We start from the raw sequence: 55258 nt of genomic DNA on the forward strand, positions 1-55258 counted from the left end.
AAGATGGCGACGACACCACGACGGGCTACTTCCGTCTGCAGCGTTCGTTCTAATCCACTTGGTGGATATGCTCCCGGTCTTCGGACCGGGAGCACTTAAATCAGTTTCTGATCCGAGTGACCTCCGATCAGCTACGGGGACGGGTCCGGTCTTCCCTGCCGGACCGTCCTTGCAGCGTTTTTGACGCACAGTCTTCAAGGCAGTCTTTCTGGATCGTCTTTTCAGGTGAGCCGAACAGGTACGTTTCGTATCGTATGTCGGCATTTTGTTAGCCTCGGCTATTGAGGCACCCCCGTTTTCAATTTTTCAAGCAAGCTGGATCGGCCGAGATATTGCCGTGCGGACGGCTGTCGATTGATTGACTTCGTCTGCATCGGCTAGCTTGCCGCAACGGGTCGTGAAAAGAAAATCTAATGCCGACAATGTGATTACAGCTTTTTGGGAGAGAGGATACAACCTTTGCTGGGGGCTGGCATTCATTCACACTCTCGGATAGCTTGTTCTTATGGACGATCTCAACGACTACTATTATTTCGCCGCTGTCGTCTCCAGCGGCGGTTTCGCTTCTGCAAGTCGCGATCTCAAAATACCACGTTCGAAACTCAGCAGGCGGGTCAGCCGTCTCGAGGATGGGCTTGGCGCAAGGCTTATAGAACGCTCGACGCGTCACTTCCGGGTGACAGAGATCGGTCAAGCTTTTTACGAAAGATGCCAGACCATCCTGCAGGAGGCCGACCGCGCCAAGTCGATCGTCACCGAGGCCCAATCCGATCCACAGGGCGTGGTGCGGATGGGGTGCCCGCTCGCTCTCGTCGACATCTCGGTCGGGGGCATCCTGCCTGAATTCTTGGAACGTTACCCGAAGATCAAGCTGCAGATCATCGGCTCCGACCGGCGCGCCGACCTCATCAACGAACGGATCGATCTCGAGGTGAGGGCGACCAACGAGCCGGAGACGCAGACGAGCCTGACGATGCGCAAGCTCGACCGGGCGCGACGTATCCTGGTCGCAAGTCCCTCGCTCGTCGAGCGTACCGGCAGTTTGAATTGCGTTGACGAGCTCGCCGACCTTCCGACGCTGGCAATGACGTCATGGGTGTCGTTCCACACCTGGGAACTGGTCGGTCCGAATGACGCCAAACAGGTGATTCGTCATCAGCCGCGGCTCACCTGCCGCAGCATGACCGCCATCCTCGACGCGGCCCGGGCCGGTCTCGGCTTCGGGCTTCTGCTCGAAAGCGCCTGCGAGGCCGATCTCCAGGCTGGCAAGCTGGTGCGGGTGCTGCCGGAATGGCAGTCGGAGGAGAGCCAGTTCTACATCGTTTTCACGACGGCCAAGGGCATGCCGCCGGCGGTGCGGGTGCTGATCGATTTCCTGGTCGAGAAATCCAGGCAGCATTGACGAAGAGGCTTCAGCCTGAAGCGCGTCGCAATCTTTCAGAATCGCTCCTTGCACTTTGGGGCTTTATTTTCCGTATGTCGTCATCGCAAAACACTGCACAGTTTGCGCGACATAGTTTGGGAGCCGATCGGCCTTATCTCAACCGTGCCAGCAGCTTTTCGCCGGCCAGCTCCCTGACGGCATCCTTGCCGATCCAGCGGGCAGTTTTATCAGGGCTTTCCGCCAGGGCCTTTGCGAGTGCCAGCGCCGGCGCATGGCAGGCCAGATTGCGCTTGCCGACATTGCGCAGCGCCCAATTCACCGCCTTGCGCACGAAGTTTCGGGGGTCGCCGGAATGAGCCTTGATCAGCGGCAGCCAGGCAAGAATGGTGGCGTCGGGCTCCTTTTTCCGGTGGACGGCACCGCCGGCAATCATGGCGAAGGCTGTGCGCCGGACGAATTCGCGCTCGTCGGCAGCGAATTCCCAGATGAGCTCGTCCAACCGGGCCTCGACGAAGAGATCGGCGGCGCAATCGACGATCTCCCAGGAGTTGAAATCATCGGCCCAATTTTGGGCTTCTTCCGTCGTCAACCGCTTCGGCTCGGCCGTGTAGAGGGCAAGTAGGCGGGCTTCGCGGATATCGCTTCGCCAGAGCTGCATTGCCCTGACGTGATCCTTCTTCGCCACTCTGGCGACCGCCTTGATATCGGGATTGGAGATACCGAGGGCGCGGCCGGTAACAATACCGAAGCGCGCCATGCCGGCGACATTCTCCTCCGAGCGCAGCGTTTCGAGATGCGCGATCAATTCGGCCGCATCGGAGGAGGGGCCGATCATTTTTCCAGGCGGGCGAGCAGCGAGGATGTGTCCCAACGATTGCCGCCCATCGCCTGCACGTCGCCGTAGAACTGGTCGACGACGGCGGTGACCGGCAGCTTGGCGCCGTTGCGGCGGGCTTCGGTGAGCACGATGCCGAGATCCTTGCGCATCCAGTCGACCGCGAAGCCGAAATCATACTTGCCTGCGTTCATGGTCTTGTGGCGGTTTTCCATCTGCCAGGAGCCGGCTGCCCCCTTGGAAATCACCTCGACCACCTTTTCGATATCGAGGCCGGCACGCTTGCCGAAATGCAGCGCCTCGGCAAGTCCCTGGACGAGGCCGGCGATGCAGATCTGGTTGACCATCTTGGTCAACTGGCCCGAGCCTGCCGGTCCCATCAAACCAACCATGCGGGCATAGGCGTCGATGACAGGCCTGGCGCATTCGAAGACGGCCTCGTCGCCACCGCACATGACAGTCAGGACGCCGTTTTCAGCGCCGGCCTGGCCGCCGGAGACGGGAGCGTCGATGAAATCGACAGCTTTTTCCTTCGCCGCGGCATAAAGTTCGCGGGCGACTTCAGCGCTGGCGGTGGTGTTGTCGATCAGCACCGAACCGGGCTTCATGCCGTGTAAGGCGCCGTTCTCGCTCAATGTCACCGATCGGAGATCTTCGTCATTGCCGACGCAGACGAAGACGAAGTCGGCGCCAGCGGCGGCCTCAGCCGGAGTAGGGGCCGATTTGCCGGAGAATTTCTCGGCCCAAGCGGCGGCTTTTGCCGGCGTGCGGTTATAGACGGTGACATCGTGGCCGCCTTTCGTCTTCAAATGCCCCGCCATTGGGAAACCCATGACGCCGAGACCGATGAACGCGACTTTTGCCATATGTCCTATCCTTTTCCTCAAGTGCAGGCCCGAGGATTAACCGAAACGGCGGGAGCAGAAAAGCCCGTGAAGGCAGACTTCCTTCCGATTGACGCATATGAGGCTGGCTACCGTTCGGCCGAGCCCTAAATTGGAAGGAAGGCATTATGTTCCTGGGGTGACATGAGCGAAATTCCGACGATCAAGCCGCGGCGCAAAGGCCGTAGCGGAATGCAGGCGATGCTTATTCCATCGCAGCAGATGGTCGCAGAGCAGATTCGATCGGCACCGGAAGGTGTACTCACCGAAGTCGGCGTTCTCCGCCGCCGTCTTGCCGCTCAATACGGGGCGGACGCCTGTTGTCCGGTGACCGTGCAGCGGCATTTGCGTGCGATCGCCGAGTTGTCCTTCGGCGCGCTGGAGAAGGGCGAGCGGGTTTCGACGGTTACGCCCTATTGGCGCATGGTCGATCCCGCAAGCCTGCTTGCGAAGCGTCTTGCCGGCGGCCCCACCTTCATCCGCGAGCGGTTGGCCGCGGAAGGTCGGGAGTGAGCCGGGATAGTACTCAGCATAAAGGACGCGCGAAAAAATTCCGCTTAAGGGCGATTTCCGGGCCGCAAAATTTCAGTAAAGGCGGAATCTTGCAAATAAAATTGTCGATATAAATTATAGATTTAATCATCATGGCATTCATCACTGACAGGGTCGACCAGCCGAAAACAGGCCCGGCACCATCAAAAAAGGGGAAAGTCATGATTTCACGTCGACAAACGCTCGGGCTTTTCGCAGCCGCTGCGGCCACGGCAATCCTGCCGGCTGTCCGGCCGGCACGCGCTGCCGCCAGCGAATTCCGTATAGGCTGGCAGAAGAACGGCGTGCTGGCGCTCGCCAAGCGTCGCAGCGCACTTGAAAAGCGGCTTGCCGACCACGGCATTACCGTCAGCTGGTCGGAATTCACCTCCGGCCCGCCGCTTCTCGAAGCGCTGGGCGCCGGCGCTCTCGATTTCGGTGCGACCGGCGATGTGCCGCCGCTCTTTGCCCAGGCGGCTGGCGGGCAGCTCTATTATGTCGGTCTCTACAAGGGCAGCCCGGCAGCCTCGGCTATCCTCGTGCGCAAGGATTCGTCCATCAAGACACTTGAAGACCTCAAGGGTAAAAAGGTCGCTTTCAAGCGCGGCTCCAGCGCGCATAATGTAACCGTTAAGGTTTTGCGCAAGGCGGGCCTGAAGCCCGAAGATGTCGAGCAGGTCGATCTTTCGCCGCCGGATGCCGCCGCCGCGTTCAAGAATGGCAGCATCGACGCCTGGTCGATCTGGGATCCTTATCTGGCGATTGCCGAAGCCGATCCGGAGACACGTATCCTGACGACCGCTGAAGGCGTCGTTGATTCCTACAGCTTCTTCCTCGCCAATCGCGATTTCACCGATGCCAACGCGCAAGTGATCGTCGACGTGATCGATGAGCTTGCCAAGGTCGGGAAGTCGGCACAGAGCAATCTCGACGAAACGGTCAAGGAGCTTTCCGAAATTACCGGCGTGCCGGCTGACGTGACGCGCGTAACATTGACGCGCAAGGGCGCCGATCTCGGCAGCGTCTCGACCATCACCGATGCTGCCGCCGCCTATCAGCAGGCACTCGCAGACGAATTCTACGGGCTCGGCATCCTGCCGAAGAAACTCGCGACCGGCGATATTATCTGGCGTCCCAAGGCGAGCTGATTTTCCGCCCGGTGCCAAGATTTCCGGTTCCGCGGCATGGAGAGGGCTTCCATGCCGCTGAACCGGAAAAATATTCTCCAAAACGGATTACAATAGCAAATTGATATTGTCGATCTAATTACTGGTCTATGTCAATATCCTCTCGATTGGAGCGGACACCGAAAAGCATCGGCCAGCCGCCATCCGATCGACAGGGACATTTTAGATGCTCACGCACAGACAGACAGCCGGCCTTCTTGCACCCTCCGCCACCACCACGATCCTCCCAAGCATCCGTGCGGCGGCGTTATGCGGGCAGACGGTCTGTGCGTCGTCACTTGCAGAGAGCCATCTCGACCGCGAATTCCGCAGCTAAAGGACCGTCTTCTATGACCACCACCTCCCATACAGGTATATCCGGACCTATCAATTTCCTCTGGTTCATCCCGACATCGGGCGACGGCACCTATCTCGGCTCCTCCGAGCTCAACCGTGCGCCGGAGATCGGTTATCTCACGCAGATCGCCCAGGCCGTCGACCGGCTCGGCTATTCCGGCGTGCTGCTGCCGACCGGGGTTGCCTGCGAGGAATCCTTCGTGACGGCGGCAGCCCTTGCCGCCAAGACCGAGAAGCTGCAGTTCCTGGTGGCAATCCGCCCCGGCACGGCATCGCCTGCCTATTACGCGCGTCTTGCGACGACGCTCGACCGCATCTCCAACGGCCGGCTGCTGCTCAACATCGTCGTCGGCGGCAGCCCGGCGGAGCTTGCCGGCGACGGCATCCATCTCGAGCATGACGAGCGCTACGCCCATGCCGAGGAGTTCTTCACCGTCTTTGAGGAACTGCTGGAAAAGGGAACGGCAAGATTCGACGGCAAATACATCAAGGCGACCAATGCGCGCCTCGGCTTTCCCTCGGTGCAGAACCCGCGCCCGCCGCTCTATTTCGGCGGTTCGTCGGATGCCGGCATCGATTTCTCCGTTGGCCGGGTCGACAAGTATCTGACCTGGGGCGAGCCGCCGGCACAGGTTGCCGAGAAGATCACCAAGGTGCGCAAGGCCGCCGGCGAACGCGGCCGCGAGGTGAGCTTCGGCATCCGCCTGCACTTCATCGTACGCGAAACCGATGATGAGGCATGGGAGGCGGCCGAGCGGCTGATCCGCCATCTTGACGATGATACGATCCGCGAGGCGCAGGAGCGCTTCGTCCAGGAGTCCGACTCAGTCGGCCAGAAGCGCATGGCCGCCCTTCATGGCGGGCGCCGCGACAAGCTCGAAGTCTCGCCGAACCTCTGGGCCGGTGTCGGCCTGGTGCGCGCCGGTGCGGGCACGGCGCTTGTGGGATCGCCGAAGACGGTGGCTGCGCGCCTTCGCGAGTATCAGGAGATCGGCATCGATACGGTGATCGGCTCCGGCTATCCGCATCTCGAAGAGGCCTATCGCGTCGCCGAGCTGCTTTTCCCTGAGCTCGGCATTACCCGCGACCAGCAGCGCCTGGGTTTCAACAACGAGTTCGGCCGCAAGCAGGTCTTCGCAGGCGGCAGCCATGGCGGCAATCTGAAAGTCGTCTCCGGCTCCTGATCTCGAACGAAGACGCAGAGCGTGACACCGTCGCAAGCCGCTTGGGGCTTGCGGCATCCTGCTCCCGATAAGCGCGAGGACAATGCATGTCGACTTTCGATACTCCGTTCGTACGGTCGGTCGCTTCCGAAAAGGCCGGGAAGGCGCGGTTCCGCCTGCCGCTGCCCGGCCTGGAGAAGCTAACGCCCTATCTGGTGCCGGTGGCGATCGTGGCGTTCTGGCAGCTTGCCTCCTCGGCCGGCTGGATCTCGTCGCGCATCATGCCCTCGCCGGCCGATGTCGGCCTCGCCTTCTGGTCGACGACGGTTTCCGGCCAGTTGCCGAATGACGTGCTGGTGAGCGCCGGCCGCGCCTTTGCCGGCCTTCTCGTTGGCGGCTCGATCGGCTTCCTGCTCGGTATCGCCAATGGCGTATCGCGTATTTCCGAGCAGCTGACCGATACCACGCTGCAGATGCTGCGCACCATTCCGCACCTGGCAATGATCCCGCTCGTCATCCTGTGGTTCGGGATCGGCGAGGAATCGAAGCTGTTTCTCACCTCGCTCGGCGTGCTCTTCCCCGTTTATCTCAACACCTATCACGGCGTGCGCAATGTCGATCGCGATCTGATCGAGATGGGCAAGGTCTATGGCATGGGCAACTGGACGCTCTTCCGCAAGGTGATCTTTCCAGGCGCGCTGCCGTCGATCTTCGTCGGCCTGAGATATGCCCTCGGCATCATGTGGCTGACGCTGATCGTATCGGAATCGATCGCAGCATCCTCAGGCATCGGCCACATGGCCAACAATGCCCGCGAATTCATGATGACTGACGTCGTCGTGCTCGCCCTCGTCATCTATGCCGTGCTCGGCAAGCTTGCCGATGTCATCGCCCGGGTTCTGGAGAGGCGGCTGCTCGCCTGGAACCCGGTCTATCAGAAATAGGAGAGACGCCATGACATCGATCGCGCATGAGCGTTTTCACGCCGTCGCCGAAGAGCCAGCTTATGCGCGCGAAAACGCGCCCACGGCCGGTCGTAGTGCACCCGCGGCGATTAGCCTGAGGGGGCTTGAAAAGAGTTTTGGGGCCAACCGCGTGCTGCGCGGCATCAACCTGCATATCCCAGCTGGCCAGTTCGTCGCCGTGATCGGCAAGAGCGGCTGCGGCAAGAGCACGCTGCTGCGCATTCTGATGGGCCTCGACGAGCCGAGTGCCGGCGCGTTGCATTTCGAGGATGCCGATGGCGCGCCGGCGAGCCCGAACGCGCGCATCGTCTTCCAGGAGCCGAGGCTGCTGCCCTGGCTCAGTGTCGCAGATAATGTCGTGGTCGGGCTCGGAGACGGCATCGACGGCCGGGCTGCGGCGAAGGCGGCTGAGGCCGTGCTTGCCGAAGTCCAGCTCGGCGAAAGGACCAGGGAATGGCCGGCGCGGCTTTCCGGCGGGCAGCGGCAGCGCGTGGCGCTGGCGCGGGCGCTGGTGAGCCGGCCGGGCGTGCTGGTGCTCGACGAACCGCTCGGTGCGCTCGATGCGCTGACGCGGATCAGCATGCAGGAACTCATCAACCGTGTCTGGCGCGAACTCGGCTTCACCGCCGTGCTCGTCACACATGATGTCAGCGAGGCGGTGCATCTCGCCGACCGGGTCATCGTGCTCGACGAGGGGCGGATCGCACTCGATCTTCCCATTCCCTATCCGCATCCGCGCCGGCACGGCCATCCCGGCCTTGCCGAGCTGGAGGGCCGACTGCTTGCCGCGATCCTCGGTACAGACAGCGGCCATTGATCCCGGCGCTATTCGCGAGGTTGCATGACCTCGGCATAGGCGAGGCGTGTCGGTGCGAGCATGCATCACCAATGGCGAAGATGTATAGCCGCCTGGGTATGAGAGAATCAGCCGTCTCTGCCGAAGTGCGCTGCGGCACGCGCCAAAATCAGCAACAATAGTTTTCCTAGCTCGCCTTACGTCCAGCTTGACACACTCATACCTTCATGGCTATACGTCAACCCATAGCCAACGGGGTATGGATTGTAGATGTCGGACACCCAAGACGTGCTCTTCAGAACGCTCGCCGATCCGACCCGGAGGGCTCTTTTCGAACGGCTATGCCGCGAAGGAGAAAAGACGGTCGGGGCTCTGACGGCTCGGGCCGGGGTCTCGCAACCGGTCGTCTCAAAACATCTCGGAATCCTGAAACAGGCCGGATTGGTGCGTGATCGTCACGAAGGTCGCCAGACGCATTACAGCGCGCAGCTCGGTGCGCTGGCGCCGCTGGTCGACTGGACAAGTGAGATGGCCGACTTTTGGCAGAATCGGTTCGACCAGCTGGAAGATCTACTGAAAAGGATGGACCAATGACCGAAATATCCACCGAAACTCGTTCCGTCGTCGTCGAACGAGAGATCCCTTTTCCGCCGGAAAAGATCTGGCGGGCGCTCACCCAGCCACATCTGATCGCGGACTGGCTGATGAAGAACGACTTCGTGCCGGTCGTGGATCACCGTTTCAAGCTGAGCGCGGATTGGGGCTCCGTCGATTGCCAGGTCCTGGAGGTCGAGCCGAACAAAACCCTGTCTTACACCTGGGCTGCCTATGATCTCGCGAGCGTCGTCACCTGGACTCTCACGCCCACGAGCGCGGGCACGCAGCTGCGCATGGAGCAGTCGGGCTTCCGACCGGATCAGCGGCAGGCCTACGGGGGCGCCAGGAGCGGGTGGGAGCGGTTCTTTGCAAATCTCGAGCAGGTCCTGGCGCGGATAGAGTGAGGCCGCGGCCAAACGGATCACGCCATCCGCTTCGGCTTGTTTTCGCAGGAGGTTCCCTTGAATTGGAATAACTGGTTTCGGCAGATCCACCGTTGGCTGTCCATTGCCTTTACGCTGGCCGTCATAATTAATATCATCACGATGGTGCAGGAGAAATCATCCGTCTGGGTGGGGCTCATGGCGCTGCTGCCGCTGACCTTGCTCCTGCTCACTGGTCTCTACTTGTTCGCGCTGCCATATGCCACCAAGTGGCGCGGCGCGGGACGCAGCGGAGGGTAGGAGTGACGGCAATGTCCGGGAAGACATCCAAGACCGCAGCGAAGATCACGAAGAAGACAGCAGCCACGCCTGATACCGCGGAGCCGACCCTTCTCTCGGGCGGCAACCCTCAGATCGCCAAGGGTTACGGCGACGCTCCCGTGCAAGCCTACATCGCCGCCATGCCGGGCTGGAAAAGCGACATCGGGCATCGCCTCGATGCGCTCATCACGCGCATGGTGCCGGGGGTGTATAAGGCCGTGAAATGGAACTCGCCGCTCTATGGCATGGAAGGGCAGGGCTGGTTTCTCGGTGTCCATTGCTTCGCGAAATACATCAAACTTGCTTTCTTCCGTGGCACGTCGCTCAGTCCCATCCCACCCGGCGAGTCCAAGCAAAAGGAAGTGCGTTACTTCCACATCCATGAGGAAGACCAACTCGACGAGGCTCAGCTCGCCGCCTGGGTGGAGCAAGCCAGCCGAGTGCCCGGTGAACGAATGTAAGCGGATGCGTAGATTTAATGCGTTAGAGCGTCCTTTGTGCGTCTGAAAGGACGCACGGCGCTCTAGGTCATCAGCACTTAAGGGATGGAGGAGCGATATTGATGAAGAAAGCCACGGCAACCATGAAGAAGAGCGGCTCCAGCGAAGAGAAAGACGGAGACTCTCCTTCTCGTTTGATCGATGCGAGAATCGAGGAGTTGAGCGATTGGCGAGGCGAGACGCTCGCCCGGGTCCGAACTCTCATTAGGCAGGCCGAGCCCGACGTGGTCGAGGAATGGAAGTGGAGAGGCGTTCCGGTGTGGGAGCACGCCGGCATCATCTGCACCGGCGAGACCTACAAAAGCGTGGTGAAGCTGACCTTCGCCAAGGGCGCATCGCTGGAGGACCCTTCAGGCCTCTTCAACTCCAGCCTTGACGGCAATACCAGGCGCGCCATCGATTTCCATGAGGGCGATGAGATCAACGAGCAAGCATTGAAGGCGCTCGTTCGCGCCGCCGCCGCACTCAACACGTCAACGCGGGCTGCCGCTCGCCCCGCCGGCTCCCGAAAAAAACCAAGCAGCGCTTGAGGCTTGGCAATATCGCCTGAAACGCGTCGCATCGAACTTGATTTGGCGACATGTGTCAGTGGATCGGGCTTTCCTCGCGCTCGAGGAAGAGTTGCAGATTGTCGAGGCCGATTTCGGTGCCCTGGAGGCGGGCGCCGTTGTCAGCGTAGCCGTCGAGGAAGACCACCTGTTCGGTGAAGACCATTTTCGTGCCGCCGGGTTCGGCTTCAAAGGCGATGGTTGTGAGCGATGCGGAGATGCGGCTTTCCCCAAGCTTCATCTCATAGGCATAGATGATGCGGGCATCGGGCACGATATCGATGTAATGGGCGTCATAGGCGTGCAGGAGGCCGTCAGTATCGGCGACGTAGTTCCTTTCCTTGCCACCGGGGCGGAAATCGAGCCCGTAGTCCAGCGGCACCCATTCGTCGTGGCAGGCGAACCATTGGCGTTTGGCCTCTGGCGCCGACCAGGCGCGGAAGACGCGGGCGACGGGCGCCTTCAGGTGACGCTCGATGACGAGAGTGGCGTGTTCGGCGGATCGTGTCGTCATTCGGAAAATGTCTCCGGTTCATCAGCCAGAAATTGGTCGAGGCGGTCGAAGGTGGTGGTCCACTGGATCTTTCGCTGCTCCACCCAGCGCTCGACGGCGGCAAGCGCGTCCTTCTGCAGGCGGTAGGTGCGCACGCGACCGGCCTTTGCGGAAAGGACAAGACCGCTTTCCTCCAACACCTGCAGATGTTTCAGCACCGTCGGCAGGGCAACGGCAAGCGGCGCCGCCAGTTCGGTGACTGAGGCGGGGCCGCGACCGAGCCGGTCGATCATACCGCGGCGGCTGCGGTCGGAGAGCGCGTGGAACATGCGGTCGAGATCAGTCTGGCTCTCGATCATCCCGCCGCATCCCGAAAGCGCGCCGGCAGCCTTTCCTTATAGGGATAGAATTTGAAGTAGGGGCGGGCCTCTTCCAGCACCCGTCCAAAGGATGGCCGCGCGAGCAGCCGATCGTAATAGGCGCGAAGGTTCGGCTGCTCCTGGCTGAAGGGAATCAGCGTCTCGGCATAGAAGAGCGCTGGGGCTGCAGCGCAATCGGCCATGGTGAAGCCGTCGCCTGATATCCACGGCTTATCGGCGAGCTGCTTTTCGATCATTGAGTAAGCGGTGGCAAGCGTCGCCTTGGCGGCCTCAACCTCGCGTTCGTCGGCCGTGCCCTCTGGGCGCATGTGGTTGCTGACCAGCGTCTGCATAGGTGTCTGGACATAGAGATCGAAAAAGCGATCCCAGAGACGGACCTGCAGCGCCCGGTCGATCTCCAGCGGCAGCAGGCGGATAGGCCCCGGATAATATTGCTCGAGATATTCGATGATGATTGATGTTTCGGGAATGGTGCTGTCGCGCGCCTCGTCGCGCAGCAGCGGCATCTTGCCGATCGGCCAGAAGCGGAAAAGATCGGCGCGCGACTCCTCGCTGGAAAGATCAACGATGCGGTCCTCGAACGGGGTACCGTTCTCGTAAAGCGCGATCAGCACCTTGTGGCAGAAGGAGGCAAGCGGATGTCCATAGAGCACGAGCGACATATGGCGACCTTTCCTGTCGAATACTTTACCGTTCGACTAAGTATCAGGTTGCAGAGCATCGCGCAAGGGATAGTTCGCCGATCGTGCAAGTATCGGCCTCAGCCGATATGCCTGGCGATGACGAGATGGCCGGGAGTTGGCTCGCCGTCTTCCATGCGCACGTTGATATCCGATATCTCGACGAGTTCGAAACCGGTGGCCGTCAGGCGTTCTCTCACATAGGCGTCGGCATGGGCGAAGCGCTGGTGCGGGCCGACCATATAGGCGCGGCCGGCGAGTATTTCCTCGGGCAGGGTTTCCGAGGAGAAGATGAACAAGCCGCCCGGCGTCAGGTTCTCGGCGGCGCCGAAGAAAAGCGGTTCGAGCGCGCCGAGATAGGGCAGCACGTCGGTGGCGGCGATGATGTCGAAGGCCTCCTCGTCGTTGTCATCGAGGAAATCCTCGACCTCGGCGACGAAGAGCGTCTCGTAGAGATCCTTCTCATGGGCGATCTCGACCATCTTCTCCGATATGTCGATGCCGGTCATATCGGCGCAGAGGTCGCGTAGCGCGCCGCCGGTGAGGCCTGTGCCGCAGCCGAGATCCAGCAGCCGCTTGAATGGTCCGAGCTTCAGTTCCTGCAGGCGCTGGCGCACCAGCATCGGAACGTGATAGCCGAGCTGCTCGACGAGCACGTCCTCGAAAACCTCGGCATGCTGGTCGAACAAGGTCTCGACATAGGCGTCGGGCGCCTTGACCGGCGTTTCGCCGCGGCCCATCGCGGCGATGCGCACGGCCGCACCGCCGTGATCGTCGGGATCGATTGCCAGGACTTCCTGATAGGCTGCAACGGCCGCGTCGACATCGCCGGCCTTTTCCAGCGCCAGCGCGCGGTTATAGGCCTCGCCAAGGGCTTCTTCGTCGATCTTCTTTGCCATCGCAGTCCATCGTCCTTTTGTTTCAGGCATGCGTCTAAGGCGGCTTTGGATGTTTTGCAATGGCGCGCTTGCGGGCGCAGAATGGCCGAAAAGAAGACGAAGGGAGGAACGAGCCATGAAAATGGAGCAAGACAGGACGTTATCGGCAAGGGAAGGAGAGGGCGCGCGGCCATTGTTGCTGCCTAGGACACCAATCGAGGTCACCAATGCGCTCTGCCACTATTACCGTGGTGAACTCGGGCGGATGACGAGTTGGCGCGACCGCATCGACCGGACGTCCAATTGGGCGATCACGGTGGTCGCAGCACTCCTTTCGGTGTCGCTGTCGACGCCGACCTCGCATCACGGCGTGCTGCTGTTCGGGATGATGCTGGTGACGCTGCTTTTGATGATTGAGGCGCGGCGCTATCGCTTCTTCGATATCTACCGCGCCCGCGTTCGCCAGATCGAGCGCTGCTATTTCGCTGAGATTCTGGCGCCCGAGGCTGAGGCCGGCGGCGAATGGGCCGTAGTGGTTGCCAGCAGCCTGCGCAAACCACGCTTCCTGCTCAGCTATCAAGAGGCGATGCACCGCCGGCTCAAACGCAATTACGGCTGGATGTATTTCATCCTGTTGCTCGCCTGGTGTCTGAAGATCTCGACGCCGAAACTGCAGACGGAAGGCATGCCGGCGTTGCAGGCGCAGTCATGGACCTATGTCATCGACAATGCCGCACTCGGGCCGGTTCCCGGCCTTGCGGTGATCGCAATCGTCATCGCATTCTATCTCGGCATGCTCGGCTTCGCCCTTCGCCGGGATCGCGACGAAGGCGAATTCGGCCATGGCGAGGCGCATGTCTGATGCGGCCTACAGCGCCGCGCGTCTTTTGAGACGCGCAAAGGACGCTGTAGCACTTTGAGTTGCTGCATAATTTTATCCTTAAATCGATTCCGATTTAAGGAATTATGCAGTGGAGCATGATACGGCCTGAACCATTCGCCCTATTCGGCACCACACTCCAGCCGATCAGTGCAGGATGAACTCGCCCTTCAGTGCCCGCCACTCGGTTGCCGAGATCAGCCTGCGGTGGATGTAGCGCACCGAATGCAGCGGCCCGTCGAGCTTCTCTTCCCAAAATTTCAGGAAGCCGCGCATTTCGGGAAAATCGGGGGCGAGGTCGTAATCCTGCCAGACATAGGTCTGCAGGATCGCCGGGTGGTCCGGCAGGTGGTAGAGGATCTGGGCGGTCGTCAGACCATAGCCATTCAACTGTTTTTCCATGTCCTTGTGCATCGTATTCCGCTTCTTCTTGTTCCCACTCGCGCGCTTATTAGCGCTACATGATATGGAAACATGCGAGTGGTTAACGGAAGCTTTACAGATACTCCGTAAAAGGACAATTCATTTTTAATATCAACGGTTTGGCAGCATAACGCAGAGAGTGCTGCCAAACTGGATTTTGTTAAATGCATGCCGTTATCCCAAAATCTCGACACAGTTTTGGGTGTCATGCATCAGCGCTTGAGATGCCGGGTCAGGCGGCGCTCGATCCAGGCCCAGAGATGGCGTAAGGCCTCGACGATGGTGAGATAGAAGATCGCTGCCCAGAGATAGGTCTGGTAGTCGAAAGTGCGGGAGAAAGCGTAGCGGGTTTCGCCCATCAGGTCGAGCACTGTGATGATGGCGACGACCGCCGAGCCCTTGATCAGCAGGATGATCTCGTTGCCATAAGGGCGAAGTGCGACGATGAGAGCCTGCGGCAGGATGATCTTGCGGAAGGCGATGTACTTGTGGATACCCAACGCATTCGCCGCCTCTTGCTGGCCATGCGGCACGCTTTCAATGGCGCCGCGCAGGATTTCCGCCTGATAGGCCGCGGTATTGATGGTCATGGCGAAGAGGCCGCAATACCAGGCATCGCGGAAGAACCACCAGATACCGACGGCCTCAAGCTGCGGCCGGAATATGCCGAGGCCGTAATAGACCAGGAACAGCTGGGCAAGCAGCGGCGTGCCGCGGAAGAAATAGATGTAGCCGTAGGCCAGCGCATTCAGCAGCCGGTTCTTTGACATGCGCGCCACGGCAAGCGGCAGCGACAGGATGGCGCCGCAGATGACGGAGATGAAAACGAGGCTCAGCGTGACCCCGAGGCCGTGGAGGTAACGCGGCCCGTAGCGGATGAATTTTTCCGGATCCCAGCCATTGATGACGGAAATGACGAGAAGTGCTGCGAGCACAGCCCAGATGGCCACGAGAATATAGCCGGCCATGCGCGCCGGCGTCATCGGCTTCATCACCGCGCGGGGGGCTGGCTGCGGCGGGATCAGCGTTTCGGCATAGCTCATCGACGGATCTCCGAACGCTTGGCCCAACGCTCGACATAGACGAGCAGAAAGGAGGAGAGGATGGCGAGCACCAGATAGAGGCAACAGGCCAGACCATAGAAAAAGAAGGGTTCTTTGGTCACTCGCACGGCGACGCTCGTCTGGCGCAGGATATCGGCAAGGCTGATGATCGAGACGTAGGAGGTGTCCTTCAGCAGCACCATCCACAGGTTCGTCAGGCCCGGCAGCGCGATGCGCACGAGTTGCGGCAGGATGATCAGGCGCAACGTGCGGCCGCTATGCAGCCCAAGCGCGTCGCCTGCCTCATATTGCCCCTTGGGAATGGCGCGGAAGGCCGAGAGCAGCACTTCCGAACAGTAGGCGGAGAAGACGACCGAAAGCGCGATGACGCCGGCGAGGAAGGCGTTGATCTCGATCGGCGGCCCGTCATAACCGACGAAGGTCAGCAGAGACTGGATCAGCATCTGCATGCCATAGTAGATGATGAAGAGCGTCAGAAGCTCCGGCAAGCCGCGGAAGATCGTGGTGTAGATGCCGGAAGCCAGCCGCAGCGGCTTTTCCTCCGACTGCTGGCCGAGCGCCACCAGGAAGCCGATGGCGAGGCCGATCGGCAGGGTGACGATCGCCACCGAAATGGTGACCTGCAGGCCAAGCGCGATCTCGTCGCCCCAGCCGGTATCGCCGCAGGCAAGGATCGTCGACTGACCCCACCAAGTGAAGATGCCAACGGGTCCGCACAGCGGATCGAAAATGTGCACAATCCAGCTCCAAAAGGAGCCCAGCGCGGAAAATAATCCGCCCATGCGAGAATTCCCCTCACGGCTTTTGCCGTTTTGATCTTGTAATCTTTGTCAAACAAAAATGGCGGAAGAGCAAGCCTCCCGCCATTACCTTCATCGCCGGATAGCGAATTTCTTATTGGCCGTAAACGTCGAAGTCGAAGTACTTGTCCTGGATCTTCTTGTACTCACCGCTGGCGCGGATCGCAGCGATCGCCGTGTTCAGCTTCTCCCTGAGCGGATCGCCCTGGCGGATGGCAATACCTGCGCCGTTGCCGTTGATTTCCTTGTCGACCGGCAGGGTCGTCAGGATCTTGCAGCAGGCGCCGGCGTCGGACTTCACCCATTCGGAGAGAACGACGACGTCGTCGATGACGGCGTCGACACGGCCGCTGGCAACGTCGAGCTTGTATTCGTCAGCTGTGGGATAAAGCTTGAGTTCGGTGTCGGCGAGATGCTTCTCGGCATAGTTGGCGTGCGTCGTGGAGGTCTGCGCGCCGATCACCTTGCCCTTGAGGCCGGCGACATCGGTGATCGTCGAATCCTTCGGCACGGCAATGGCCGGCGGGGTGTTGTAGTATTTGTTTGAGAAGTCGACGAGCTTCAGACGCTCCGGCGTGATCGACATGGAGGAGACGATCATGTCGAACTTCTTGGCATTGAGCGCCGGGATGATGCCGTCCCAGTCGGTGCTGACGAAGGTACATTCGGCCTTCATTTCAGCGCACAGCGCCTTGGTGATGTCGATGTCGAAGCCCTGGATCGTGCCGCTGGCATCGACGAATTCGAAGGGCGGATAGGTCGAATCGGTGCCGATCACATATTTCTCGCCATCGGCCATTGCCGAGCCGGCAAAAAGGGACATCGCCGCGATCGAGGCTGCCGCGAAAATACGGGTAGGATTAAGCATGAGGATCCTCTCTGTTGGTAGCCGTCGCTCCTTTTTCTCTTGGGCTGACGGCCGCAGTTCAACGGTGCCGAGACCGCCTTGCGGCGATAATCAGACTTTTTTTCACAGAATTGCAACACAAATCCCATCGCAATTGTGCGGTGCAAATAACAGGCGAGATGAACGCCGGCAGACTGCAACATTCACGCGAGGTTAATCCTCCACTTCCTAGAACCGGAACAAATCGGCGGCTCGGCAATTGCCATTCCGCCGTTTCGCCTCATTGCGAAGCTAGGGGCGGAACCAGGGCCTGGCGGCCTTCAAGAAGCTCAAACAGGATCGAGGAAACCCGATGGGCATGAAATCAAGATTGTTCGCGAGCGCGGCTTTTCCGCTGCTTTCTCTTTCGCTGGCTTTGCAGCCGGCATCGGCGATGGCGGCCGTACGCGACGTCGCGACGCAGGCCTCGGCCGTGCAGCAGGCCGAGCAAGGCAGCTTCGAGGTGGCGCAGGATGCGCCTTCCGAAGAGGAGCTGCTGAAGAAGAAGCGCAAGCAGAAGGAGGAAGCTCCGGCCGAACAGGCGCCGGCCGCCGAGAAGCCGGCGCAGAAGGAAGCGCCCGCCGAAAAGCCGAAGGCTGAGCGTAAGGAAGCTCCGGCGCCCGAACCCAAGGCAGAGCCGGAACCGCCCAAGGCCGAAGCGGCGCCGAAAGAGGCGCCTGCGCTGCAGCCGGAAAGCAAGCCGGAGCGGAAAGCCAAATCGGAAGCCCAGCCCGAGGCGAAGCCGGAGGCCGAGCCGCAGCCGGAACAGCAGCAGCCCGTAACCCAGGACAAGCCGAAAAAGCCGAAGAAACAGGAAACGCAGCAGGCCGAGCCCGAACAGCAGCCGGCGGCAAAGGAAGCGCAGCCGGAGACGGATCAGGCACAGCCAGAAGCCAAGCCGGAAGGCGGCAAGCGGGACAAAGGACAGGACAAGGCCCAGGGCCGGGATAAAGGCAAGGGCAAGGCCGAGAAAGAGGCCCAGCCTGCCGCTCCCGAGGCCGTGACGCCGACTGCGGAAACGGCCAAGCCCGAAGCCACGCCGGAGGAAAAACCCGCCGCCGAGGCGCCGGCCGAGAAAAAGCCGGCAAAGGGCAAGACTGCGGCACCCGCAGACAAGCCGAGCGAAGAGAAGGCGACCGAAGACAAGGCGGCGGCCCCGGAAGCTGCGCCCGCCGAAAAGCCCAAGGATGGTACGGCGGCAAAGCCTGCCGGTGAACAGCCCGCCGCGCCCGCGACCGACACTGCCCAGCCGCTGCCGGATGCCAGCGGCGGCCAGCAGGTCGAGCAGGCCATTCCGGCGCCGGAAAAGGCTTCTCCCGAGGAGCTGGAGCGCCGCAAGAAGATTGCCGCCGATCCGGCCAAGAGCAACGAAACCGTCGTGCTGCCGGTCGAGAACGGCGCGGCCGTGCTCGACAGCGACAAGGATGCCGACCGCAGCAAGGGCCGGGAAGGCCGCCGCGACCGCGACAAGCAGCGCGCCGACAGCCAGGAGGTGAAGGTGCCGACCTCGGATGCCGATGCACAGGCTTTGAGCGGTGCCAAAGCGCCGGCGCCAGTCAAACTCGAGGCGGTGACCCGCGAGAAGGGCAGGAAGCTCGACGAGCGGCCGCAATTCGTCCGTCCCGACGGCGCGCGCTTCGACGACCGTGGTGACGACAGCCGTGTGATCATCCAGTACGACAACAGGACGATCGTGCGCGGCGACGACGACAGGCGCTTCCTGCGCGACGGCGAACGGCCGAGCTACGAAGAGCTGTCCGGCGACCGCTACCGCGAGACGATCGCGCGACCGGAAGGCTATCGCATCGTCACGATCCGCAACCGCTACGGCGACATCATCCAGCGGTCGCGCGTTGATGCCCGCGGACGCGAGGACGTGCTCTATTATTCCCAGGACCTCTATGACGATCCGGACCGCGACTATTTCGAGGATCCGGGCGCCGACCTGCCGCCGATGCGGCTGCGCGTGCCGCTCAGCGACTACATCATCGATACCCGCAGCGACCCGAACCGGGACTATTACGAGTTCCTGAGCGAGCCGCCCGTCGAGCCGGTGGAGCGCGTCTATTCGCTGGATGAGGTGAAATATTCGGCCCGTATCCGCGACAAGGTGCGCCGCATCGACCTCGACACGATCACCTTCGCGACCGGCAGCGCCGAGATCCCGATGACCCAGGCGCGCACGTTGCGCAAGGTCGCCGACGCGATCAGCCAGGTGCTCGAGAAGGATCCGAGCGAAACCTTCCTGATCGAGGGTCATACGGATGCTGTTGGCTCAGACCAGAGCAACCTGATCCTCTCCGACCAGCGGGCCGAATCGGTCGCTAACGTGCTCTCCGACGTCTACGGCATTGCGCCGGAAAACCTTGCGACGCAGGGCTATGGCGAGAGCTACCTGAAGGTCAACACGGTAGGCCCGGAACAGGAAAACCGCCGCGTCACCATCCGCCGCGTCACGGCGCTGGTCCGCCCGGTCGCTGCCAACAGGTAATGATATTGCCCCTCCCCGGGGAGGGGCATCTCGGTCTTGCTTCTTCTTTCAACGTGGCTTGAAAGGTGATTGAGCCGTACGGCTCGCTCCCTCTTCTCCCAGCGGGGAGGTGGCGGCAGGAGAGCGGATTGTCGTCGAACATCGGAGGCATTGCGACGCCCTTTAGCGCCTATGCCGCGCTGCCGACGCCCCTGTCTTTGAATTCATACGGCGCAGATCGCGATGTCGGAATGTCCTCTTGGTGGATTGCCGTATAGTTCGCGGTGCTTTTAGCCCACCGTGTCTCCGGTACTTTTAAGGAAAAAGTGCATTTTCTGGGTATCAATTGGAACACTAATCCTGTCATCCGGGCCAACGCGCGATGACGCGTGGATCTGGGCAGTAAAGGCCGCTGACCCGACCTTGCCGATCGCCAGTGTGTATGGACCGAGGGGCTCGATATCGGCGACATGAAGGCTCACAGTTGAAACGTTGGAATCCCCAACCATAGTATGTTCCGGTCGGATCCCGAGAACCACTGACTGTCCCACTGCCGCCGAAAGGCGCTCGGCTCTTTGTGGGGGAACCGGAATGTTGACCCCACCCTCGGCTTGGAAGGCAATTCCACCGGCGTTTTGCACAAGTTGCCCCTCGATGAAGTTCATGCTTGGCGAACCGATGAAGGCAGCGACAAAGAGATTCTTCGGAGATTCATAAAGGGTGATCGGATCTGCGGCCTGTTCGATCCGCCCTTGATTCATAACCACGACCCGATCTGCCATCGTCATCGCCTCTACCTGATCATGTGTAACGTACACGATCGTGGTTTTGAGCCTGCGGTGTAAGAGCTTGATTTCTGTTCGCATTTCAATGCGCAGTTTAGCGTCGAGATTGGACAACGGTTCGTCGAACAGGAACACATCCGGCTGGCGAACAATCGCCCGGCCAATCGCCACGCGTTGGCGTTGGCCACCTGAGAGCGCGTTCGGCTTGCGTTTCAAATAGGCACCGAGATTGAGAATGCGCGCCGCATTTGCAACGGCGGCATCGATGTCCTGCTTCGGCGTTCCGCGCACCTTCATGCCGTAGCCGATGTTTTCGGCGACTGTCATATGCGGATAGAGCGCGTAATTCTGAAACACCATCGAGCAATTGCGCAGACCCGGGCGCAGCGCAGTAACGTCCCGCTCGCCGATACGGATTTCCCCTGATGTCGTCTGTTCCAGCCCCGCGATCATCCGCAGTGTGGTTGTCTTCCCGCAGCCGGAAGGTCCGACAAGAACCACGAATTCCTTGTCGGCAATTGCCAAATCGAGCGGAGGAATGACCTCAACGCTACCAAAGGATTTGGTGACCTGATCCAAACTCACCTGGGACATGCTGTAACCTTTTCATGAGAATTCCATCGCCTGGCCCAGCGCATCGGCCCCAAAATCGGAATCGATTTTCGGAAAGCACGATGCGAGGATTGAAAGAGTTAGAGCGTCCTTCGTCCGAAAGGACGCACGGCACTCTAAGCGGCGATGGTTTGCTTCTTCTTTCAACGATGTCTGATCTCATCCCGGCACCGCCGGGATGAGATGTTGAGGATGGGCTTACTTCGCAGGCAGGCCCATCGACGAACGATAGGCTGCCAGTTGCTTGTCGCGGCCGAACTCCTCCGTCAGCTTGTTCCATCCGGCAGCCACGGTATCCAGCGCCTGCTGCGGCGTCACCTCTCCAGCCAATGCCTTGGAAAGCTCGATTTCGAGAATTTCCGTATAGGAGAAATAGCCCGGCAGGCGCATGTCGAGCGCCGTGTTCTTGGCGGTCACCGCGTCCTTCTGGCTTCCAAGATATTCCTTGGCCTCACGCTCGGAAAAGATCTTCGACCACAACGCCGTATTTGTCGTGTGCGAAAGACGGTATGGATTGACGCCTGTGCCGCCGGTAATCGCCGCCTGACCGGAAACCGCCGGGCTCGTCAGGAACTGGATATAGTTCCAAGCGGCCTCCTGGTTCTTGGAGGACGACGGTACGGCTGCCTGCCAACCGCCGAAGGCCATGAAGGAAGTCTGGACGACCTCGGGCTGCTTGTCCCACTTCTTGGTCTTGTAGTTCCAGATCTCGTCGGAGCCCGGCAGCGATGCCGAACCGACATTGCCGGCGACCTTGGACTGCTTCGGGTCGGCGGCGATGACGCCGGTATCGCCCCAGCCGATCGATTCCGCGACCTGGCCACCGGCAAAGGCCGCGTTCACTTCGCCGAACGAGAAGTTCAGCGCATTTGGCGGCGCCAGTTTCGAAGCGCGAATATATTCCTCCAGGCCGCGTACCCAGCCCGGATTGTTGACCTGTGCATCCATCGTATCCGGATCGAAGAACATGCCGCCGGGATTGTCGGGATGGCTGGTGTATCCCGCCACGTGACTGAACAGGAACCAGAATTGCTGGCCACCACGGCGGAAGGCTTCCGCCGTGCCCCAAAGGCCCTTGTCCGGCTGCTGGAAGAATTCAGCGATGTCGAGATACTGCTTCCATGTCTTCGGCGGGGCAAGATCGTAGCCATACTTCGCCTTGAAGGCGCTCTGGTTCTCCGCGTTTTCAAACAGATCAATGCGGTAGGTATAGGTATGGGCATCACCGTCCATGGTCTGCGACAGGACCTTGCCGTTCCAGACCATCAGTTGCTCGCGGTAAACCGGCGCGATGTCCTCCCAGTCGGCACCTGATTGCATCGCCTTGGGCATTTCCGAGAGAAAATCGGTGAAGTCCGGTGCCCAGGCCGGCGCAAAGGCGACCACGTCGAACGTGTCTTCGCCCGAGGTCAACGAGGTTACGATTTTCGGATAGAGTTCCGACCACGGAAATTCGACGACATTCACCTTGCCGCAGGTCTTTTCTTCCCAGCCCTTGGCCGCGAGTTGCAGCGCAGAGGCGATATAGGGGCCTGTCTGCGTCGTGGCGGTGAGCGTGACACCGGTGTAGTCCGGTTCGCACGCGAGCGCGGATGTGACGCCCGCCGCAGCAAGTAGTCCTGCGGCCGTTGAACTCAATAGCAATCTTCTCATGTTTTCCTCCCCGGAATTGAACAATGACTAGGCTTGTCGAACGGTCACTTTATTGCTCCTAAAAGCAGGCCAGACCGCATCAGCCTGCTCAAAATGCCCGCCATGACGACCATGGGTATGATCGCGACCAGGGCGGCTGCCGATATCGACCACCACTCGTCGCCGCGCTGGCTGTTTTGCCCTGCGACGAGAATGGGAAGGGTCTGCCATTTGGAACTGGTCAGGAAGAGTGCGAACAGGAACTCGTTCCAGACGAAGGCGAGCGTGATCATGAATGTCGCGATCAGGCCCGGCTTGGACATGGGCAGGACGATACCGAAGAAAATTCTCCACGACGGCACATTGTCGACCATCGCCGCCTCTTCGACTTCCACCGGCAGTGCCGCAAAGAAATCGCGCATCAGCCAGATCACGATCGGCAGCGAGAAGGCGACATAGGCGAAGGTGAGCCCTGTATAGGTGTCCACCAGCTTGAACCCCAACTTGCCCATTTCCGTGTACATCAGGAACAAGGCAAAGGCGGCGACGATCGGCGGAAACATGCGCTGGCTGACAAACCAGAAGACGATATCATCATTGCCGAGGAGCGGCCCTGGAAGCTTCATTCGGCTGGAGCCGATGGCGAGCGCAAGCGCTGCAACAAAGGCAAAGATCAGCGAAATAGCCTGCCCGTAGCCCAGCACATGACGGCCGAGAAGATATCCGCCAAAGGCAACAACGACGAAAATCACGCCGGACAGCAGCTTGACCTCGAAGGTGAAGCGCACCAGCGCATAGGCTGCCATGGATCCGATGAAGGTGGCCAGCACCGATGCGGAAAGCCCGATGATCGTCGAGGCGATGAAGGTGTTGTAGAACTGGCCGCGCGCGCCCGACAGAAGCTCGCTCCAGGCTGTCAGCGTCGGGTCGAAGTCGACAAATGGAATATAGGTCGGCCCGCCGACGACGCCGAGCGGCGACTTGAACGAGGTGATCGCCACCCAGTAAAGCGGAAAGAAGGTGAAGGCGAGCCAGAGCAGGCAGCCTGCGAGCGCCCACCAGCGGCCGGATCCTTTGAGGTTACGCACGCTCATTTGTGCTTCTCCAGATAGGGCTTCAGGATGGCGAGATAGACGAGCCCGATCACGGTAATGACGATCAGGAACAGGAAGGAGAGGGCGGAGGTGTAGCCGAGGTTGAACTTCTTGAAGCCCTCCTGATACGCGAACAAGGTCAGCGTTTCGGTCGAAATGCCGGGCCCTCCGCCTGTCATCACGAACACCGTGTCGATGATCTTGTAGCTCTCGATGAGGCGGATGAAGACCACCGCCACCGAAATCGGCAGCATCATCGGGAAAGTGATCCCCCAGAACTGCTGCCAGGGACTGGCATTTTCAAGCGCGGCAGCCTCGTAGACGTCCTCCGGCAGGGTTTGCAGCCCGGCAAGAAGCATCAGGATGACGAAGGGTGTCCACTGCCACACTTCGACGGAAATGATGGCGCCGATAGCCCATCTGGTCTGAGTCAGAAACGGCAGGTTGGGAAAGCCGAAGGCGGTCATCAACTCATTGAGCGGGCCCATTGTCGGGTTGAGGATCTGGCGGGCAATGAGTGCAACGGCGACGGGCGCCACCAGCATTGGCACCAGGAAGCTGACCCGGAACAAACCTTCGCCAGGCACCCGACGGCTGAGCGCCAGCGCCACGGAAAAACCGATGACATACTGCAGCGACACCGCAACAAAAGCGATGATCGTCGTCGTCCAGGTGACACTCCAGAAGCGCGGGTTCTGAAGCAATTCCGCATAGTTGCCGAAGCCGACGAAATGCGCGGGGATCGGCGGTACGAGCCGCAGGCTCATGAAGCTGGTGGTCAGCGAATAGATCAGCGGGAAGATCGAGATTACCAGCACGATCAGCAACGCCGGCCAGATGAAGAAGTGTTTGACCGGATCGTTGCGGGTCATAATGCGCCTCCTTTCCGCAGAAGCGCCTCGATTTCCTCGATATTCGGCATTGCAGGCGCGGTACCCCGCCGCGTCACCGCAATACCGGCGGTCGCGCAGCCGAAACGCACGGCCTCGACCGGACTAAAGCCCCGCGAGAGCGCTGCCGAGAAGCCACCGACAAATGCGTCGCCGGCGCCGGTGGTATCGATGACTGCTCCCGCCGAGACCGCCGGAACATGAACCGATTGCCCGGCCGTATGATAGAGCACACCGCGACCACCCAGTGTGATCAGCGCGGCTTTCACGCCTTTGGCAAGAAAGGCGTCGCCAGCCCGTCTGGCGTCGTCGAGCGTGTCGAGCGGAAAGCCGACGATGGCCGCTGCCTCGGTCTCGTTTGGCACGATATAGTCGCAGAGCGGATAGATCGTGTCCGGAAACGGCTCGGCCGGCGCTGGATTGAAAACAGTGGTAACGCCGGCCGCATGGGCGATTTCGAGGGCGCGCTGCGCCGCTTCGGCCGGTTGTTCGAGCTGGGTCACGAAAACAGCCGATTGCTCGATGGTTTCGCGTGCCGCCTCGACATCACCCACGCCGATGGTGCCTGCGGCGCCTGGATAGACGATGATCGCATTGTCGCCGTTACCGTCATTGACGTAGATGAAGGCAGCGCCGGTCGGCATATCGTCCATCTGCACAACCTTCGGCGTCACGCCTGCTTCCGAATAGGTCTTCAGCGCCATATCGCCGAAGGTGTCGCGGCCGATCTTCGAGATGAAGGAGACTGTTCCACCGGCGCGGGCAGCAGCGACAGCCTGGTTGGATCCCTTGCCGCCCGGGCCTACTGCAAAACCGGTCCCGGTGATGGTCTCGCCAACGTTTGGCATGCGCTTGGCCAGATAGGCCGTGTCGGCGACGAAAATCCCGAGGATCGAAACACCCACCTTCATTTTGTTTCCCCTCATACGGTTTCCGGCGGAATCACGCCTTTGGTGAAGAGGAAGCAGCCGTAGAAGCGGTTTTCGCCCGTGGTGATGACGCAATAGGCCTTTTTGGCTTCCTCATAGAAGGCGAAACGCTCGATGCCATACATCGGCGCCGGTTTGCCCTCGGCGCCGTCGATAACGGCCTGGACTTCCTGCTGCACGGGAGGGATCTCGTCCGGCGCGCCCATGATTTCCATTCGTCCGGCAGACGGCTGCAACGGCGTATCCAGCGGCATTACCGAAAGAATAGCTTCGATGGCGCGGGCAGACGACACATTGTCTATGCGCAACAGCTTGCCGAGCACCGTTTGCCGGGCAATGGAATCCGAAGGAAAATTGGTGTCGGAAACGACGACCGTGTCGCCATGCCCCATGGACCGGAGCGCGTGCAGCACATCCGCATTCAGAGCCGGATCGATATTCTTCAGCATGAGAATCCTCCCTTAGTTGCACCATTTCGCAGCACCTCGTGCCGCGAAACAGAGCCCAATAACCGCAAGTCCGTTACAACTCTGCGATTCCCTCAAATTCCGTTGTTCTTGCCTGCCGGTGCGGTTCTCCTCCCGCCCGGATGACCAGAGTTGGAGCCCTTATTCTCCGTAGGGGATCCAGATATTCTTCACATCCACAGCGCGGCGAAGGTATAGCGCGCCTTCGGCAGCGGCTCTGTCCATCCAGTCCGTCGCCTTGCCATTGTCCACGAAGGTTCGCTTGAGATTGCCCGAAGACAGCTTCTCCACCGTCGTCGAAAGTTCCGCCGAGCCGAAGGCCCACACCGCATCGACGTCATTGTGCGCGGCAAGGATCTTTGCCAGTTCGATAGCCGACCCGGTGACGATATTGACGACACCGGCAGGCACATCCGACGTTTCCAGAACGGAATAGAAATCCGTGGCCGAAAGCGGGAAGGCCTCACTCGGCACGGCGACGACACGATTACCGGTGGCAATCAACGGCGCAATCAGACTGATAAAGCCGAGCAGCGGCGCTTCCGGCGGGCAAATGACGCCAACGACGCCGATGGCTTCCGGCATGGCCAGGGCAACGCCGCGAAGCGGCGGCTGGTGAATGCCGCCTTCATATTTGTCCGCCCAGGCTGCGTAGGTGAAGAGACGGGAAATCGCGGAGTCGACCTCGGCGTTTGCATTGGCTGCGGAAGCTCCGGTCATCGCTGTTATCCGCGAGGCGAACTCGTCGGCGCGGCCACTGAGGTTTTCGGCGATGTAATAGAGAACCTGGGCGCGGTTATGAGTGGTCGCATTCGACCAGGCGGAGGCGGCCTGTGCGGCAACCACCGCATTGCGGATGTCCTTGCGGTTGCCTTCGCCGACCTCCCCGATGGCCTTGCCCTTGGGCGAGGCGATGACACGGGAATAATTGCCGTCTGGGCGTGCCTGCTTGCCGCCGATGAAGAGCTTTGCCGTCCGGTCGATGCTTGGCAGGGCAAAATCGCCGGCAACCGGCTTTACTTGCGAAAGTGCCGGCATTGCTGCGCGCGCCTTGCGACCGACCCAAGCCTTTGGCTTCAGATATTCGTAGCAACCTTCGCGTCCGCCTTCGCGTCCGAATCCGGATTCGCGCTTGCCGCCAAAACCGACGGCGGCATCAAAAAGATTGGTGGCATTCACCCAGACCACGCCGGCTGCGAGCTTTGCCGCAACGTTCAGCGCCAAGCCGATCGTCTCGCTCCAGACGCTGGCGGCGAGGCCGTAGCGGGTGTGATTGGCAAGCTGGATGGCCTCTTCCGGTGTGCGGAAAGTCATGGAGACCGCAACCGGCCCGAAGATTTCCTCGGTCGCGACGATCGATGTCGGCTGCACGCCGCTCAGAAGCGTCGGCGGGTAGAAGCTGCCGCCCTTCGGCAGGTCGATCTTGGCCTGATGCAGTGTCGCGCCTTCTGAAACTCCCTTTTTCACCAGCGCTTCGATACGCGTCAATTGCACGGGGGCTATGATCGCACCCATATCGATGCACTTGTCCAAAGGCTGACCGACCCGCAATGTCTCCATTCGGCGCTTCAGCCGCTCATGGAAAAGATCGGCAATGCCTTCCTGGACCAGAAGCCGCGAACCGGCGCAGCAGACCTGTCCCTGGTTGAACCAGATCGCGTCGACGACGCCTTCCACGGCGCCGTCGATATCGGCGTCGTCAAAAACGACGAAAGGTGACTTGCCGCCGAGTTCCAGCGTCAACGACTTACCGCTACCTGCGGTACGCTCGCGAATAACGCGCCCGACTTCGGTCGATCCGGTAAAGGCAATTTTGTCGATATCCTCATGCCCGACGAGCAGCGCGCCTGTTTCGCCTTCTCCCGTCACGATATTGAGTACGCCCGGCGGAAGGCCCGCCGCGGATGCTAGTTCGGCAAAGAGAAGCGCCGTCAGCGACGTGAATTCGGCAGGCTTCAGGATGACGGCGTTGCCGAGCGCCAAAGCCGGCGCCACTTTCCAGGCCAGCATCAGGAATGGGAAATTCCACGGGATGATCTGGCCGACGACGCCGACCGGCACATGATCTGCAAATTCCGTGTCCTGGATTTGTGCCCATCCGGCGTGATGATAGAAATGACGGGCTGCCAGTGGCACGTCGAGATCGCGGGTTTCGCGGATCGGCTTGCCGTTGTCGATTGCCTCGACCACAGCAATCAGACGCGCATGGCGCTGGATCATCCGGGCAAGCGCATAGAGATGGCGCGCCCGCGCATGGCCCGGCAGTCGCGCCCATGACGCCTGTGCCTTGCGGGCCGCCGCAACTGCGTTGTCCACATCCGCCGCGCCGCCGTTCGCGAGCTTCGCCAGGACCTTGCCGGTGGCTGGCTCGAACGTTTCGAAGTTCTTGCCCGACGCGGAGGGCACGAATGCGCCATTGATGAAGTGACCGAAACCGGAAGCGTGGCGCGCCAGCCAGTCGCGAGCTTCGATATCGGATTCAGGGGCGGGGCCGTAGGACATTTCGTCGAAATACTTTGCAACAGTCATCTGGATCATCCAATCGGGTGTCTGTTGAGGGCCGAATAGGCACCGGTGACGTGATGCTCCAACTGCCGCTCGATATCCGCAAGCAAGCTTGATGCACCGATGCGGAAGAGATCGGACTCCAGCCACTCGCGCCCCAGTTCGTCCTTCATCAGGAACTGGTAGTTCAACACGTCCTTCGCCGCGGAAATGCCTCCGGCCGGCTTGTAGCCGATCTTGATACCGGTGCGCTCCTGATAGGCGCGGATCGCCCGCAGCATGGTCAATGTCACGGCCAGCGTCGCATTGACGCCTTCTTTGCCGGTCGAGGTCTTGATGAAATCGGCTCCCGCCATCATGCAGACCAGCGAGGCCCTGGTGACATTGCGGAGCGTCTTCAGGTCGCCGGTCGCCAGAATGGCTTTGACATGCGCATCACCGCAGGCGGCGCGATATTCTTTCATTTCCTCGTAGAGTGCAGTCCAGTTGCCGGTCAGCACATGCTCGCGGGTGATGACGATGTCGATTTCCTTCGCGCCATCGGCAACTGACGCCTCGATTTCCTTGACCTTGAGGTGGTGCGGGCTGAGGCCGGCAGGGAAACCGGTCGAAACCGCGGCGACCGGAATGCCGGAATCTCCAAGCGCCTCGACGGCCGTTGCAACAAAACGATGGTAGACGCAGATGGCGCCGGTGGTGATCGAACGGCCGCTCATGCCAAGGGAATCCAGAATGTCGGCGCGTATCGGATTCATCGCCTTCGCGCACAACCGCTTGACGCGTTCGGGGGTATCGTCGCCGTTCAACGTCGTCAGGTCGATGCAGGTCACCGCCTTCAGGAGCCAAGCCGCCTGCGCGTCCTTTTTGACGGTGCGGCGTCCAGGAAGCGAGGCTACGCGGCGCTCGGTGGCAGACAGGTTGACCCGGGTATCAAGCACCCACGACAGATCGAGTTCCATACCGGTATTGCGCGGCCGGTTATGGGTGCCGTCCGGCAATCGCGAAGGGCCCCCATGATGCGCCGCGTTTGCCGCATTGTGAACAGCAACGGTCTCCAACTAGAATCCTCCCGATCCGAACGTGAAGATCCTGTTGCCATCAGTGCAGAGGCACGCAGAGGAAGCTTCACGACTGGTACAAATGTGATTTTTTTTTCACTGATTGTGAAGTTTGCATCACCGCGCCGCTGCGTCAAGTTTAGATTTCGGCAGAGGCGGAAAAAAATGCGGGATTTCTCAATCGAAATCGTTCATGCCGTTTTCGGTGATGACCACGTCGAACGACTTCATGTCGCTGAAAAAGGCTGGCTTAAGCTTGCCGATTTTGCTGCTGTCGGCGAGAAGAATATTCTTTCGTGCCCGGGACATCGCCTTTTTCTTGATCTCCGCTTCGTGAAAATGCGCGCAGGTTGCGCCACGCCGGGCATCGACACCGGCTGCCGATAGAAATGCCACGTTGATCACAAGCTGATCGAGCATTTCCAGCCCCGTGACACCGGAAAAGCTCGCCGATGCTGGGTGGTAAAGACCACCGAGCATAACAAGGCGAACGTTGGGTTTTCGCGTCAGACGATCAGCGACATTCATGGCATAACAGATCGCCGTTATGTGAATCTGGTCTGGGAGGAGATCGACCAGATAGGGTAAGGTGGTGCCGCAATCGAAAAAAACCGTATCATCATGGTGAATGTAATCAATGGCTTGTGTGCAAACTTGCCGTTTTGCAGCGGCATGACTGTCGGCTGCCTTGGAAATTTCATAGGGATCGTTTTCCGCTTCGACAGCTGCAACGATATGGCCGCCGAGAAACGCGAATTGGTCTGCATTGGCGCTGACATCACGCCGAACCGTCATCTCTGAGACGCCCAGGATCTCCGCAGCATTCTTGATGTGCAGAATGCGATGTTGTGAAAGGGCCTCGGATAAGACTGCGATGCGCCGGCCCTTGCGACTATCCATATCGCATCTCTCCCTTATCGTTTACACTTGGAATAGTGTTCTGATCAAAATTTAACAAGGGATTGCCATTCTCATCTTGTATGTCCCCTCGAGCTACGATTCGGCATTTGCGCCGAGCTACAGCTTCTGCGCCAGCCAGTTGCGCGCAACATGGCATATCGTCACAATTTTACAGGGAAACCCCGCAATTTGAAATGAGAATTTGTGACCAGCCTACCATTTTTGTGATGGAATAGTCACAAAACTGTATAGATGGTGCCTCACTTCGGCTGCGGGGAAGTGGGTGACGACAAGATCGACATTCTAGGCCGGCAGGGGCGAGTTCGTCACGCCTCTGGTCGGGGTGGCCTTCCGACCAGAGGCTTCATCCTCGCGACTGCTGAGGACATTCCTGGCTGCGCGCGCTACTCGCCGGCTTTTCTTGCTGCTGTTTCGATCGCATCGGCAACCTTTTCCGGTTGGGATGCGAAGACTGCGTGGCTTGCCTTTATTTCAGTCACGTCGCTTCCGGCACGTTTTGCCATGTCGCGTTCAAGCTCGGGGTTGATGGAGCGATCCTCGGTGGCGACGATCGACCAGCTTTTCTTCGTCCGCCATGCTGGCTGGGTGATCTTGGCGGAGAATGCCTGCTTTGCGGCGAAGACCTGTGACTTTGCCATGAAATCGGCTTCGGCTTGCGGAAGGTCGGCTGCGAAATCCGCGGCGAAGGCACCCGGATCGAGATAGAGATATTTGCCGTCCTTCGTTTCCCTTATATCCATGCTGCCGGCGGGCTTCGAGCTGGCGAGGCTGAGCAGGCTTTCGCCCTTGTCAGGCTGGAACGCCGCGACATAGACCAGGCCCGCGACCGCGGGATCGTTGCCGGCTTCGGTGATGACCATGCCGCCATAGCTGTGGCCGACGAGCAGGACCGGTCCGTCCTGAAGGTCGAGAACCCGCTTGGTCGCTGCCACATCGTCGTCGAGCGAGGTGATGGGCTGCTGGACGATGGTGACGTTGAAGCCGCGCTTCTCGAGTATGTCCGTCGCCTTGCGCCATCCCGAGCCGTCGGCCAGCGCGCCGTGGACGATCACGATGTTTTTGACCTCGGCAGCCCCCGCCGCGAATGCGATGGCGGTCGTGGCAACGGCAAGGGCTGCGGTGAAAATAAGACGTTTGTTCATGGGTATCACTCCTTTGGGTCGTTGTTGATGATTGGGATAGTGATGCGTTTCGGGTTCAACCGAATGTAAAGGCGTAGGCCTGCACGCCGCGATCGAGGAAGCGGATCTCGAAGTTGCGGGCGGCGACCGTGCCGGACTGGCGGACGAGCTGGTAAAGCCTGGTCGCGGTCACCGTACCGTTGCCGTCGGCATCGATGTCGGAGCCGTGGTCAGGCCCTGGCGCCTTGCCGTCGACCTTCACTTGGAAGCGGACCGGTTTGCCGCCGGCGCCAGGCCCAAGAACGAGATGCAGATCGCGGGCGCTGAAGCGATAAGTGATGCCGCCGCCCGGCTGATCAAGCGTCGCCTGATCCCGGCCGACGGTCCAGGTTCCGGACAGGCCCCAGCCATTGAGGCCGGGTTCGGCGATCGTATAGTTGCGCGCTGTGTCTGCCTGCAGCTCTTCTGGAGAGGCGAAATTCGCCGCTTGCTCGTAGCCGAGATAGGTCTCGCCGGAGCGGATGTTACCGAGATCAGGACCTGCTTCCACGCCCTTGGCATCCGGCGCGACCGGCGCACTTGCCGTCGTTTGGCTGCCGGCTTCGCGCAGCAGGTCCTGAATGGCTTTTTCGGTCTTGTTGTAATTGCCTTCGCCGAAATGGTGGTAACGGATCTGGCCTTTGGCATCGATCAGATAGCCGGCAGGCCAGTAGCTGTTTTCGAAGGCGCGCCAGATGCTGTAATCATTGTCGATCGCAACGGGATAGCCAATCTGGAAGTCGCTGATCGCCTTCTTGACGTTGTCGATCTTCTTCTCGAAGGCAAATTCCGGGGCGTGAACGCCGATCACCACGAGGCCCTGGTCTTTATATTTTTCGGCCCAGGCTTTGATATAGGGGATCGTGCGAATGCAGTTGATGCAGGAATAGGTCCAGAAATCGACGAGCACGACCTTGCCGCGCAGCTGCTCGGTGGTGAGAGGCGTTGAGTTCAGCCATTCGACCGCACCATCAAGTGACGGCGCGTAGCCTTCGACGGGCAGATCACTGCGGAAAGGCTGTTTTGCATCGGCGGCCGCAATCATCACCTCGTTGCTCGCCAGCTCGGAAGAAGGGCCACTGAGCGGCTTTGCATGCAGCCTGTCGAGCACGGCCTGTTCCAGCGATGCAGTGCTGGCGTAGGAGAGCCGGGCGAGCAGGCTGGTATCGAGGCCGAGCGCGACGACGGCGACGCCCGCCAGTACGGCAGCGCCGAGTACCTGGCGAATCCGGTCGCCAAACCCGAGGGAGCGCTTCATGGCGGCGAAGAGCTTGCCGCCGACAAGCAGGGCGACGGCAAGCGAACTTGCAGCACCAGCGGCATAAGCGATCAGCAGGAAGGTCGTTTGCAGATTGGCGCCCTGCAATGCAGCTCCGGTCAGCACGAGGCCGAGAATCGGACCGGCGCAGGGCGCCCAGAGCAGTCCGGTGGCAACGCCGAGAAGAAGCGCGCTCTTCACTGTCGTTGTGCCGCGCCCGCCGCCGGTGGCGTTGATAAGATTGTTGCCAAGGTCGACGATCGGCCGGGCAAGCGTGCTTGCGATACGTGGTGAAAGCAGGCTTGCGCCAAAGAGCGCGAGCAGGACGATTGCGGCAAGGCGGCCATATTCATTGGCGCGAATGGCCCAACTGCCACCGACCGCGGCGAGCGTGGCGACGAGCGCGAAGGTGGCGGCCATGCCCGCCAGCATCGGCAGCGTGCTTCTGACGAAGGGCTGTCCGGCGCGGGCGAAGACGAAGGGGAGGATAGGCAGGATACACGGGCTGAGGATCGTCAGCGCGCCTCCGAGATAGGCTATGATCAGAAGTGTCATCATCGTTTCCTTTGAAACCGTTTGATCGGGCTCTGGGCGGCGATGGGCCTGGACCAGCGATGGCCGGGATGTAGCCGGGCCGACGTATCCCCGATGTGTCCGGTTTTGCGGGAAAATGTATCGAAGTGTTGCTGCCGGCGGACGGTGATACAGAGCGACACAAAGTGCTGCCGTGGCCGCGAGGAGCGACGAAAACGGCTGCGGCCGAACCGATGCGTCGCTGAGGCGCCGCGATTGTATCAGACTGTATCCCGGAGGCCGGAAGCTACATGAGCATTCAAAAACTGCTGGCGCGCGACATATCGGAGACACAAGTAGAGCGCCTTTTCAGCACCGTGATTCATTCGACAGGAGAGACCGATGTCAGAGCAAATCAACCAACACCGCCGCCGCTTCTTCGGCATGACGGCAATCGCCCTTGCGGCGGTCGAGTTCGGCGTGGCCGGCAAGGCCGCCGCCCAGTCGGCGCCTGCCGCAGCCCCGCCTGATGCAGAGGCCGGAACCCACACGTCTTTCGAAGCGCTGAAGCAGGTCAAGGCAGGCGTGCTCGACATCGGCTATGCCGAGGCGGGGAAGGCGGATGGCCCTGTCGTATTGCTGCTGCATGGTTGGCCCTATGACATCTATAGTTTCGTCGATGTCGCGCCGCTGCTTGCCTCGGCAGGCTACAGGGTGATCGTGCCTTATCTGCGCGGTTACGGGACGACGCGCTTCCTGGACGACGGCACACCTCGCAACGGCCAGCCGTCAGCGCTCGCCGCCGATATGATCGCGCTGCTCGATGCGCTCGATATCGAGAAGGCTGTCATTGCCGGCTATGACTGGGGCGGGCGGACCGCCAACATCATGGCGGCGCTCTGGCCCGAGCGCTGCAAGGCGATGGTGTCGGTGAGCGGCTACCTGATCGGCAGCCAGGAGGCCAACAAGAAGCCGCTTCCGCCGAAAGCCGAACTTGCCTGGTGGTACCAGTTCTATTTCGCCACCGAACGCGGTCGTCAGGGATACGAGAGCAACACCCATGATTTCGCAAAGCTTATCTGGCAAACGGCATCGCCGAAGTGGAACTTCGACGATGCGACATTCGACAGATCGGCCGCTGCCTTCGACAATCCCGACCACGTCGCGATCGTCATTCACAATTATCGTTGGCGCCTAGGGCTTGTCGAAGGCGAGGCCAAGTACGATGCCTACGAGACGACTCTCGCCGCAACGCCCGTCATTTCGGTGCCGACCATCACCATGGAAGGCGATGCAAACGGTGCACCGCATCCGCAGCCTTCCGCTTATGCCGGAAAATTCTCCGGTAAATACGAGCATCGCACGATCGGCGGCGGCATTGGCCACAACTTGCCTCAGGAAGCGCCGCAGGCTTTTGCGCAGGCGGTCATAGACGTCGATCGTTTCTAGGTCGACGCTGCCGTTGTAGCGCCTCGTTGCTCCGGCCAGCGGAATATGCGTAGGTCGCGCCTATCGCTTCGGTCAGGAACGAAGCGACCGGCGCGGCCGCTTCTATCGATAAGGAACAGGGAAATATGGATCATGTCGATCACATCCTGATCGTCGATGACGATCGCGAAATCCGCGAGCTGGTTTCGGGCTATCTGCAGAAGAACGGCCTGCGCACGAGCGTTGCCGCCGACGGACGGCAGATGCGCAGTTTTGTCGACGCCAATGCCGTCGACCTGATCGTGCTCGACGTGATGATGCCCGGTGACGACGGGCTGGTGCTGTGCCGCGAACTGCGCGCCGGCCGGCACAAGGCGATCCCGATCCTGATGTTGACGGCCCGCACCGACGAGATGGATAGGATCCTCGGGCTGGAGATGGGTGCCGACGACTATCTTCCCAAGCCCTTTGCCGCGCGCGAGCTGCTCGCCCGCATCAAGGCGGTGCTGCGGCGGACGCGGATGCTGCCACCCAACCTGCAGATCAGCGAGGCCGGACAGTTGCTGACTTTCGGTGACTGGCGGCTCGATACGGTCGCCCGGCATCTTCTCGACAGGGAAGGGACCGCGATTGCGCTGAGCGGCGCCGAATACCGTCTGCTCCGCGTTTTCATCGATCACCCGCAGCGGGTGCTCAATCGCGACCAGCTTTTGAGCCTGACGCAGGGCCGCGACGCCGATCTCTTCGATCGCTCTATCGATCTCCTGGTTAGCCGGTTGCGTCAGCGGCTGGGCGACGATGCGCGCGAACCGACCTATATCAAGACGGTGCGCAGCGAAGGCTATGTGTTTTCGGTTCCGGTCGAGATATCGGAGCCGCGCCAATGAAGGCGGCAGTCCGCTTGCGTTCGGGCCTGACGTGGCCGAGCACGTTGCGGTCGCGGATCTTCCTGATCCTGCTGATCGGATTGGCCTTGGCCTACGGGCTGTCCTTCAGTGTGCTCTATATGGAGCGGTACATGTCGGCCAAGGCGGTGATGCTCGGCACGCTGGAAAATGACGTGGCAACATCGATTGCGGTTCTCGATCGGCTTCCGCCAGGTGAGCGCGGCGATCTGCTCGACCGGCTGAGCCGCGGCAACTATCGTTTCGTGCTCGGGCCCGGCCTTCCCGGCGTGCCTGACACGTCAAGCAAGGGGGCGGAAATCTCAGGAAAGATCGAGGAGGCCATCGGGCACCGCTTTCCGATCCGGATCGAACGAATTCCTGGCGATGTGAACCGGCTGCAGGCGCATCTGACGCTTAGCGACGGAAGCCCGTTAACTATCGACGTCACGCCGAAGGGCGTCATGCCGATTGCCGCATGGCTGCCCTACGTCTTCGTCGTCCAGATGGTGCTGCTCATCCTCTGCACCTGGTTCGCGGTTCGCCAGGCGATCCAGCCGCTCGGCGAGCTTGCTGCCGCCGCCGATGCTCTTAACCCGAACAAGGACGGCCCGGCTATGAGTGAGGCGGGGCCGAGCGAGGTCGCGCATGCGGCAAGGGCGTTCAACGCGATGCGGGAGAGGATCGCCCATTACCTCGAAGAGCGTGTCCAGATACTGGCGGCCATCTCGCATGATCTGCAGACGCCGATCACCCGCATGCGGCTGCGCGCCGATATGGCCGAGGATTCGCCGGAGAAGGACAAGCTGGTGCACGATCTCGGCGAGATCCAGCGCCTCGTTCAGGACGGCATTGCCTATGCACGCAGCGCGCATGGCAATGGCGAGAAGAGTGCCCGCATCGATCTCGCCTCGTTCATCGACAGCATAGCCTACGACTACCAGGATACCGGCAAGGCCGTCACCGTCGTCGGCCTGGTTCATGGTGCTGCCTCCACCAAGCCGCATGCTCTTCGCCGTATCCTGTCGAACTTCATCGACAACGCGCTGAAGTTTGCCGGTGCTGCCGAGATCAGCGTCGAGCGCAGCGCCGAGAACGATATCGTCATATCAGTCATGGACCGAGGGCCTGGAATCCCCGACGATATGCTCGAGGCCGCCATGCAGCCATTCTTCCGGCTGGAGCAATCCCGCAACCGGGAGACCGGCGGTACCGGTCTCGGTCTTGCGATCGCCCAGCAGCTGACTGCCAAGATCGGCGGGTCGCTCCGGCTCTACAATCGCGCCGGCGGCGGACTGGCAGCGGAAGTCACCATTCGTTGACGTCGGGGTCGCCGCAGAATCTCGCCAGGTTTTGTATGCCAAGATGTCCTTGACACCGGATGCTACGCTTTGTGACATTTCGGGCGTTTTCGGAAACATGGCGGATATATCAGTCGGTCAAACCACACTCCGTCAACCCGGCCGCCCACCGCGGCCAGTCGCTTGTAGCGACGCAACAGAAGGAGTGTTCCATGACAAAGATCGACAAGGTTCTCTATACCGGCAAGACCCACACGACAGGCGGGCGCGACGGCGCTTCGCACAGCGACGACGGCCAGCTTGATATCAAGCTTTCGCCTGCGGGCAGCAACCGCGGCGGCACCAATCCCGAACAGCTTTTCGCCGCCGGCTGGTCTGCCTGCTTCATCGGCGCGATCGGTTTCGCCGCGGCTAATCAAAAGGTCAAGCTTCCAGCCGATCTTGCCGTCGACACCGAGGTTGATCTCGGAACCGCCGATGGCGGCTATTTCCTGCAAGCCCGCCTCAAGGTCAGCTTGCGGGGGATCGAAGCGGAGGTCGCAAAGGCGCTGATCGACGAAGCCCACCAGACCTGCCCTTACTCGAAGGCCACGCGCGGTAACATCCATGTCGAATTGACGGTTGCCTAACGAGTGGAATTGCCCACCGAAAGCCATTGGCTGCGGTGGTCAGAAAGACAGAGCCGAAATCAAGCGAGACGGGGCCGATCGGGCCTCGCCGATGGAGGATTTGATGAGATTGATGATCATCTGTTTTTTGGGAGCGGTGGTCTTCGCCGCACCCTGCATCTACGACGTAAGCTCGCAGGAGCCTTCGCCGCTTGCGGGCCTCGTGACGGCGGCATCCGCAGCTTCTTCCTCAGGGGAACAGCCGCCGTTTCAGCCGCTTGGATCACCAGGAGAAAGACAGTGAAACTCTATCAGAACGAAATTTCTTCGGCGACGTCGAGAGTCCGTATCGCGCTCGCTCTGAAGGGACTGACGGCAGAAGCGCTGCCGGTTGGCATCCTCGGCGAAGATTCCGAGAGCCGGCAGGCCGGATATCGCAGCGTCAATCCGCAGGGGCTGGTGCCGGCCTTGCTGACGGATAGCGGTGTCCTCATTACCCAGTCGCTGGCGATCGTCGAATATCTTGATGAGATTCAGCCTGAGCCGCCGCTGCTGCCCGACACGGCGGAGGGCAGGGCGCAGGCGCGGTCGATCGCGCTTGCGATCGCAGCCGAGATCCACGCGCTGCTGCCGCCGCGGATCGGCCTGCATCTCGGCAAGGCCTTCCAGGCGGATGCCGATGCCATTACCGCCTGGAATCGTCATTGGGTCGGCGAAGGAATGACCGCGGTCGAGACGATGATCGCCGGCCGCAGGCAGGGGGCTTTCGCTGTTGCGGATCAGCCGGGTATTGCCGAGATCTTTCTCTTCCCGCAGGCGATCAGCGCCCGGCGCCTCGGCTTCGATCTCGCCCGCTGGCCTAATATCGCGGAGGTCGTCGCCAGACTGGAGATGATACCGGCTTTCCAGGAGAACGCACCGGCGCCGAGACGATGATCCAATCAATGAAGAATTGGCCGCAAGTGACTGCGGCCGATTCTCTTCCGGTGTTCTAGCCTTAGCGATAAGACGTCGCCTTCATGGCCCGTCGGCCGCTTTTAGCGGTTGACCCTGGCTTGCAGATGCGCGGGATAACGATCGCCTTCCACCTTGATCGTGGCGAGCGCGCTTTCGATGCTGGCAAGATCCTCAGCCGTCAGTTCGACGTCAGCGGCCTGGATGTTCTCCTCGAGGCGGTGCAGCTTGGTTGTGCCGGGGATCGGCACGATCCAGGGCTTCTGCGCCAGCAGCCATGCGAGAGCCACTTGGGCGGAGGTTGCCTTTTTCTGGGCGGCGATTTCTCCGAGACGATCGACGAGCGCCTGGTTCGCCTTTCGCGCCTCCTGAGAAAAGCGCGGCACGACGTTGCGGAAATCCTTGCTGTCGAAGGTGGTCGTTTCGCTGATCGCGCCAGTCAGGAAGCCCTTGCCGAGCGGGCTGAACGGCACGAAACCGATGCCGAGTTCTTCCAGCGTCGGCAGGATTTCCTGTTCGGGCTCGCGCCACCACAGCGAATATTCGCTCTGCAACGCCGCCACCGGCTGGACCGCATGGGCGCGGCGGATCGTCTGGGCGCCCGCTTCCGAGAGGCCGAAATGTCTGACCTTGCCTTCCTCGATCAGCGCCTTGACCGTGCCGGCGACATCCTCGATCGGAACATCGGGGTCGACGCGATGCTGGTAGAAGAGATCGATGACATCGGTCTTCAAACGCTTCAGCGCCTGGTCGGCCACCGCGCGGATCTGTTGCGGCCGGCTGTTCATGCCGCTCTGGCCGCCATTGGCATCGAAGCTGAAACCGAATTTCGTGGCGATCACCACCTCTTCGCGAAAGGGGGCGAGCGCCTCTCCCAGAAGCTCTTCGTTCTTATAGGGGCCATAGGCCTCGGCTGTGTCGAAGAAGGTCACGTCGCGTTCGAACGCCCGCCGGATCAGTGCGGTCGCCTCCTGAATATCTGTCGCCGGGCCATAACCATAACTCAGCCCCATGCAGCCGAGACCGATGGCCGAGACTTGAAGTCCGCTCTTTCCGAGTTCACGCTTCTGCATAGACGTTTTCCTTTCTAACCTTGGTATTGCGTATCGGTGACATGCTCCATCCAGTCGACGACCTTGCCGTCGAGCTGTTCCTGGATGGCGATATGGGTCATCGCCGTCGTCGGCGATGCGCCGTGCCAATGGCGTTCACCCGGCGCGAAGCAGACGACGTCGCCGGCGCGGATCTCCTCGACGGGACCGCCTTCGCGCTGCACGCGACCGAAGCCCGATGTGACGATCAGCGTCTGGCCGAGCGGATGAGTGTGCCAGGCGGTGCGGGCTCCGGGCTCGAAGGTGACGCTGGCGCCAGCCGCACGTGCGGGGCTGGTCACGGCAAACAGCGGGTCGACACGCACGCTGCCAGTAAACCAATCGGCTGGTCCCTTGGCCGAAGGCTGCGAACCGCTTCGCTTGATCTCCATCTTTGTCTTCCTTTCGATGTCGGGGTGGACGTGTCCACTCGAGTAGCAAGGTATTTAGGGCGTGCGCCAGGTCGCGATTAGATGGTATAAACGGCAAGAACCCATGAGAAAGTTTCATAAATGCCGCGCCCCGCCGTCAACGACCTCATCGCCTTCCTTGCCGTTGCACGCGCACAGAGCTTCACGAAGGCGGCGGGCAAGCTGGGTGTGTCGCAATCGGCGCTCAGCCACACCATCCGCGGGCTCGAGGAGCGGCTTGGACTGCGATTGCTGACACGCACGACCCGCAGCGTCGCGCCGACAGAGGCGGGCGAACGTCTGCTCGTTTCCATCGGACCGCGGCTCGACGAGATCGAGAGCGAGCTGGCTGCCTTGAGCGCGTTCCGGGAGAAGCCGGCAGGCACCATTCGCATCAATGCCGGCGAGCATGCGGCCGATGCCGTCCTTTGGCCTGCCTTGCAAAAGCTGCTGCCCGATTATCCCGATATCAATGTCGAGATCATTGTCGACTACGGTCTGACCGACATCGTCGCCGAGCGTTACGATGCGGGGGTGCGGCTTGGAGAACAGGTGGCGAAAGACATGATCGCAGTGCGCATCGGTCCCGACATGCGCATGGCCGTGGTCGGCGCTCCCGCCTATTTCGACACCAGGCCGAAGCCGCTGACGCCGCAGGACCTTACGGATCACAATTGCATCAATCTGCGCCTACCGACTTACGGCAGCGTTTATGCATGGGAGTTCGAGAAGGACGGGCGCGAACTCAGGGTTCGCGTCGAAGGGCAATTGGTCTTCAACAATATAGCGCTGCGGCTGAACGCAGTGCTGGCGGGCATGGGACTTGCCTACATGCCGGAGAACTTGGTCGACGCGCATCTAGCCGATGGACGGCTGGAGCGCGTGCTTGAGGATTGGTGCCTGCCGTTTTCCGGCTACCATCTCTACTATCCGAGCCGCCGGCATACGTCGCCGGCATTTGCCCTCGTCGTCGATGCACTTCGCTATCGAGGATAGACGCCCACCGTTTCGGGCCGCCCGGACAGGCATATGTCCGAGCTACTGGTGATGGCCTCTTGCCGGAAAGAAATCATGCCTGCCAGTAATTTGACATTCCTTCACTCGCCGCTAATTCACACTTGAAATTGAAGGAAACAGTGAATGAATACTGCGGCACCTGCCACGAAAGCTCGGACCGGCGTGTCCGGTTTGGATACAGTTCTGGCGGGGGGCCTTTCGCCGGGGCACGTGTTTCTCCTGGAGGGAAATCCGGGAGCTGGCAAAACGACGATTGCGCTGCAGTTCCTGATCGAGGGTGCACGGCTCGGCGAGCAGGGGCTCTACATCACCCTTTCGGAAACCGAGAGCGAACTCCGGGCCGGTGCCGCATCGCATGGCATGGTGATCGATGGCAATATCGAGATCTTCGAGGTCGTGCCTCCGGAAAGCCTGCTGGATGCCGACCAGCAGCAAAGCCTGCTTTATTCGTCGGATCTTGAACTCGGAGAGACGACAAAGGAAATCTTTGCCGCTTTCGAGCGGATCAAGCCACGTCGCGTGGTTCTCGACAGCCTGTCGGAGATAAGGCTGCTCGCGCAGAGCTCGTTGCGCTACCGCCGGCAGATTCTTGCGCTCAAACATTATTTTGCCCGACAAGGCGCGACAGTCCTTCTGCTCGATGATCTGACCTCCGACGTGCTCGACAAGACGGTGCACAGCGTCGTACACGGCGTCATCCATCTCGAAGAGATGGCGCCGAACTACGGCTCCGAACGCCGACGTCTAAGGGTCATAAAATATCGCGGTCAGGCCTTCCGCGGCGGTTATCACGATTTCATCATCCAGACTGGCGGCGTTATCGTCTTTCCGCGGCTCGTCGCCGCCGAACACAGGTCGAGCTACACCCGCGATCAGATTTCCTGCAATATTGCGGAACTGGACCTTCTTCTGGGAGGTGGCCTCGAGCGAGGTTCCAGCACGCTCATCCTTGGTCCTGCCGGCACCGGCAAAAGCACGTTCTCGTTTCAATTCCTGGTGGCTGCGGTCGCGCGCGGCGAGAAAGTGGCGGCCTTCATTTTTGACGAGGAGCTGGGCCTGCTCTTCACGCGGCTGAAGGCGCTCGGAATAGATCTCGAAGCCATGCGGGACGCCGGTCATATCCACATCGAACAGCTCGATGCCGCCGAACTGTCGCCGGGCGAATTCGCCCACCGTGTGCGCAGCTGCGTCGACAAGTCGGATGCGAAAACCGTCATCATCGACAGTATCAACGGTTATCAAGCTTCGATGCCGGATGAGAATTCGCTGATCCTTCATATGCATGAGCTGCTGCAATATTTGAACAGGCAAGGCGCCAACACCTTTCTTACCGTTGCCCAGCACGGGTTGGTTGGTGACATGAAGGCGCCTGTCGACGTTACCTATCTCGCCGATACCGTCATTCTGCTGCGTTACTTCGAGGCGGCGGGAAAGGTGCGGCGAGCAGTCTCGGTGATCAAGAAGAGAACCGGCTTTCACGAGGATACCATCCGGGAGTATCGCATAGACGCTTCCGGCTTGAGGTTCGGCGATCCTCTCGTCGGGTTCCAGGGCGTGCTTCGCGGCGTTCCAGAATTTGTCACGACCTCAACGCCGCTCCTCGCGACCGATGGCGGGGATAGCGGCAATTCCTAATTCCGGCAAACCGAAAGCATTGATCTACACCCCCGTCGGTCGCGATGCCTGGGTGGCGAGATCGTTGGTCGATGAGGCCGGATTGGCATCGATTGCTGCCACTGACCTGTCTATGTTCGCGTCATCGCTCAGCGATGACATCGCGCTTGGCGTCTTGACGGAAGAGGCCGTTCGCTCGAGCGATCTCAAGCCGATTGCCGCCTGGGTTTCGGCCCAGCCGAGCTGGTCGGATCTTCCCTTCATCGTACTCACCACACGTGGCGGCGGGCCTGAACGAAATCCGGCCGCTGCAAGGCTTTCCGAGGTTCTTGGTAACGTCACCTTCCTGGAAAGGCCATTCCATGCGACCTCCTTCATCAGCGTTGCCCGGACCGCATTAAAGGGACGCCTGCGCCAATACGAAGCGCAAGCCAGGCTTGAAGCTCTGGGCGAGGGAGAGCGACGGTTGCAGACGGCGCTCGCCGCCGGTCGTCTCGGGGCGTGGGAGCTGGAGCTGTCCTCGATGGCCTTGTCGGCCTCGGCGACCTGCAAGGCAATCTTCGGTCGAGGGCCGGATGACGATGTCACGCGCGACGATCTGATCGCAAGCATCCACCCCGACGACCGGGATCTTGTGCTGGCACGCCTGCGCCAGACGATCGATACCGGACGCGACTATTCCATCGAGCACAGGACGATCTGGCCGGATGGATCGCTGCATTGGACCGAGGTCCACGCGCAGCTTTATTCCGACAGATATGGTTCCGCGAGGAAACTCGTCGGCGTCTGCTCTGATACCACCGTCCGAAAGACCATCGAGGAAAATCTGAGGCGGCTCAATGAAACCCTCGAAGAACGTGTGAGGGAACGGACCAAAGAGGTCAACGCCGCTCACCAGACCCTGCTCGAGGAAGTCGCCCAGCGCGAAAGGGCCGAGGAGCAGCTTCGCCAATCGCAAAAGATGGAGGCGATCGGCCAACTGACCGGCGGCGTCGCCCACGATTTCAATAATCTGCTTATGGTCGTTCTCGGAAATCTGGAGTTGCTCGGCAAGCACGTTGGCGGAGATGCCAAGGCGACGCGTCTGGTCGACGGGGCGATTCAGGGTGCGCGGCGCGGGGCGGCGCTGACGCAGCGGCTGCTGGCTTTTGCCAGACAGCAGGATCTGCAGGTCAAGCCCGTCGATCTGACCGAGCTGGTCTCCGGCATGAACGACCTGCTGCGGCGCTCGGTCGGATCCTCGATCAGCATCGAAACCATCCTGCCGGCAACCCTGCCGCCGGCGCTGGTCGATGCGAACCAGCTCGAACTGGCGCTGCTCAACCTTGCGGTCAATGCCCGCGATGCGATGCCGGATGGCGGGACGCTGTCCATATCGCTGCGTGAGGAGCAGGTGGCCGGCGATGACGGCGCTCTCGACAAGGGCGCCTATCTTGTGTTGGCGGTGGCCGACAGCGGCACCGGCATGGACGCGGAGACGCTGAAGAAGGCGGTTGATCCGTTTTTCTCGACCAAGGAACTCGGAAAGGGCACGGGCCTGGGCTTATCGATGATCCACGGACTTGCCGTTCAGCTCAATGGCGCACTTCGTCTGACAAGCGAGCTTGGAGTGGGAACGATTGCCGAATTGTGGCTTCCGGCGACCGAACGGCGCCCCGAGCGGCCAGCCGAGGCGGAGCGGCCCGTCCCGCAAGCTGCATCCAGACTGAAGATCCTGCTCGTCGATGATGATGCCTTGATCGCCATGAGTTCGGTCGAGATGCTTGAAGATCTCGGCCACGAGGTCGTCGAGGCAAATTCCGGCGCGCAGGCGCTGGAATTGATCAGCGGTCAGCATTTCGACCTTGTCATCACCGACTATTCGATGCCTGGCATGACCGGCGCACAGCTTGCCCAGGCCACGCGGGACATTCATCCGGGGTTACCGATCGTGCTGGCGACAGGTTACGCCGATCTTCCTGCCGGCACCGATATCGATCTTCCGAGATTGGCAAAGCCCTATGATCAGGCTCAGCTTGCCAAGGAAATCGCCAAGGCGATGGCGAGCGAAACGGTTCCGCTTCTTAGATCCGGCGGCGATGCAGGTGGTTCAAAGCCTCGCCTGTCCAAGGCCGACGATGTCAGCGATGAAATCGGCGATGGCGCCTGTGTCGTCTAGATCGAAGACCGGCAGGGCCGTATCCGTGACGGCATGATCGGCGGCGATAGCGCAGATATGGGGATCGCTCGGCGCCAACGGTTCACGATTGGTGGCCTCAAGGCGGCGGGCCTCTATCTTCGGGATCGGTTCGCGCTTGTAGCCCTCGATCAGCACGAGGTCGCAGGGGGCGAGACGGGCGAGGATCTCCTTGAACTCAGGTTCCGGCGCACCGCGCAGTTCGTGCATGATGGCGTAGCGGGTGCCGGAGACGATGGTGACCTCGTGGGCGCCGGCCTGGCGGTGGCGATAGCTGTCGGCCCCGACCTTGTCGATGTCGAAATCATGATGGGCGTGCTTGATCGTCGAGATCTTGTAGCCGCGGCGGGTGAACTCCGTCACCAGTCGGACGGCGAGACCCGTCTTGCCTGAGTTCTTCCAGCCGGCGATGCCGAAGATTTTCGGTGCGGTCATGCGCGAAGGGCCTCCAGCCAGCGTTCCGCCTCGACGAGATCATCAGGCGTGTTGATGTTGAAGAAGGGATCGAGCAGGCTGGCACGGGTCGGATGCAGCGGAAACGCCACTTCCGTAACGTCATGCCGCAACAGGAAGTCGCGTACGCGGCGCTTCTCGTCGGTGGCGATCCAGGCTTCGAGATCGGCGGCCAGCGTCACCGGCCAGAGCCCGAAGACGGGATGGCTGCGGCCCTCGGAGGCGGCAATGGCGATCTGCGAAGGGTGCTCGACCGCTGCCGCCAGCCGGGCGACGAGATCGGCCGGGAAGAACGGGCAATCCACCGAGACGGTGACGACATGGGTGATCGAGGGCAGGCCGGCGGCATAGACCATGGCGGCATGGATTCCGGCCATCGGTCCGGCCTTGCCGCGAAAACGGTCGGGAACGACAGGCACGCCCTCGGCGGCGGCATCGGCATTGACCGCGACGAGCGGGGTCTGCTGCGAGAGGCGGGTCAGCACATGGTGGAGCAGGCTCTCGGCGCCAAGCATCACGCCTGCCTTGTCGCGGCCCATGCGTTGCGAGCGGCCGCCGGCCAATACGACGCCTGCTATATCAGATCTGTCGAGCGAGAATTCAGCCATCATCCTTCCTCAGACCGGCGCGCGCGGCGCGGATTCCTGCGCGATCGGCGACACACGGCGCTTGGCCTCACGATAGAATGTATAGAGGCCGGATGCGATGACGATCGCAGCCCCGACGAGCGTCCAGCTGTCAGGCACTTCGGCGAAGAAGAGGAAGCCGAGCAGAGAGGAAAAGATCAGGCTGGTATAGCGGAACGGCGCGACGAAGGAGATTTCGCCGGTGCGCATGGCGAGGATGACCGACTGGTAGCCGACGAGCACCAGCACCGAGGCGAGCACGAGATGCCCAAGCGCGTTAGCGCTGACCGGCTGCCAGCCGCCGAGCGCCGGAATGAGCAGCGCGCCGAAGAAGGAGGCTGATATGGCGGTGATGACGGTTATCATCAGCGAGGGAATCTCCGGACTGATGCTCCGGGTGGCGAGATCGCGGCCGGCCGTCGTCAGCACCGCGGCGACGCAGAGGAGGGCGGCGGCAGTGAATCCCTCAGGGCCGGGGCGGATGATGATCATCACGCCGACGAGGCCGACGAGGATCGCCGACCAGCGCCGCCAGCCGACCGGCTCGCCGAAGAAGAGGGCAGCGCCGAAGGTGACGACCAACGGCAGCGATTGCAGGATCGCCGAGGCATTGGCGATCGGCATCATGCCGAGCGCGGTGATATAGGTGACGGCGGAGAGCGTCTCGCAGATGATCCTGAAGATGATCATCGGCTGCAGCATGATGCGCCAGGAGCGTAGCGCGCCCATTTTCCAGGCGATCAGATAGACGAGCAGGCTGGTGAAGAGGCCGCGCAGAAACATGATCTCGCCGGCGTTCATATAGGCGATCACCGATTTGGACAGGGCGTCGCTCGCGGAAAAGCCGGCCATCGCCAAGCTCATATAGATGGCGCCCTCAGTATTGCGTGACCGCGGCATGAAGAGATTCCCGTTACCTGTGCGCTCCTTTTAGTCGCGAAGATGCATCAAGGGAATCGGATGAATGTCACACCAAGCATAAATCGATGACGCGGTGCACAATGGCGCCGATGTCAACGCAGGCGTGTGGGTGGAAGTCCAGGCAAATCTCCGTTTTATAAGCTGAATTCCGACAGTTCCGACGCCGCAATCAACGCGTCGATGAGGACGCGCCGTCGCGCTGCCGGTTCGGGCCATAGGCGTTTTTCTCCTCCTGCGCGGGAAACGGGTGGCTGCATCGCCTGATGTTTGAGCATCTCAGATCTCGCAACAACGAAGGAGAGATCGATATGACACTTCTCAACGACAAGATCGCAATCATCACCGGCGCAAGCTCCGGCATCGGCCGCGCGGCGGCGAAACTCTTTGCGCGGCAAGGCGCCAAGCTCGTGGTCACCGGCCGGCGACAGGACGCGCTCGATGCCGTCATCGCCGAAATCGAGGCGGAGGGTGGTCAGGCCGTCGCCATATCAGGCGATGTCAAGGATGAGGCGCTGCAGGCAAGACTCGTCGAAACGGCAGTCTCGCGTTTCGGCCGGCTCGACATCGCCTTCAACAATGCCGGCATCCTCGGTGAGATGGGGCCGGTTGCCGGGCTGTCGCTGGAGGGCTGGCGCGAGACGATCGAGACCAATCTCACCGCCGCCTTCCTCGGCGCCAAGTACCAGTCGGCGGCGATGGGAAAAGGCGGCGGATCGCTGATCTTCACCTCGACTTTCGTCGGTCACACCGTCGGCATGCCGGGCATGGCCGCCTATGCGGCGAGCAAGGCGGGTTTGATCGGCTTCGTGCAGGTGCTCGCCGCTGAACTCGGAGCGCAGAAGATCCGCGTCAACGCACTGCTTCCCGGCGGCACCGACACACCCGCCAGCATCACCAACGCGCCCGATGCCACGCCGGAAGTGCTCGCCTTCGTGGAGGGATTGCATGCGCTGAAACGCATGGCGCAACCCGAAGAGATCGCCAATGCAGCGCTTTTCCTCGCCTCCGACATGTCGAGCTTCGTGACCGGCACGGCAATGCTGGCGGATGGCGGCGTTTCGATCAGCCGGACATAGGGCGAGCAAGGGACAGTGCCGTCACGGTCATCGCTTCGGCGTTCTTAGTTGCGGCGGGCTATGCCGCCGCAACTAAGGCGTCGATCAGGCGACTTCGCGTATGTCTCTTGCCGCCTGGCGTTCGAGATAGGCGACCAGATCCTCGATGGTGACGAGGGGGAGGTTGTGGCGTTCGGCGAAGAGCGTGAGTTCGGACAGGCGGGACATGGTTCCGTCGTCGTTGGCGACTTCGCAGATGACGCCGGCGGGGATCCTTCCGGCGAGGCGGGCGAGATCGACTGCGGCTTCGGTGTGGCCAGGGCGGCCGAGCACGCCGCGGGGGTTGGCGCGGAGCGGAAAGATGTGGCCGGGGCGGGCGAATTCGTCGGGCTTTGTGCGATCGTCGACGAGGGCGCGGACGGTGGCGGCGCGGTCCGCCGCAGAGATGCCCGTCGTCGTGCCCTTGAGATAATCGACCGAGACCGTGAAGGCGGTTTTGTGCGATTCCGTGTTATTGGGCACCATCAGCGGGATATCGAGTGCATCGAGACGCTCGCCTTCCATGGCAATGCAAACGAGCCCGCGGGCGTGGTTCATCATGAAGGCGATTGTTTCCGGGGTGACGGCATCGGCCGCGACCACGATATCGCCTTCGTTTTCCCGGTTCTGGTCGTCGACGACGACGACCATCTTGCCGCTGGCAATGGCTGATATGGCATCTTCAATTCTTGCGATAGTCATGCTGTCTGGCCTTTCAAGGGTTATGTCAGCGGACTGACATGGTCTGCTCGGCTCAATCCGTGAGCGAGCCTTCTGCCCTTGGGCGAACAAACGTCAGCCGACTCCCGGATGGAGTGCGACTGCCCGTGTTGTCCTCTTCCATCCGGACTATACCGTCGGCTCCGGCATCTCACCGGATCTGCTGACCTTCCGACGGGAGGTGCCGGAAGCGCTCGCGGGCTCCGGGATTGCTCCTGATACCGCCGGTGGGGAATTACACCCCGCCCTGAGAACATTTCAAAGATAGGATCAAAAACAGGCGGATGGCAAGGTCACTCGACCCGGCAAAAATGCAAAGCTGCCCTAACGCCGATGGACACACTGTTCACACGGAGGCGACTACCGGGTCGCCTTCCGTGCTTCGTTGGTGCTTTGATCCTTCCATGCATGTCGTTGTCCCAAAACCGCTGCGCACTTTTGGGCGACATGCATCAGGACATGATCAGGCCGCCGTCGACATTGATGGTCTGGCCGGTGATATAGGCGGCGTCGTCGCTGGCGAGGAAGGTAACCAGGCCGGCGACATCCTCGCCGGAGCCGGCCCGTTTCATCGGGATGCCCTCGACCCATTCCTTCATCAACTCGCCGGGGGCGTAGTTGCCGAGCAGCTTGCCCCAGGCCTGGTCGTTATAGGCCCACATGTCGGTCTCGATGATGCCGGGGCAGAAGGCGTTGACGGTGATCTTCTCGGTCGCGACTTCCTTGGCCAGGCTCTGGGTGATGCCGACGACGCCCATTTTCGAGGCGGCATAATGCGGCGTGTAGATAAAGCCGTCACGGGCCTGGCCGGAAGCGGTGTTGATGATGCGGCCGCCGCGCTTGTGCTTGCGCATTCTCGATATCGCCTCCTGGGCGCAGAGGAAGACGCCCTTGGTGTTGACGGCCATGACCTTGTCCCACTCGTTTTCGGTCAGGTCCTCGACGCGGGCAATGGTGATGACGCCGGCGTTCTGGATCGAGACGTCGACCGAGCCGAATTCCTTCTCGGCGGCATCATAGAGGGCGGTGACGCTCGCCTTGTCGGTGACGTCGCCGATGAAGGAGATCGCCTTGCCGCCGTCGGCCCGGATCTGTTCGGCAACGCCGTGAACCAGGTCCTCGTTGGCCGAGACGACGAGATTGGCGCCTTCGCGCGCAAAACGTCTTGCGATAGCAGCGCCGATGCCGCGGCTGCCTCCGGTAATGACGACCGTCTTCTGCTCAAAGCGTTTCATGCTCTTTCCTTGTCCGTCGATAAACAGCAAATCTGGGCGCGACCTACCATGCGATCATTATTGGAGCTCAACCGGTTGTCGCCAATTCAGGCAGTCTTGAGCGCCGATGACGACGCCCGAGCCTGTTCGATCGGCCTGAAGGGCGGGCAGACGACGATATCGCACGCCGTCTTGCCCGTTATTCCCTTCAGCGCCTCGATCTCAGCCAGGGAGGAAGCGAGACCGTTCATTTTTCAGTTGCCGGCAATGAGCTTTCGCCTCGCCCTCACCAGCAGCAGAAACCGCCGTCGACGAGAAGATCGACGCCGGTCACGAAACTTGCTGCATTCGACAGCAGAAACACCGCCGGACCCACCATCTCGTCGACCGCTGCCATGCGCTGCATTGGCGTCTGCTCTTCGAAGAGCTTGGTCTGGTGGACCATCTCCGGACGGGTGTTCATGGGCGTTGCCGTGTATCCGGGGGAGATGGTGTTGACGCGAATGCCGCGGTCGACCCATTCCATCGCCATGGACTTCGACATATGGATCACGCCCGCCTTCGAGGCGTTGTAGTGCGCTTGGCTCAGCCCCCGGTTTACGATCACGCCCGACATGGAAGCGATGTTGACGATGGAGCCGCGTCCATTCTTCAGCATGGCGCGAGCCTCTGCCTGGCAGGAAAGAAAGACGCCTTTGAGGTTGATATCCATCAACGTCTGATATTGATCCTCCTCCATCTCTTCCGCCGGGTTCGCGTTGGCGATGCCTGCAGCGTTGACTGCAAGCGTCAGCGTGCCGAGATCCGCTTCGGTACGTGCTACGGCATCTGCAAGGGAAGATTTGCTCGTGACATCCGCCGCGATCTGGATCGAGCGGCGGCCGGCGGCGCGAATATGTTCAGCCGTCTTGGCCAATCCGTCGTCGGTTCGGCGGTCGAGCAGCGCCACGTCGGCGCCGCATTGCGCGAGGCCGATGGCAATGCGCTGACCAATGCCGCTGCCGGCTCCGGTAACGATGGCAACCTGGCCGCTGAGATCGAAAAGCTTCGGGGCGTTCAGAGTGATGTCGGACACCGCTCTTCCTTTCTCTGTCTGTTTAGATGGTGGCTAGCTCCATGACCGAAACGTCATTTGCCTGGTCACGATTGAGAATCCCCGCCTGCTTGCCTTGCGCAAGCACGAGAATGCGATTGGAGACTCCGAGAACTTCTTCGAGGTCTGAGCTTACGACGATGACCGCCACGCCCTGTTTGGCAAGATTGACGATGATGTCGTAGATGCCCGCTCGGGCGCCGACGTCGATGCCTCTCGTCGGTTCGTCGAGTACGACGACCTTGGGATCGCGCATCAGCCACTTCGCGATCACGACCTTCTGCTGGTTACCGCCGGACAGGTCCGAGGCATGCTGTTCAGCACGGCCCTTTACGCCGAACTTGGCAACTGCCTTTTCTGCAAACGAGCGCTTGATGCGCGGCGTGATCCAACCACCGCCCAGTTTGTCAAGATTGGCGTAGATAATGTTCTCGCTGATCCGGTGCCCGACGATCAGGCCCTGCTCCTTGCGGTCTTCCGGAACCATCACGATACCCTTGGCGATCGCGTCCGCCGGATCTCGCAGCCTCAGTTCCTCGCCTTCCAGCTTGATCGAACCAGCACTGATTGGATCTGCTCCCGAAATCGCGCGCACCAGTTCGGTGCGGCCGGCGCCGACCAATCCGGCGATCCCCAGAATTTCCCCGGCCCGCACCTCGAAGGTAACGTCACGGAACGAGTTGTCCGGCGAGCTCAGCCCGGATACCTGGAGTACCGGACGATCTGTCGGCACCGGCAGGGTAGGGAACAGGCGGTCAAGCGGGCGCCCGACCATGCTCTCGACAATCGTTCGCACCGGGGTCGCGCTGTCTGAGAATTCTTGCACCCGCTCCCCGTCACGAAGAACGACGATCCGGTCGGTTATCTGCTTGATCTCTTCCATGCGGTGGGAAATGTAGACGATGCCGACGCCTTCTGACCGAAGCTTCCGAACCTGTTCGAAGAGAGCTTCCGTCTCCGCGCTGCCAAGGGCGGCTGTCGGCTCATCGAGGATCAGGAGCTTTGCGTTGAGAGCCAGCGCCTTGGCGATCTCGATGAGTTGTTGATTTGCCGTGGAAAGGCCGGCGACCGTCCGCGTTGCGGGGATGTGAAGGTTCAAGCGAGCAAGCTGGTCCTGGGCCCGGCGAACCATCTGGGCGCGGTCGACGACGCCGTTCTTCATCGGCCAGCGTCCGATGAAGACGTTTTCCGCGATCGACAGCTGCGGCAGAAGCTGCAGCTCTTGATGAATCAGGACAACGCCCTTGTCGATCGCTTCCCTTGGGGTGGCCGGGGCATAAGGCTGCCCCAGCCATGTCATTGATCCTTCGGACGGCGTGCGTGACCCGGCGATGATGCCCGATAGCGTTGACTTGCCCGCTCCGTTTTCACCGAGGAGTGCAACCACTTCGCCCGGATAAACGTCCAAGCTGACATTCTTCAGAACCTGGAGCGGCCCATACCATTTGGATATGCCCCTCAGGGAAAGAACTGGATCAGACACGGCACACCTCCTCAAGACCTCAACTTCATTATGGATGGTTGGCGATGAAGCCTGCGACGTTTTCCTTGGTTGTCAGCGTGGCATCCATAAGCTGCACCGGGGGTACCTTTTCTCCCGCGACAAGCTTGGCGGCATTTTCGACCGCATCGCGGCCCATCTTCTGCGTCTGCTGTGTCGCCGTTACGTTGAAGACGCCCTTGCTGAGCGCTTCGAGAGCCGCGGTGTCGCCATCGAAGCCGCCAACCACGATCTTCTGCGACGGATTGGCGACCTTGATCGCCTGCGCGGCGCCAAGTGCGAGGCCGTCGGCCTGTGCGAACACGATGGAAACGTCAGGATTTGCCTGCAGCATATTCTGCATGATCTGGAAGCCTTCGTCCTGGCTCCAAATGTTCGAGAACTGTTCGGCGACAACCTTGACGTCCGGATATGCCTTGAGAGATTCAGCGCAGCCCTTCGAGCGATCGACTTCCGGCGTCGTGCCCTTCTGGCCGTGGATGATGACCATCTTCCCCTTGCCGCCGGCTTCCTTCAGGATGTAGTCGCACACGGCCTTGGCAGACGCGACGGAATCCGTTGCAAGGAAGGTATCGCCGGGTGCTCCCTCGGCGTTGCGGTCAACGTTCACGACCGGAATACCAGCGCTCTTCGCGAGCTTGACCGGAACGGTCGCAGCAGCCGCGCCGGCCGGAATGTAGATCAGCGCGTCGATTTTCTGGGTCAGAAGATCCTGGATCTGGTTGACCTGCGTCGGCCCGTCGCCCTTTGCGTCGACGGTGATGACTTCGATGCCGCGCTTCTTGGCTTCGGCCTCGACCGATTGCTTGATCTGGTTGAAGAAGTTTGCCTGAAGGTTGGCAACGGCCAGGCCGAGCTTCTTCAGTTCCGCAGCATGTACAGGCCCGAGCATGAGGCCCAGCAGTGCAGCAGATGCGAGCATGGTGCGCGCTATTTTCATTGTATTTCCTCCGTTGTTTGATGGAACCCTCGGGTATGTCCTCCCCCTCGGGGTATTGATCCGACCCAAATTTTTGGGGCGGAATTCCGGGCCCGCCAACGCGGTGGACCTCGCTCGTCAGGCGCGACGCCGACGAATGGTCTCCGCGCCGACCGCAAGCACGATGACGATGCCGATGATCACCTGCTGCAGGAAGGGCGAGACGTTGAGAAGGTTGAGACCGTTGCGAAGCACACCGATGATAAGAACGCCGATCAGCGTTCCACCGATGCCGCCCGCGCCGCCGGAGAGCGAAGTCCCGCCGATGACGACCGCAGCGATGGTGTCCAGTTCATAGCCCAGACCACTGGACGGCTGGACGGAATCCAGCCGCGCGGCGAGCACGATGCCGGCGAGCCCCGCAAGGACGGCACTCACGACATAGACGGCTATCGTCACGAGCGGGACGTTGATACCGGCCAGGCGTGCGACTTCGGGATTTCCTCCCACCGCGTAGAGCATGCGACCTTCGGACCGGAAGTGCAGGAAAAGCCACGCGGCAAGAACAACCGCAAGCATGAGAAACACAGTGGCTGTCAACACGCCGAAATGGCGATCGATTGCCAGCATCATGAACCAGTCGGGGAATCCAACGATCTGTTGGCCGTCCGTGATCATATTCGCGACGCCGCGAGCCGCAGACATCATCGCAAGAGTGGCAATAAACGCTGGAACCCTGAACTGCGTAACCAGAAGTCCGACGATCAGCCCCGAAAGGCCCGCTGCGACCAGAGCAAAAGCGATCCCGACCGGCAGCGGCAGGCCGGCGACATTCGCAGTCCAGCCCATGACCATCATCGCAAGAGCGAGTGCCGAGCCGACGGAGAGATCGATGCCGCCGATCAGAATGACAAAGGTCATTCCGACGGCCATGATGCCGAGGACAGTGATCTGATCGAGGATGTTGAGACCGTTCCGAACCGAAAGAAACGTGTCGGTGCTGAGGCTCAGGAAGACGCAAAGCGCGAGCAGCCCCACGAGCGGGCCGGTGGCGCCCTTGAGTTTGCTCAACCAGGCCCCGGACGAAAGCCCGTGTTCATTGATATCGAGCGCCACCATTGTTCCTCCCTATGTCTAGGCTAATAGCTAATTCACTCTACGAATAAATATTCACTGATGCTGGAAAATTCATTAACAAGTTGCTTTCCGGCTGTCAACAGGATTTCTAGGCCTACAACTGTTGGTGTTCCACTTAAAGGGCTTGACTAATCGGTGTCTTGTGCAAAAATATTGACAACTGAATATTTATGCACGAGAGGAATCCATGAATACGACAGAACTCGAGCGGGTCGCTCGCGAGATCCGATTGCGCGATCTCCAGGCGGTCTTTGAAGCGGGCGCCGGCCATATTGGCGGGGAAATGTCGGTCATCGACATTTTGACTGCCCTCTATTTTCGTGTGCTGAATGTTTGGCCCGATCAGCCGAAGCACCCCGACCGCGACAGGTTCGTTCTTTCGAAGGGACATACTGCATGCGCGCTGTATGTGACGCTCGCAAAACGCGGCTTCATCCCGGAGGAAGAGATTTCCACCTTTTTGCAGCCGCATTCGAGGCTGAACGGGCATCCAAATTGCAACAAGGTTCCTGGCGTCGAAACGAATACCGGGCCGCTCGGCCACGGTCTTCCGGTCGCAGTAGGAATGGCGATAGCCGCCAAGCTCTCGGCCGCGAAATATCACACCTATGTCGTCACCGGCGACGGTGAGATGCAGGAGGGCTCCAACTGGGAAGCGATCATGGCGGCCGCGCAGTTCAAGCTCGATAACTTGACGCTGGTCATCGACCACAACAGGTTCCAGCAGGGCGCCGCCCTGGCCGAAACCAACGATCTCGCCCCGCTTCGTCCGAAGCTTGAAGCTTTCGATTGGGAAGTCACCGAGATCAACGGGAACAATATGAGCGAGGTCGTTTCAGCCCTCGAACACCGGGGATCGAGACCGCATTGCATCGTCGCCCACACCAAC

At 60.8% G+C, this 55258-nt stretch carries 57 protein-coding genes and 1 riboswitch (1 of these 58 cut by a window edge); of the genes, 24 read left to right on the forward strand and 33 right to left on the reverse strand.

The annotated features are described in order from the left end of the window. Positions 1-505: 505 nt before the first annotated feature. Entirely contained in the window at positions 506-1402 is an 897-nt protein-coding gene (locus C3Y91_RS24540) for a LysR substrate-binding domain-containing protein (RefSeq protein ID WP_018067940.1), read from the forward strand. A 133-nt stretch (positions 1403-1535) separates the two neighbouring features. Here the strand turns inward: C3Y91_RS24540 and C3Y91_RS24545 are convergent, their stop codons facing one another. Continuing rightward, entirely contained in the window at positions 1536-2219 is a 684-nt protein-coding gene (locus tag C3Y91_RS24545) for a DNA alkylation repair protein (RefSeq protein ID WP_024321910.1), read from the reverse strand. Then, positions 2216-3085 (reverse strand): NAD(P)-dependent oxidoreductase, encoded by an 870-nt coding sequence (locus tag C3Y91_RS24550; protein WP_024321909.1) that lies wholly within the window; start codon positions 3083-3085, stop codon positions 2216-2218. The genes C3Y91_RS24545 and C3Y91_RS24550 overlap by 4 nt, the downstream gene beginning before the upstream one ends. 162 nt (positions 3086-3247) lie before the next feature. On the opposite strand from C3Y91_RS24550, the gene C3Y91_RS24555 reads away from it, so the two are divergent. The 10 genes from C3Y91_RS24555 (at position 3248) to C3Y91_RS24600 (ending at position 10412) form a co-directional block, all read left to right on the forward strand. Further along, entirely contained in the window at positions 3248-3616 is a 369-nt protein-coding gene (locus C3Y91_RS24555; RefSeq protein ID WP_024321908.1) for a hypothetical protein, read from the forward strand. Between the two features lie 200 nt (positions 3617-3816). Then, positions 3817-4782, forward strand: coding sequence for an aliphatic sulfonate ABC transporter substrate-binding protein (locus C3Y91_RS24560; RefSeq protein ID WP_024321906.1), 966 nt, complete (start codon positions 3817-3819; stop codon positions 4780-4782). A gap of 368 nt (positions 4783-5150) precedes the next feature. After that, positions 5151-6341, forward strand: a complete 1191-nt coding sequence (ssuD, locus tag C3Y91_RS24565) for an FMNH2-dependent alkanesulfonate monooxygenase (RefSeq protein WP_168575945.1) — start codon at positions 5151-5153, stop codon at positions 6339-6341. Positions 6342-6427: 86 nt separating this feature from the next. After that, a complete protein-coding gene (gene ssuC / locus C3Y91_RS24570) occupies positions 6428-7264 on the forward strand; it encodes an aliphatic sulfonate ABC transporter permease SsuC (RefSeq protein ID WP_018067948.1) in 837 nt (278 codons plus the stop codon). A 10-nt stretch (positions 7265-7274) separates the two neighbouring features. Beyond that, on the forward strand, positions 7275-8102 hold the full coding sequence (locus tag C3Y91_RS24575) for an ATP-binding cassette domain-containing protein (protein ID WP_168575946.1): 828 nt from the start codon (positions 7275-7277) through the stop codon (positions 8100-8102). 249 nt (positions 8103-8351) lie between these two features. Beyond that, a complete protein-coding gene (locus C3Y91_RS24580) occupies positions 8352-8675 on the forward strand; it encodes an ArsR/SmtB family transcription factor (protein ID WP_024321903.1) in 324 nt (107 codons plus the stop codon). After that, positions 8672-9082, forward strand: a complete 411-nt coding sequence (locus C3Y91_RS24585) for an SRPBCC family protein (RefSeq protein WP_018067950.1) — start codon at positions 8672-8674, stop codon at positions 9080-9082. Before C3Y91_RS24580 ends, C3Y91_RS24585 begins: the two co-directional genes overlap by 4 nt. Before the next feature lie 57 nt (positions 9083-9139). Further along, complete coding sequence (locus C3Y91_RS24590) at positions 9140-9361, forward strand: hypothetical protein (RefSeq protein WP_024321902.1); 222 nt, start codon at positions 9140-9142, stop codon at positions 9359-9361. 11 nt (positions 9362-9372) lie between these two features. Continuing rightward, positions 9373-9843 carry a DUF1801 domain-containing protein gene (locus tag C3Y91_RS24595; protein ID WP_024321901.1) on the forward strand — a complete coding sequence of 157 codons (471 nt, stop codon included), beginning with the start codon at positions 9373-9375 and terminating at the stop codon, positions 9841-9843. A gap of 101 nt (positions 9844-9944) precedes the next feature. Further along, a complete protein-coding gene (locus tag C3Y91_RS24600; RefSeq protein WP_018068613.1) occupies positions 9945-10412 on the forward strand; it encodes a DUF1801 domain-containing protein in 468 nt (155 codons plus the stop codon). A 55-nt stretch (positions 10413-10467) separates the two neighbouring features. Here the strand turns inward: C3Y91_RS24600 and C3Y91_RS24605 are convergent, their stop codons facing one another. The 4 genes from C3Y91_RS24605 to C3Y91_RS24620 all read right to left on the reverse strand — a co-directional run bounded on the left by C3Y91_RS24605 (position 10468) and on the right by C3Y91_RS24620 (position 12882). Then, positions 10468-10944: an SRPBCC family protein gene (locus tag C3Y91_RS24605; RefSeq protein ID WP_168575947.1), complete on the reverse strand. Its 477-nt coding sequence runs from the start codon at positions 10942-10944 to the stop codon at positions 10468-10470. Continuing rightward, positions 10941-11282, reverse strand: coding sequence for an ArsR/SmtB family transcription factor (locus C3Y91_RS24610; protein WP_018068615.1), 342 nt, complete (start codon positions 11280-11282; stop codon positions 10941-10943). The genes C3Y91_RS24605 and C3Y91_RS24610 overlap by 4 nt, the downstream gene beginning before the upstream one ends. Further along, a complete protein-coding gene (locus tag C3Y91_RS24615; RefSeq protein ID WP_024321900.1) occupies positions 11279-11965 on the reverse strand; it encodes a glutathione S-transferase family protein in 687 nt (228 codons plus the stop codon). Before C3Y91_RS24615 ends, C3Y91_RS24610 begins: the two co-directional genes overlap by 4 nt. A 98-nt stretch (positions 11966-12063) precedes the next feature. After that, the gene (locus C3Y91_RS24620; protein ID WP_024321899.1) at positions 12064-12882 is read right to left on the reverse strand and encodes a class I SAM-dependent DNA methyltransferase; all 819 of its coding nucleotides are present in this window, start codon (positions 12880-12882) and stop codon (positions 12064-12066) included. A gap of 115 nt (positions 12883-12997) precedes the next feature. Here C3Y91_RS24620 and C3Y91_RS24625 point away from each other — a divergent pair, with 115 nt between their 5' ends. Further along, complete coding sequence (locus C3Y91_RS24625; RefSeq protein ID WP_018068618.1) at positions 12998-13723, forward strand: DUF2270 domain-containing protein; 726 nt, start codon at positions 12998-13000, stop codon at positions 13721-13723. A gap of 165 nt (positions 13724-13888) precedes the next feature. Here the strand turns inward: C3Y91_RS24625 and C3Y91_RS24630 are convergent, their stop codons facing one another. The 4 genes from C3Y91_RS24630 to C3Y91_RS24645 form a co-directional block, all read right to left on the reverse strand. Beyond that, positions 13889-14155, reverse strand: a complete 267-nt coding sequence (locus C3Y91_RS24630) for an usg protein (protein WP_018068619.1) — start codon at positions 14153-14155, stop codon at positions 13889-13891. 221 nt (positions 14156-14376) lie between these two features. Continuing rightward, positions 14377-15207, reverse strand: coding sequence for an ABC transporter permease (locus C3Y91_RS24635; protein WP_018068620.1), 831 nt, complete (start codon positions 15205-15207; stop codon positions 14377-14379). Continuing rightward, the gene (locus C3Y91_RS24640) at positions 15204-16010 is read right to left on the reverse strand and encodes an ABC transporter permease (RefSeq protein WP_024321898.1); all 807 of its coding nucleotides are present in this window, start codon (positions 16008-16010) and stop codon (positions 15204-15206) included. Before C3Y91_RS24640 ends, C3Y91_RS24635 begins: the two co-directional genes overlap by 4 nt. Positions 16011-16122: 112 nt before the next feature. After that, the gene (locus tag C3Y91_RS24645; RefSeq protein ID WP_018480745.1) at positions 16123-16896 is read right to left on the reverse strand and encodes a transporter substrate-binding domain-containing protein; all 774 of its coding nucleotides are present in this window, start codon (positions 16894-16896) and stop codon (positions 16123-16125) included. Positions 16897-17227: 331 nt separating this feature from the next. On the opposite strand from C3Y91_RS24645, the gene C3Y91_RS24650 reads away from it, so the two are divergent. Then, positions 17228-19405, forward strand: a complete 2178-nt coding sequence (locus C3Y91_RS24650) for an OmpA family protein (protein WP_024321897.1) — start codon at positions 17228-17230, stop codon at positions 19403-19405. A 269-nt stretch (positions 19406-19674) separates the two neighbouring features. Here C3Y91_RS24650 and C3Y91_RS24655 read toward each other — a convergent pair whose 3' ends face one another. From C3Y91_RS24655 to C3Y91_RS24705, 11 genes are all read right to left on the reverse strand, one after another. Then, positions 19675-20763, reverse strand: coding sequence for an ABC transporter ATP-binding protein (locus C3Y91_RS24655; protein WP_018068624.1), 1089 nt, complete (start codon positions 20761-20763; stop codon positions 19675-19677). Between the two features lie 216 nt (positions 20764-20979). Beyond that, on the reverse strand, positions 20980-22434 hold the full coding sequence (locus C3Y91_RS24660; RefSeq protein WP_018068625.1) for an extracellular solute-binding protein: 1455 nt from the start codon (positions 22432-22434) through the stop codon (positions 20980-20982). 44 nt (positions 22435-22478) lie between these two features. Further along, positions 22479-23507, reverse strand: a complete 1029-nt coding sequence (locus C3Y91_RS24665; protein WP_018068626.1) for a carbohydrate ABC transporter permease — start codon at positions 23505-23507, stop codon at positions 22479-22481. Further along, positions 23504-24379, reverse strand: coding sequence for a carbohydrate ABC transporter permease (locus C3Y91_RS24670; RefSeq protein WP_003560016.1), 876 nt, complete (start codon positions 24377-24379; stop codon positions 23504-23506). Before C3Y91_RS24670 ends, C3Y91_RS24665 begins: the two co-directional genes overlap by 4 nt. Then, entirely contained in the window at positions 24376-25308 is a 933-nt protein-coding gene (gene rbsK, locus C3Y91_RS24675; RefSeq protein ID WP_024321896.1) for a ribokinase, read from the reverse strand. Before rbsK ends, C3Y91_RS24670 begins: the two co-directional genes overlap by 4 nt. Positions 25309-25319: 11 nt before the next feature. Then, the gene (locus tag C3Y91_RS24680; RefSeq protein ID WP_018068628.1) at positions 25320-25775 is read right to left on the reverse strand and encodes an RbsD/FucU family protein; all 456 of its coding nucleotides are present in this window, start codon (positions 25773-25775) and stop codon (positions 25320-25322) included. Between the two features lie 159 nt (positions 25776-25934). Beyond that, complete coding sequence (locus tag C3Y91_RS24685) at positions 25935-28322, reverse strand: aldehyde dehydrogenase family protein (RefSeq protein ID WP_018068629.1); 2388 nt, start codon at positions 28320-28322, stop codon at positions 25935-25937. Positions 28323-28327: 5 nt separating this feature from the next. Continuing rightward, complete coding sequence (deoC, locus tag C3Y91_RS24690) at positions 28328-29356, reverse strand: deoxyribose-phosphate aldolase (RefSeq protein WP_018068630.1); 1029 nt, start codon at positions 29354-29356, stop codon at positions 28328-28330. Between the two features lie 177 nt (positions 29357-29533). Beyond that, positions 29534-30256, reverse strand: a complete 723-nt coding sequence (locus tag C3Y91_RS24695; protein ID WP_018068631.1) for a DeoR family transcriptional regulator — start codon at positions 30254-30256, stop codon at positions 29534-29536. 404 nt (positions 30257-30660) lie between these two features. Further along, the gene (locus C3Y91_RS24700) at positions 30661-31419 is read right to left on the reverse strand and encodes an alpha/beta fold hydrolase (RefSeq protein ID WP_024321895.1); all 759 of its coding nucleotides are present in this window, start codon (positions 31417-31419) and stop codon (positions 30661-30663) included. A 55-nt stretch (positions 31420-31474) separates the two neighbouring features. Next, positions 31475-33250, reverse strand: a complete 1776-nt coding sequence (locus tag C3Y91_RS24705; RefSeq protein WP_018068633.1) for a cytochrome c biogenesis protein DipZ — start codon at positions 33248-33250, stop codon at positions 31475-31477. A 360-nt stretch (positions 33251-33610) separates the two neighbouring features. Here C3Y91_RS24705 and C3Y91_RS24710 point away from each other — a divergent pair, with 360 nt between their 5' ends. From C3Y91_RS24710 to maiA, 6 genes are all read left to right on the forward strand, one after another. Further along, complete coding sequence (locus C3Y91_RS24710) at positions 33611-34657, forward strand: alpha/beta fold hydrolase (RefSeq protein ID WP_018068634.1); 1047 nt, start codon at positions 33611-33613, stop codon at positions 34655-34657. Between the two features lie 125 nt (positions 34658-34782). Then, positions 34783-35523 carry a response regulator gene (locus tag C3Y91_RS24715; RefSeq protein ID WP_018068635.1) on the forward strand — a complete coding sequence of 247 codons (741 nt, stop codon included), beginning with the start codon at positions 34783-34785 and terminating at the stop codon, positions 35521-35523. Beyond that, positions 35520-36842: an ATP-binding protein gene (locus tag C3Y91_RS24720; RefSeq protein ID WP_168575948.1), complete on the forward strand. Its 1323-nt coding sequence runs from the start codon at positions 35520-35522 to the stop codon at positions 36840-36842. Before C3Y91_RS24715 ends, C3Y91_RS24720 begins: the two co-directional genes overlap by 4 nt. Before the next feature lie 191 nt (positions 36843-37033). Continuing rightward, a complete protein-coding gene (locus C3Y91_RS24725; RefSeq protein WP_012757750.1) occupies positions 37034-37450 on the forward strand; it encodes an organic hydroperoxide resistance protein in 417 nt (138 codons plus the stop codon). 103 nt (positions 37451-37553) lie between these two features. Further along, entirely contained in the window at positions 37554-37733 is a 180-nt protein-coding gene (locus C3Y91_RS38610; RefSeq protein WP_080518574.1) for a hypothetical protein, read from the forward strand. After that, a complete protein-coding gene (gene maiA, locus C3Y91_RS24735; RefSeq protein ID WP_024321894.1) occupies positions 37730-38365 on the forward strand; it encodes a maleylacetoacetate isomerase in 636 nt (211 codons plus the stop codon). The genes C3Y91_RS38610 and maiA overlap by 4 nt, the downstream gene beginning before the upstream one ends. Before the next feature lie 101 nt (positions 38366-38466). On the opposite strand, the gene C3Y91_RS24740 is transcribed toward maiA, so the two are convergent. Next, positions 38467-39456 (reverse strand): aldo/keto reductase, encoded by a 990-nt coding sequence (locus tag C3Y91_RS24740; protein ID WP_018068640.1) that lies wholly within the window; start codon positions 39454-39456, stop codon positions 38467-38469. Between the two features lie 14 nt (positions 39457-39470). After that, the gene (locus tag C3Y91_RS24745; protein WP_024321893.1) at positions 39471-39866 is read right to left on the reverse strand and encodes a (R)-mandelonitrile lyase; all 396 of its coding nucleotides are present in this window, start codon (positions 39864-39866) and stop codon (positions 39471-39473) included. Positions 39867-39986: 120 nt separating this feature from the next. Here C3Y91_RS24745 and C3Y91_RS24750 point away from each other — a divergent pair, with 120 nt between their 5' ends. From C3Y91_RS24750 to C3Y91_RS24760, 3 genes are all read left to right on the forward strand, one after another. Beyond that, a complete protein-coding gene (locus C3Y91_RS24750) occupies positions 39987-40880 on the forward strand; it encodes a LysR family transcriptional regulator (RefSeq protein WP_018068642.1) in 894 nt (297 codons plus the stop codon). 144 nt (positions 40881-41024) lie between these two features. After that, entirely contained in the window at positions 41025-42536 is a 1512-nt protein-coding gene (locus C3Y91_RS24755; RefSeq protein ID WP_018068643.1) for an ATPase domain-containing protein, read from the forward strand. Beyond that, positions 42511-44673 (forward strand): PAS domain-containing hybrid sensor histidine kinase/response regulator family protein, encoded by a 2163-nt coding sequence (locus tag C3Y91_RS24760; RefSeq protein ID WP_018068644.1) that lies wholly within the window; start codon positions 42511-42513, stop codon positions 44671-44673. Before C3Y91_RS24755 ends, C3Y91_RS24760 begins: the two co-directional genes overlap by 26 nt. Here the strand turns inward: C3Y91_RS24760 and mobB are convergent. Genes mobB through C3Y91_RS24775 form a run of 3 tightly spaced genes read right to left on the reverse strand, consistent with a single transcriptional unit; the run spans position 44605 to position 46670 of the window. After that, on the reverse strand, positions 44605-45126 hold the full coding sequence (mobB, locus tag C3Y91_RS24765) for a molybdopterin-guanine dinucleotide biosynthesis protein B (protein ID WP_018068645.1): 522 nt from the start codon (positions 45124-45126) through the stop codon (positions 44605-44607). The genes C3Y91_RS24760 and mobB overlap by 69 nt on opposite strands. Continuing rightward, positions 45123-45752 (reverse strand): molybdenum cofactor guanylyltransferase MobA, encoded by a 630-nt coding sequence (gene mobA, locus C3Y91_RS24770; RefSeq protein ID WP_020397341.1) that lies wholly within the window; start codon positions 45750-45752, stop codon positions 45123-45125. The genes mobB and mobA overlap by 4 nt, the downstream gene beginning before the upstream one ends. A gap of 9 nt (positions 45753-45761) precedes the next feature. Then, positions 45762-46670, reverse strand: coding sequence for a DMT family transporter (locus tag C3Y91_RS24775; RefSeq protein WP_018068647.1), 909 nt, complete (start codon positions 46668-46670; stop codon positions 45762-45764). A 329-nt stretch (positions 46671-46999) separates the two neighbouring features. On the opposite strand from C3Y91_RS24775, the gene C3Y91_RS24780 reads away from it, so the two are divergent. After that, complete coding sequence (locus C3Y91_RS24780) at positions 47000-47767, forward strand: SDR family oxidoreductase (protein ID WP_026170641.1); 768 nt, start codon at positions 47000-47002, stop codon at positions 47765-47767. Between the two features lie 84 nt (positions 47768-47851). Here C3Y91_RS24780 and ribB read toward each other — a convergent pair whose 3' ends face one another. From ribB to C3Y91_RS24815, 7 genes are all read right to left on the reverse strand, one after another. Next, positions 47852-48487 carry a 3,4-dihydroxy-2-butanone-4-phosphate synthase gene (gene ribB, locus C3Y91_RS24785; protein WP_018068649.1) on the reverse strand — a complete coding sequence of 212 codons (636 nt, stop codon included), beginning with the start codon at positions 48485-48487 and terminating at the stop codon, positions 47852-47854. A gap of 126 nt (positions 48488-48613) precedes the next feature. Then, positions 48614-48764: riboswitch (FMN riboswitch) on the reverse strand. A 193-nt stretch (positions 48765-48957) separates the two neighbouring features. Beyond that, the gene (locus C3Y91_RS24790) at positions 48958-49740 is read right to left on the reverse strand and encodes a glucose 1-dehydrogenase (RefSeq protein WP_024321891.1); all 783 of its coding nucleotides are present in this window, start codon (positions 49738-49740) and stop codon (positions 48958-48960) included. A gap of 86 nt (positions 49741-49826) precedes the next feature. Next, positions 49827-49970, reverse strand: a complete 144-nt coding sequence (locus C3Y91_RS24795; protein WP_168575944.1) for a hypothetical protein — start codon at positions 49968-49970, stop codon at positions 49827-49829. A 35-nt stretch (positions 49971-50005) separates the two neighbouring features. Then, a complete protein-coding gene (locus C3Y91_RS24800; RefSeq protein WP_018068651.1) occupies positions 50006-50794 on the reverse strand; it encodes an SDR family oxidoreductase in 789 nt (262 codons plus the stop codon). A gap of 22 nt (positions 50795-50816) precedes the next feature. Continuing rightward, positions 50817-52295: an ATP-binding cassette domain-containing protein gene (locus tag C3Y91_RS24805; protein ID WP_168575949.1), complete on the reverse strand. Its 1479-nt coding sequence runs from the start codon at positions 52293-52295 to the stop codon at positions 50817-50819. Between the two features lie 28 nt (positions 52296-52323). Beyond that, positions 52324-53253, reverse strand: coding sequence for a sugar ABC transporter substrate-binding protein (locus tag C3Y91_RS24810; protein ID WP_003569108.1), 930 nt, complete (start codon positions 53251-53253; stop codon positions 52324-52326). Positions 53254-53370: 117 nt separating this feature from the next. Continuing rightward, positions 53371-54351 (reverse strand): ABC transporter permease, encoded by a 981-nt coding sequence (locus C3Y91_RS24815; protein WP_003540274.1) that lies wholly within the window; start codon positions 54349-54351, stop codon positions 53371-53373. A 205-nt stretch (positions 54352-54556) separates the two neighbouring features. Here C3Y91_RS24815 and C3Y91_RS24820 point away from each other — a divergent pair, with 205 nt between their 5' ends. Continuing rightward, positions 54557-55258: the 5' portion of a transketolase gene (locus C3Y91_RS24820; protein ID WP_018068653.1), read on the forward strand. Its footprint extends 108 nt past the window's final position; only the first 702 of its 810 coding nucleotides appear in the window; its start codon is at positions 54557-54559; its stop codon lies off the right edge, out of view.

The organism is Rhizobium ruizarguesonis (genome assembly GCF_012349115.1).
GTDB classification, from domain to species: Bacteria; Pseudomonadota; Alphaproteobacteria; order Rhizobiales; family Rhizobiaceae; genus Rhizobium; species Rhizobium ruizarguesonis.

What these genes read in the sequence shown, in the direction of transcription:
- C3Y91_RS24540 (WP_018067940.1), top strand. Translation starts at nt 506, where the DNA reads ATGGACGATCTCAACGACTACTATTATTTCGCCGCTGTCGTCTCCAGC.
- C3Y91_RS24545 (WP_024321910.1), bottom strand. Translation starts at nt 2,219, where the DNA reads ATGATCGGCCCCTCCTCCGATGCGGCCGAATTGATCGCGCATCTCGAA.
- C3Y91_RS24550 (WP_024321909.1), bottom strand. Translation starts at nt 3,085, where the DNA reads ATGGCAAAAGTCGCGTTCATCGGTCTCGGCGTCATGGGTTTCCCAATG.
- C3Y91_RS24555 (WP_024321908.1), top strand. Translation starts at nt 3,248, where the DNA reads ATGAGCGAAATTCCGACGATCAAGCCGCGGCGCAAAGGCCGTAGCGGA.
- C3Y91_RS24560 (WP_024321906.1), top strand. Translation starts at nt 3,817, where the DNA reads ATGATTTCACGTCGACAAACGCTCGGGCTTTTCGCAGCCGCTGCGGCC.
- ssuD (WP_168575945.1), top strand. Translation starts at nt 5,151, where the DNA reads ATGACCACCACCTCCCATACAGGTATATCCGGACCTATCAATTTCCTC.
- ssuC (WP_018067948.1), top strand. Translation starts at nt 6,428, where the DNA reads ATGTCGACTTTCGATACTCCGTTCGTACGGTCGGTCGCTTCCGAAAAG.
- C3Y91_RS24575 (WP_168575946.1), top strand. Translation starts at nt 7,275, where the DNA reads ATGACATCGATCGCGCATGAGCGTTTTCACGCCGTCGCCGAAGAGCCA.
- C3Y91_RS24580 (WP_024321903.1), top strand. Translation starts at nt 8,352, where the DNA reads ATGTCGGACACCCAAGACGTGCTCTTCAGAACGCTCGCCGATCCGACC.
- C3Y91_RS24585 (WP_018067950.1), top strand. Translation starts at nt 8,672, where the DNA reads ATGACCGAAATATCCACCGAAACTCGTTCCGTCGTCGTCGAACGAGAG.
- C3Y91_RS24595 (WP_024321901.1), top strand. Translation starts at nt 9,373, where the DNA reads ATGTCCGGGAAGACATCCAAGACCGCAGCGAAGATCACGAAGAAGACA.
- C3Y91_RS24600 (WP_018068613.1), top strand. Translation starts at nt 9,945, where the DNA reads ATGAAGAAAGCCACGGCAACCATGAAGAAGAGCGGCTCCAGCGAAGAG.
- C3Y91_RS24605 (WP_168575947.1), bottom strand. Translation starts at nt 10,944, where the DNA reads ATGACGACACGATCCGCCGAACACGCCACTCTCGTCATCGAGCGTCAC.
- C3Y91_RS24610 (WP_018068615.1), bottom strand. Translation starts at nt 11,282, where the DNA reads ATGATCGAGAGCCAGACTGATCTCGACCGCATGTTCCACGCGCTCTCC.
- C3Y91_RS24615 (WP_024321900.1), bottom strand. Translation starts at nt 11,965, where the DNA reads ATGTCGCTCGTGCTCTATGGACATCCGCTTGCCTCCTTCTGCCACAAG.
- C3Y91_RS24620 (WP_024321899.1), bottom strand. Translation starts at nt 12,882, where the DNA reads ATGGCAAAGAAGATCGACGAAGAAGCCCTTGGCGAGGCCTATAACCGC.
- C3Y91_RS24625 (WP_018068618.1), top strand. Translation starts at nt 12,998, where the DNA reads ATGAAAATGGAGCAAGACAGGACGTTATCGGCAAGGGAAGGAGAGGGC.
- C3Y91_RS24630 (WP_018068619.1), bottom strand. Translation starts at nt 14,155, where the DNA reads ATGCACAAGGACATGGAAAAACAGTTGAATGGCTATGGTCTGACGACC.
- C3Y91_RS24635 (WP_018068620.1), bottom strand. Translation starts at nt 15,207, where the DNA reads ATGAGCTATGCCGAAACGCTGATCCCGCCGCAGCCAGCCCCCCGCGCG.
- C3Y91_RS24640 (WP_024321898.1), bottom strand. Translation starts at nt 16,010, where the DNA reads ATGGGCGGATTATTTTCCGCGCTGGGCTCCTTTTGGAGCTGGATTGTG.
- C3Y91_RS24645 (WP_018480745.1), bottom strand. Translation starts at nt 16,896, where the DNA reads ATGCTTAATCCTACCCGTATTTTCGCGGCAGCCTCGATCGCGGCGATG.
- C3Y91_RS24650 (WP_024321897.1), top strand. Translation starts at nt 17,228, where the DNA reads ATGGGCATGAAATCAAGATTGTTCGCGAGCGCGGCTTTTCCGCTGCTT.
- C3Y91_RS24655 (WP_018068624.1), bottom strand. Translation starts at nt 20,763, where the DNA reads ATGTCCCAGGTGAGTTTGGATCAGGTCACCAAATCCTTTGGTAGCGTT.
- C3Y91_RS24660 (WP_018068625.1), bottom strand. Translation starts at nt 22,434, where the DNA reads ATGAGAAGATTGCTATTGAGTTCAACGGCCGCAGGACTACTTGCTGCG.
- C3Y91_RS24665 (WP_018068626.1), bottom strand. Translation starts at nt 23,507, where the DNA reads ATGAGCGTGCGTAACCTCAAAGGATCCGGCCGCTGGTGGGCGCTCGCA.
- C3Y91_RS24670 (WP_003560016.1), bottom strand. Translation starts at nt 24,379, where the DNA reads ATGACCCGCAACGATCCGGTCAAACACTTCTTCATCTGGCCGGCGTTG.
- rbsK (WP_024321896.1), bottom strand. Translation starts at nt 25,308, where the DNA reads ATGAAGGTGGGTGTTTCGATCCTCGGGATTTTCGTCGCCGACACGGCC.
- C3Y91_RS24680 (WP_018068628.1), bottom strand. Translation starts at nt 25,775, where the DNA reads ATGCTGAAGAATATCGATCCGGCTCTGAATGCGGATGTGCTGCACGCG.
- C3Y91_RS24685 (WP_018068629.1), bottom strand. Translation starts at nt 28,322, where the DNA reads ATGACTGTTGCAAAGTATTTCGACGAAATGTCCTACGGCCCCGCCCCT.
- C3Y91_RS24695 (WP_018068631.1), bottom strand. Translation starts at nt 30,256, where the DNA reads ATGGATAGTCGCAAGGGCCGGCGCATCGCAGTCTTATCCGAGGCCCTT.
- C3Y91_RS24700 (WP_024321895.1), bottom strand. Translation starts at nt 31,419, where the DNA reads ATGAACAAACGTCTTATTTTCACCGCAGCCCTTGCCGTTGCCACGACC.
- C3Y91_RS24705 (WP_018068633.1), bottom strand. Translation starts at nt 33,250, where the DNA reads ATGACACTTCTGATCATAGCCTATCTCGGAGGCGCGCTGACGATCCTC.
- C3Y91_RS24710 (WP_018068634.1), top strand. Translation starts at nt 33,611, where the DNA reads ATGTCAGAGCAAATCAACCAACACCGCCGCCGCTTCTTCGGCATGACG.
- C3Y91_RS24715 (WP_018068635.1), top strand. Translation starts at nt 34,783, where the DNA reads ATGGATCATGTCGATCACATCCTGATCGTCGATGACGATCGCGAAATC.
- C3Y91_RS24720 (WP_168575948.1), top strand. Translation starts at nt 35,520, where the DNA reads ATGAAGGCGGCAGTCCGCTTGCGTTCGGGCCTGACGTGGCCGAGCACG.
- C3Y91_RS24725 (WP_012757750.1), top strand. Translation starts at nt 37,034, where the DNA reads ATGACAAAGATCGACAAGGTTCTCTATACCGGCAAGACCCACACGACA.
- C3Y91_RS38610 (WP_080518574.1), top strand. Translation starts at nt 37,554, where the DNA reads ATGAGATTGATGATCATCTGTTTTTTGGGAGCGGTGGTCTTCGCCGCA.
- C3Y91_RS24740 (WP_018068640.1), bottom strand. Translation starts at nt 39,456, where the DNA reads ATGCAGAAGCGTGAACTCGGAAAGAGCGGACTTCAAGTCTCGGCCATC.
- C3Y91_RS24745 (WP_024321893.1), bottom strand. Translation starts at nt 39,866, where the DNA reads ATGGAGATCAAGCGAAGCGGTTCGCAGCCTTCGGCCAAGGGACCAGCC.
- C3Y91_RS24750 (WP_018068642.1), top strand. Translation starts at nt 39,987, where the DNA reads ATGCCGCGCCCCGCCGTCAACGACCTCATCGCCTTCCTTGCCGTTGCA.
- C3Y91_RS24755 (WP_018068643.1), top strand. Translation starts at nt 41,025, where the DNA reads ATGAATACTGCGGCACCTGCCACGAAAGCTCGGACCGGCGTGTCCGGT.
- C3Y91_RS24760 (WP_018068644.1), top strand. Translation starts at nt 42,511, where the DNA reads ATGGCGGGGATAGCGGCAATTCCTAATTCCGGCAAACCGAAAGCATTG.
- mobB (WP_018068645.1), bottom strand. Translation starts at nt 45,126, where the DNA reads ATGACCGCACCGAAAATCTTCGGCATCGCCGGCTGGAAGAACTCAGGC.
- mobA (WP_020397341.1), bottom strand. Translation starts at nt 45,752, where the DNA reads ATGGCTGAATTCTCGCTCGACAGATCTGATATAGCAGGCGTCGTATTG.
- C3Y91_RS24775 (WP_018068647.1), bottom strand. Translation starts at nt 46,670, where the DNA reads ATGCCGCGGTCACGCAATACTGAGGGCGCCATCTATATGAGCTTGGCG.
- C3Y91_RS24780 (WP_026170641.1), top strand. Translation starts at nt 47,000, where the DNA reads ATGACACTTCTCAACGACAAGATCGCAATCATCACCGGCGCAAGCTCC.
- ribB (WP_018068649.1), bottom strand. Translation starts at nt 48,487, where the DNA reads ATGACTATCGCAAGAATTGAAGATGCCATATCAGCCATTGCCAGCGGC.
- C3Y91_RS24790 (WP_024321891.1), bottom strand. Translation starts at nt 49,740, where the DNA reads ATGAAACGCTTTGAGCAGAAGACGGTCGTCATTACCGGAGGCAGCCGC.
- C3Y91_RS24795 (WP_168575944.1), bottom strand. Translation starts at nt 49,970, where the DNA reads ATGAACGGTCTCGCTTCCTCCCTGGCTGAGATCGAGGCGCTGAAGGGA.
- C3Y91_RS24810 (WP_003569108.1), bottom strand. Translation starts at nt 53,253, where the DNA reads ATGAAAATAGCGCGCACCATGCTCGCATCTGCTGCACTGCTGGGCCTC.
- C3Y91_RS24815 (WP_003540274.1), bottom strand. Translation starts at nt 54,351, where the DNA reads ATGGTGGCGCTCGATATCAATGAACACGGGCTTTCGTCCGGGGCCTGG.